A 57357-nucleotide genomic window follows, 5' to 3' on the forward strand; every position below is an offset into this window, starting at 1 on the left:
ACCGAACGAAATGAAGTCATTGCTGGCATAAGCAGACACCCAATTGCTGTTCGGGGATCATACACTATGAATCCTCCTCCCAAAAGTCAGCTTGGAGTAGGGATGCTGCCGTTCGGCCAAACCGCAGCATTCAGCACCCTGGGCTCATAGCTGTGTTTCCCCGCGCAAGATCGGACCCAGAGGATCGCGCTTTGGTCGGTGCTGACGCACGACAAAAGCCATGTGGGCACTGGAACCTCCCGCCGCATGCATCACGGACTTTTGGGCGACCGCACGAAAGGGGCCATTAACGATCTGGTAGCAAAGAAGGGCGGGCGCTGTGTTAACCGGGGCCGATCGGTCTGAAATACCGACGTGATAACGACGTAATACCGACGTGGTACCGACCGGCGATTCCCCAACAATCGTGGCCCTTTTTGTTCAGACCTCCTCTGCGCCGCCGATACCGTTGCGCGCGCCCTTTACAAATCGCGCCAAATCCCGCTATACGGCCCGTCAGACATGCGCGTGCAGCCCGCTCAGGCTAGAATCACCTTCCCGGTTTGTCCGGCATTGGGTTTGGCATCACGTGCCCCAACTGAACAGATATGAAGGTCGATCCGCATGGCAAACTCCCCTCAGGCGAAAAAACGCGCCCGTCAAAACGAAAAACGTTTTGCAATCAACAAGGCGCGTCGTTCGCGCATCCGTACACACCTGCGTCGTGTTGAAGAAGCGATCGCTTCCGGCGACAAGGACGCGGCGACAACCGCCCTGCGTGCGGCGCAGCCCGAGTTGATGCGCGGCGTGACCAAGGGTGTATTCCACAAGAACACCGCTGCACGAAAAATGTCCCGTCTTTCCGCTCGTGTGAAAGCACTTGGTTAACGGACAAAGGCCATAACGCCCGAATCGGGCTAATGGTTTGATTAGAAAGGCATCGCTCTGCGATGCCTTTTTTTGTGGGCGATGAGTCTCAAAAATCCGGCGGAGATTCTTTTGCATAAAAGGCTGAGTCAAGTTTGAAGATATGTTGAAGCGACGCGTTCAAACTTGCTAGGACTGTCTTGCGATTCACGTCGCATGGGGGGACAGGCCCTGGGGATAAACCCGGCAAGGACTATAGTCGGGAACGTCTTTGGGAGCGTGGGGCGGACAATCTGATTGATCCGCTGAACGATTTGCAAGTGGCACTGCCAGTTCATTTGCCCTGTCATAATTCTTAGCTACGGGCGGTGATGCCTGGTGTGGTGGACTGGCCAGCAAGAGCCAGTGCGCAACCGGGGAGAGTGTCTGTGTGATTGTCTGCTGTGTACCGACCGGATCCCCTTTGGGAGCTAAGATCGGACGATGGTCCAGTGGAATTGGTGTAAGCCACGCTGTGGGACAGGCGGGGCACAATAGAAAGGGACGGCTGAGTACATGACGCAGGATGATTGGGGTAATATCAAGCAGCGGCTGCTCAAAACAATGGGGCAAAACAACTTCACCACATGGATTGATCCACTGGTACCCGGATCCGTGACCGACGGTATCGCGACCCTGCAGGTCCCCACGAATTTCTTTGGCAACTATGTCAGCCAGAACTTTTCCGATCTCATTTTGCACGAGCTGCGCAACGAAGGCGTTGACGCGTCGCGCCTGAATTTTGCGCTGACCCCGAAAACCTCAAATAACGCTGTTAAATCAAGCTCGCCTGTGGCGGCAGCCCCGAAGGCCGAGAAACGAGGCAGCCCGGTCACGACGGCTCCACTTGATCCACGATTCAGCTTTGACAACTTTGTCGTCGGCAAACCCAATGCATTGGCACATGCCGCTGCAAAGCGCGTGGCCGAAGGCGGCCCTGTGACGTTCAATCCCTTGTTTCTTTATGGCGGTGTCGGCTTGGGCAAGACGCACCTGATGCATGCCATTGCGCAGGAACTGCGTATGCGCAAGCCGGACATGAATGTTCTCTATCTGTCGGCAGAACAGTTTATGTATCGGTTTGTTCAGGCGTTGCGCGATCGCAAGATGATGGATTTCAAGGAAATTTTTCGATCTGTCGACGTGCTGATGGTCGATGATGTGCAATTCATTGCGGGCAAGGACAGCACGCAGGAAGAGTTCTTTCATACTTTCAATGCACTGGTAGATCAGCACAAGCAGATCATCATCTCGGCTGATCGGGCGCCCACCGACATCAAAGATCTTGAAGACCGGGTGAAATCGCGTCTTCAGTGTGGTCTTGTGGTTGATCTGCACCCGACGGATTATGAGCTGCGTCTGGGCATCCTTCAAAGCAAGGTGGAAATGCAGCGCAAGACCTACCCGGGCTTGGAAGTCGATGAAGGCGTGCTGGAATTCCTCGCGCATCGCATCACCTCAAACGTCCGGGTGCTGGAAGGCGCGCTGACGCGTCTTTTTGCCTTTGCCTCGCTGGTAGGTCGCGAGATCAACATGGAACTGACGCAGGATTGTCTGGCGGACGTGCTGCGGGATTCAGAGCGCAAGATTTCCGTTGAAGAGATCCAGCGCAAGGTCTCTGATCATTACAATATCCGCCTTTCCGACATGATCGGCCCCAAACGGCTGCGCAGCTATGCCAGGCCTCGTCAGGTCGCGATGTATCTGTGCAAGCAGATGACCAGTCGCTCGCTTCCTGAGATCGGTCGCCGATTTGGCGGGCGCGACCACACGACTGTCATGCACGGGGTCAAGCGTATCGAAGAGCTCAAGGTGTCCGACGGCCAGATCGCTGAGGATCTGGAACTGCTGCGCCGGGCGCTTGAATCCTGACCGTGCATCAGCGTGAAGGTGGTGCGCCGGACTGATCAGGCGTACCACTTGTCATCGACATAGTGAGGGTCAGGTCTTTCGTGCAGCTCTTCGAACTTGCAGAGCCTTGGTGTCGGTCCGAGCGGTGTCGATACACCATTCTTGAACACCCATTCTCCGCGATCCGTGGTATCCGCCCGCACATAGCTGGACAGCGCAAAGGCGCGGTCTTGCTCCGACGTGTTGGGTAGCGACCCGTGCACCGTCAAGAGACCCCACAGCGCCAGATCACCCGGGTCTTGCTCAAGCCAGACGATATCATCCTGGTGAATGCCATGGGTCGCCAGCTCTTCCTGTGTGGTCAGACCTTTCATGATGGTATCACCTTCGTCTGAAAGCCCCAGATAACCCCGTTTGTGCGATCCCGGCACGACCTGCAGGCATCCGTTGTTGCGGGTCGACGGATCAATCGCCAGGCCCGCCGTTACGGACGAGGCCGCGATGTCGCGAAAGGCGTCCGGCTGGGCTCGAAAGCGGATGTCTTGATGAAACCGGTAGCCTGTCAGCCCGGCGCCGGGTGGCTTCCAGTGTATTTGCTGGGCGATTTGTTTCACCTCCCGACCCAGGATCGGTTCAAGCAAGATCCGAAACGGTTCCGAGCGACGGAATGCTTCAAAGAAGTTCGACATCCATGCCATCCAATATGCCTGGATCACGTAGCGCTTGCCAAAATCGGTTTCGGGCAGGATTTCATAGGCCAGATTCCCGTGGCGCCAGGTTGAGGGGTGCCTAAGCGCTTCGCGGTAGACGCGGTCTGCCTCTTTCTGGACGGCCAGCACCACATCGCCATCAATAAATTGCGGCACTAATGCATAGCCTTCTTCGCGGTACTGGTCGGCCGCCTGGCGCGCAATCTTGGGTGTGATAGACATCGCGATCTCCCTCAGACGCCATGATGCTGGCACAGGTGCGCACGTCGATCAATCTGCCTGCGCCGGATCGAAATGTGACACCTCTTGCATTCACACCGTCAAACCCACAAAAGTCTTGTGAAGATGCGGGAAAAGGGTAGGTTGCCTGTCCCGGCAGTGTGTAGGGAGAAGGCACATGAAATTCAGCATCGAACGCGCAGTATTGCTCAAGGCCATGGCGCAAGCCCAGTCGGTTGTCGAGCGACGCAATACCATTCCGATCCTGGCTAACGTGCTGATTGAAGCAGAAGGCAGCGACGTGTCCTTCCGCGCGACAGATTTGGATATCGAAGTTGTCGACAAAGCCCCCGCGCAGGTGGAACGCGCAGGTGCCACGACCGTATCGGCCACACTGCTGCACGAAATCGTGCGCAAACTGCCGGACGGCGCGCTGATTAACCTTACCGCGGACAGTGCCGCAGGTCGCCTGGCTGTTGAGGCGGGTCGTTCGAATTTTTCACTTGCCACGCTGCCGCGTGAAGACTTCCCGGTGATGGCCTCGTCTGAATATGCGTCCAACTTCAGCGCGGATGCGCCCGTGTTGCGGCGGCTTTTCGACAAGTCGAAGTTTGCGATTTCCACTGAAGAAACAAGGTATTACCTTAACGGCGTCTACATGCATACTGCAGAGGCGGACGGCGGCAAAGTCCTGCGCTGCGTGGCAACAGATGGTCACCGTCTGGCGCGCATTGATGCCGATCTGCCAGACGGAGCGGCGGATATGCCGGGTGTCATCGTGCCGCGCAAGACCGTGGGCGAGTTGCGCAAGCTCTTGGAGGATGACGATATGAAAATCGCCGTCTCTGTGTCTGAGACAAAGGTACGCTTTGCCACGCCCGAAATCACCCTGACCTCCAAAGTCATCGACGGGACGTTCCCCGACTACACGCGCGTCATCCCACAAGGCAACACCCGCAAGATGGAAGTGGATGCTGCTGACTTTGCTCAGGCAGTGGACCGGGTCGCGACCGTTTCGTCAGAGCGATCGCGCGCCGTAAAGTTGCAGCTGGATGAAGACCGTGTTGTGCTAAGTGTAAATGCGCCGGATTCAGGCGCCGCCGAAGAAGAACTGGCGGTTGCCTACGGCGATGAGCGGCTGGAAATCGGGTTCAACGCAAAATACCTTTTGGAAATCGCGTCGCAGGTCGATCGTGAGAATGCGGTGTTCCTGTTCAACTCTTCTGGCGACCCGACTCTGATGCGCGAGGGCAACGACATGTCTGCAGTCTATGTCGTCATGCCAATGCGTGTCTGAGGGGAACGGAATTTTTGAAAAATTCCGACCGTTTTCTTTGAAAGAAAACGTGTGCCGTGGCTAGCCTTCATCTTTCCCAACTGACGCTGTCGCATTTCCGATCCCACAAACGGGCTGTAATGGATGTAGACGCCCGCCCCGTTGTCATCCATGGCCCGAATGGGGCTGGCAAGACCAACATCCTGGAAGCCGTGTCTCTGATATCTCCGGGACGAGGACTGCGCCGTTCGAGCGCCGAAAACATGACTCGTCGCCCTGAAGCGTTGGGCTGGAAGGTCACAGGCATTCTGCATTCATTGGCACAGGTGCATGAAATCGAGATCTGGTCTGAGGGCGGCGCCGCGCGGCAGGTCCGCATTGACGGCAAAGCCGCGCCCCAGACCGCCCTGGGCCGTATCGCGCGGGTCTTGTGGCTGATCCCTGCGATGGACCGGCTGTGGATCGAGGGTGCAGAGGGCCGCAGGCGCTTTCTGGATCGCATGACACTGAGTTTTCTACCTGAACACGCCGACCATGCGCTGAGCTACGACAAGGCGATGCGCGAACGGAACAGGTTGTTGAAAGACATGGTGCGAGAGCCCTCTTGGTACCTCGCACTAGAGGCCCGCATGGCGGAGGCAGGTGCTGCAATCCACGCAGGCCGCCTTAAGGCGCTGGCAGCCATCGCAGAGGCGCAAGGAAATGCTCAGACGGCTTTCCCTGCCGCGACGCTCGAGTTGCAGTGCGAGATGCCCCCGGACGTGGCCACCTTTCAGGCGGCGCTTGCTGACAACCGGATGCGGGACCTTCAGGCAGGACGGACGCTGATAGGACCACATCGTGCGGATCTCTACGGTGTTTTTGCGGCCAAGGGTGTGCCCGCGCGCGATTGCTCGACCGGAGAGCAAAAGGCGCTTCTGGTTTCTCTGATCCTCGCCAATGCCCGGGCGTTGGCAGAGGACTTTGGCGCACCCCCTTTGTTGCTGCTGGATGAGGTCGCTGCTCACCTAGATGCGGACCGTCAGGCGGCCCTTTATGACGAGATTTGCGCCCTTGGTGCACAGGCCTGGATGACCGGAACGGGGGCAGACATGTTTACCGCATTTGGGGACCGTGCACAGGTATTGGAGGTCACCGAGACGGCCGGTGAGAGTGCCGTCGCGTTCGCCCGCTGACAGACACAAAATATGGTGCAAAAAGCGTGACATAGGGACGAAAAATGCCTATATTTCGGTCAAACGATAAAGGTTTTCCCTACATGTCCGAGCAAGAGCAGACGCCGAACGAATACGGTGCGGATTCCATTAAGGTTCTCAAGGGCTTGGAGGCTGTTCGCAAGCGTCCAGGAATGTATATCGGGGACACTGACGACGGCTCTGGTCTGCATCATATGGTGTACGAAGTCGTGGACAATGGGATCGACGAAGCACTTGCCGGTCACGCGGACGCTGTGACGGTGACAATCCATGAAGATTCGTCCGTCTCCGTAAGCGACAACGGGCGCGGCATACCGGTCGGTATTCACGAAGAAGAAGGCGTTTCAGCGGCCGAAGTTATCATGACTCAGCTGCATGCGGGCGGGAAGTTCGACAGCAACTCCTACAAGGTGTCGGGCGGTTTGCACGGTGTCGGCGTTTCTGTGGTAAACGCCCTCTCGGACTGGCTGGAACTGCGCATCTGGCGCGAGGGCAAGGAACATGTGGCACGTTTCGAGGGCGGTTTCACCGCCAAGCATCTCGAAGTTGTTGGCGACACAGACCGCACCGGCACCGAAGTGCGGTTCATGGCCTCGACACAGACATTTTCGAACCTCGAATATTCTTTCGAAACGCTGGAAAAGCGCTTGCGCGAATTGGCATTTCTGAATTCTGGAGTTCGGATTATTCTGCGAGATGAACGGCCCGTTGAAACGCTGCAAACAGAGCTTTTTTACGAAGGCGGCGTGAAGGAATTCGTCAAATATCTTGATCGTCACAAGTCTTCGGTCATGCCCGAACCGATCTTTGTCCAAGGTGAAAAGGACGAAATCGGGGTCGAAGTCGCGATGTGGTGGAACGACAGCTATCACGAAAACGTCCTGCCGTTTACCAACAACATCCCACAGCGTGATGGCGGCACCCATCTGGCGGGTTTTCGAGGCGCGCTGACACGAACCATCAACAACTACGCACAGTCCTCAGGCATCGCCAAGAAAGAGAAGGTCAGCTTTACCGGGGATGACGCCCGCGAGGGGCTGACCTGTGTGCTTAGCGTCAAGGTACCTGATCCCAAATTCAGCTCGCAGACCAAGGACAAACTGGTCTCTTCCGAAGTGCGTCCGGCTGTTGAAGGGCTGGTAGGGGAGAAGCTGGCTGAGTGGTTTGAAGAAAACCCCAATGAGGCGCGCATCGTTGTCTCCAAGATTATCGAAGCGGCCCATGCGCGCGAGGCCGCCCGCAAAGCGCGCGATCTGACACGGCGCAAGACGGCCATGGACGTGAACTTTCTCGCAGGCAAGCTCAAGGACTGCTCTGAAAAGGATCCGTCCAAGACTGAGGTCTTTCTGGTCGAGGGTGACTCAGCGGGCGGCTCCGCCCAGACGGGACGGGACCGGCAGACACAGGCGATCCTGCCGCTTAAGGGCAAGATCCTGAACGTGGAGAGGGCGCGCTTTGATCGGATGCTGTCCAGTCAGGAAATCGGCAACCTGGTGATGGCACTGGGTACCGGCATCGGGCGCGACGAATTCGACATCTCGAAATTGCGCTACCACAAGATCGTCATCATGACGGATGCGGACGTGGACGGCGCGCATATCAGAACGCTGCTTCTAACGTTCTTCTACCGTCAAATGCCCGAACTGATCGAGAATGGGCATCTCTACATCGCGCAGCCGCCACTTTACAAAGTGTCCCGCGGCAAATCCGAAGTGTACCTCAAGGATCAGGCTGCGATGGAAGACTACCTGATCCAGCAGGGCGTCGACGGCGCCATGTTGCGACAGGGCAATGGCGAGGAGATCACCGGAGCCGACCTTGCACGCGTGGTCGATATGGCGCGCCAATTGCGTCGTGTGCTTGAGGCTTTCCCAACGCATTATCCCCGCCATATTCTGGAACAGGCGGCGATTGCAGGGGCATTTGTGCCCGGTGCAGTCGATAAGGACCTGCAGGGCGTGGCGGACCACGTCGCGGAGCGTCTGAATCTGATCGCGCTGGAGTACGAACGCGGCTGGCAAGGGCGCATCACACAGGACCACGGCATCCGACTGGCCCGTATTCTGCGTGGCGTCGAGGAAGTGCGCACGCTGGACGGCAAGATGCTCCGTTCGGGCGAGGCAAAGCGCTCCGGCTCGTTCACGACCCACCTTCAGGACGTCTATCGGTTGCCGGCCACTTTGGTCCGCAAGGACCGAAGTCAGCTTATTCACGGGCCAATAGACCTGCTGGATGCGATCCTAGCTGAAGGCGAAAAGGGCCTGTCACTGCAGCGTTACAAGGGATTGGGAGAGATGAACCCCGATCAGCTCTGGGAAACGACCCTCGATCCGGATGCGCGCACGCTGTTGCGGGTCAAAGTGGATGACATGGCAGAGGCCGACGATCTGTTCACCAAGTTGATGGGCGACGTGGTGGAACCACGGCGCGAGTTCATTCAGCAAAACGCCCTGAGCGTGGAAAATCTCGACTTCTAGGCGGCAGCCGCAGGCCGCCACGCGCAACCAACTGTTCGCCTAGCGCAACCCGTTGCGCGCGACATAGGCCGCAAGGTCCAGGATCAGTTGACCGCGGGCTGCGGCGATGGCTGTCGGGCCAGCCTCGGGATCAAAAGGCACCGAGAGATCAAAAAGACCGGATCGTTCGCGGCCACCGTTTTCAACGGCGACAAAGTATTGGCCAGATGCACGGAATTGTCCGGCAGTTGTTGCCACCAATTCAGCAAACCGCAATTCAAGCCGCGCGTCGGGGAAGGACTGAAACGGCCAGGGCTCAGAAGCGATGCGGCGCTTGGTCATACGTGCCAGGTTCTGGCTGATCTCCAGCGCGACAGCCCGTTCGGGGTCGTCAGCCCAAAGCACATCTGTTGAACTGGTCAGCCGCCCATCTGCGCTTTGAAGGTGGATCTCATCCGAGGCCGCGTAAGTCGGCAAAGAAACGTCACGCACTTCGACAGAAGCAAAGCCGATACGGACCTCTTCGACGACCGATGGCGTGCTCACGGCGAACCTCTCTGCCGAGCCGCCGCAGGCTGCCAGCAAGAGAACAAATCCCAGGATCAAAGTGCGAAGTGCAGCCATCATCATTTACCGTCCAAGCAAAAGCGAATTCGGGTTACGTTCTATGGTCCGCGCGAGGGATGCAAGGGCGTCTGCCGCTTTCTGGATGTCACGCAGCGTGGCTTGGGTGGCGCGACTGATCTCGTCCCCCTTGTTATATCCCTCGATCGTACGGCTGGCCTGCGCAAACAACCGGTTCAGGCGGTCCACGACACCTGGCAAATCCTTTGTAACCGTCGAGATGTCGTCAGCCGCATTACGGGCAGAGGCTAGGGTCCGGTTGATATTCTCGACCGTCCCGCCCTCACGCAGTGTCTGCAAAGTATAGTTCACCTCGTCCAGCGCACGCTTCAGCGAGGTCGGCAAGGCCTTGGCGTCCTCAGTCCCGATCAATTCATCTGCCGACTTGGTCAGCGCAGTCAGCTCAGCGATCAAAGCTTCGACTTCGAGCGACTCTGCTTTGGCGGCTATGGCCTGAATGCGTTCGACCAGTTGCGGCACACCTTCGACTGCTGTGTTGATATTTGCAGTCGCTGATGCAGCATCATCCAGAACGGCGCGCAAACGCTCTGTGATTTGCGGCAATTCTTCGGTGCTTGTCGCGATATTGCCTGCCGCAACTCTGGCAGATTCAAGCGTTTCGTTGATGACGTTCACCGCCCCGGCTGCGCGCAATTCATTCAGCGTGCTATTCACCTCGTCCACGGCGGTGCGCAGAGACGCAGGCAGCGCCTGCGCATCTTCGGAGCTCAGAAGCGTTTCGGCAGAAACAACAAGATCGGTCACCTCCGCCACCAGATCTTCGATTTTCAGGGCTTCGGCCTTTTGGGACACGGCCGTCAGACTTTCGACAAGCTCAGGCACGCCTTCCATCGAGGTTGTCACCGATCCCGCCGTTTCGGTGACTGTGTCAATCGCCGCCAAAAGACGATCTGCCAATTGCTGTTCTTCGAGCTGCGTGACCAACCCTTCGGCCCGGGTAAGCAGGGAGTTCAGCGCCACAGGCACATTCTGTATCTCTTCGGATTTCACCAGATCGCTGATGTCAGCCAAAAGAACCCGCACATCCTGCGGCGTTTCACGCAGGTCTTCATCGTTAATCAGACCTTCGGCGGAATTCAGGAAGGAAATCGCACTGTTCAGCAATTCCTCAATCGGCAGATTGTTGATGCGATTGAAGACGCCCTCAACCGTCGCGGCTGCATCGGACACATCGCTGTCGGTGGTCGGCATCTGCGGCAATCTGGCCCCGTCTGCGACAAGGCGCGCGGTTGGCGCGTCCTCCACCATCACCAGCTCTACCTTGAGGCCACCGGTTAACAGACTGCCGGATGTCAGACGGGCCCGCAGACCGTTTGCGACCCGATCCTGCAGGAACCGCAAGGCATTTTCTGCGGTTACCTCCCCCGGCAGGCCAAGGCGTGCAGGCTGTATCGACAGGATCACGTTGAGACGCACGCGGCTGTCGCCGAACTGGTTGAAATCCACCAAACCGGCCAGCGTGTCGACCTGACCGATGTTCAGGCCGCTCAGCTCTACCGGGGCACCGACAACAAGGCCGGAAATATTGTCATCAAAGATCACGCTGACCTTGAGCGGCTCAACCTCGGATGCGTTAAACACCGAATTACGCGCGGTCTCTTCATCCGGGAAAATGCGGAAAACCGTGCCGTCCTGTACCGGGTCGCCACCTGAAACGAACGTGTCAAAGGTGATACCGCCACCGACGAGTGTGGCAAGCGAGGAGAAATTGATCTCTGCCCCGGCAGGCCCGATATTCACGCTAAAGCCAGACGCATCCCAGAACCGAGTGGATTCGTTGACCAACACGCGGTGCTCTTCAAAAATCAGCGCCTCGACAACAGCGTATCCGCCGCGCGGATCAATCTTGGCCCGTCCGACGCGTCCAACTTCAATTCCCCTGTATAGGATCGGCGCATTATCGGTCAGCTGACCGTTTGCCGTGGTGCGAAACGCAATCTCAAGACCACCTTGTCCGGATACGATAAGCGGTGGTTCTTGTGTGCCTTGAAAACGGGTTTCCGTGGCGCCGATCTGATCGTCCCAGGATCCTTGGATATATACACCGCTCAACACTGTGCTGAGGCCCGAAATGCCCTGCGCGGTTACCTCTGGCTGTACGATCCAGAACACCGAACCGCTGTCGATATAGGGGGCTACGTCCTTGTCTACCCGAATGGACGCCGTCACCCGCTCCAGCCCCGCGGTAAAACCGACCCGTTCAACGGCCCCCACCGTAATATCGCGGTACTTCAGCTCCGTTTCACCGGCAACGATACCCGTGCCTTCCTTGAATTCCACGACGATCACAGGGCCAAGGTCAGCGTAGGATCGCCACGCAACACCCAGCGCGATCACCAGCGCAAGCAAGGGGACCAGCCAGACAATCGAAGCTCCGCTGAGAAACAGCTTGCGCGTCGGGGACACTGAGACTTCGGGCGGTGTATCACTCATCTTGTGGTTTGCCCCCATCCCTGGCCTGCACATCCCAGATCATCCGGGAATCAAAGGCTTGCGCCGACAGCATCGTAAAGATGACCGACAGGGCGAAAAAGATGCTCGCAAGGCCAGGATTGATCGATGCCAGTGCCTTGAGTTGCACCAGCGCGGACAAAATCGCAACCACAAAGATATCGATCATGGACCAGCGCCCGATATACTCGACCACTTCGTAGAGCACGCGCCGGAACCGAGTGGAAATGACACGTTGCTGTTTGACGCTGATCGCCAGAAAGGCAATCGCCCAGAACTTGCCCAGCGGGATCACGACAGAGGCAAACAGAATGATCGCCGCGATCCCAAGATTTCCGTATTTTGCCAGCTCAATCGCGCCACCAATGATGGTGCTCTTGTCTTCCTGGAACAGGGTCTTTGTGATCAGCATGGGATAAATATTCGCCGGGACATAGCAAATAAGCCCCATCAGCCAGAAAGCCCAAACCCGCTGCAGACTTAGCCGGTCGCGCGATACCAGCGTGTGCCCACAGCGCCCACAGGTTTGCGTGCCCAGCGGCCAAGCCTTGGTGCACCTCGTGCAAGCGACGATGCCCAATTCGCGGGCACTTATGATTTTTTCGGGTGTTCCAGAGAATGCCATACAGACCATCTACACATAAAACTGTCCTGCGCGATCACCAGAACCACAAGAATGCCAAACATCCAGAACGCAGGCCCGAATGCTACATTGGCCAGATCCGTGATCTTGACCAGCGCGACTGCACAACCGATCGCAAATATCTCTGCCATCGACCAGGGGCGCATTGCCTCGGAGATCCGGAAGGCGGAAATGGCGTGCCGGGCCGGTTGCCTGTCAAGAACAATGGGCACAAGGACGTACAGCGTCAGCAAGACGCGAAAGAGCGGAATAAAGATGATCAGCGCGGCCGTCGCCAGCGACAACGCTAAAAGCGGGCCGCCGGTAAAGGCCAGCGCAGCATCCAGGATCGACACGGCATTCTTGTTGCCTGCCGCATCAATCGTCAGAAATGGGAATACCGCCGCGCCGATGATCAAAAAGACGACAGCCAGAGCCACGGCAATAATGTGCAAGCCCGCATTCTTGCGCGGCATTATCAGAACCTTGTGGCACCGCTGACAGACCGCGCGCTCGCCGCGATCCGGCCTTTTGAGCCGGTAGACCGCATCACATTGGGGGCAGACGATGAAATCATCAAGGTTTGTCTCTGCCAATGTGTCCGTGGTGTCTTTCATGGGTGTAGAGTACCCGATCCCACCGGGCGGCGACATCCCATAATGGGGGTTTGAAATTTCTTCGCAGATGGGTGGCAGATTGCCGCAAGCCCGCGTTTTACGGAACACGCGGTCGCTCCGCGACGTTGGGTCGGCAATCGTTACCTTAACGGAGTAAGAAAATGACAGACATCACCAATTCAAGAATACTGATTCTATCCACGCATGGCTTCGAGCAGTCGGAGCTTGAGCATCCCCGCGATGCATTGAAGTCCAAGGGTGCAACCGTTCATATTGCGACCCCTGACGGTGAAGACATCACCGGCTGGGACGGAGACAACTGGGGAGACAAGGCGACAGCAGACATGAAGTTGGCTGACGTGGACGTTGCCGACTATGACGCGTTGGTTCTTCCCGGCGGTCAGATAAACCCTGACATTCTGCGCACCAACGAAGACGCCGTCGCGCTGATCAAAAGCTTTGCCACAAAGGGCAAGCCCATCGCAGCGATTTGCCATGCACCATGGCTGCTGATCGAGGCGGGCATTATCGAACGCCGTAAGGCAACTTCTTATGGTTCGATCCAGACGGATATGAAAAATGCCGGGGCCCATTGGGAAGACAGCGCTGTAGTTGTCGACAACGGCATCATCACCAGCCGGTCACCCGAAGATCTTGATGCTTTTGTTGCAAAGATCGTCGAGGAGGTCGAAGAAGGGGCCCATCACCGCGAAGCGGCGTAAAAAGACCCTGATCGACCAAAGGCCTTCTCCGCCCCCGGGGAGGGCCTTTTTATATTTGCCCGGCCCCGGTTTCAGAGGCCAGCCCTAGTGAGTTTAACACGGCTGCGGTGTCTGCGCCGACGGCGCGGGGTGCCATGGGGGACAGATCCGTAAACCTGCTGAAGCGGGGTGCGACACTCGACTGCAGGACCCCATCAGGGGCGATCAGCGCCGCGCGGGCTGCCATATGCGGATGCTCTGCCGCTTCGGTGAATGTCAGCACAGGCGCGACACAGGCGTCTGACCCCTCGAAGATCGCGGCCCATTCATCGCGGGTTTTTTCCATAAACATATCTGCGAATTGTGCCGTTCGGGCGGGCCATGTCGCAACATCATTCTGACTGGCACGCAGGTCTTCTGACAGACCCATTTTTTCCAACAGTATCGCGTAAAACTGCGGCTCCAGGGCGCCTACAGAGATGAATTTCCCATCGCTGCACGTGTAGCACCGATAGAATGGCGCGGCGCCATCCAGCCAATTGGACGCGCGCTGCTCGGACCAGCGCCCGTTTGCCAGCATACCGTGGATCAGCCCCATCATCGCAGGCACGCCATCTACCATGGCGCCGTCCACGACCTGCCCTTTGCCGGACACGCCGCGTTCGATCACAGCGGCGAGAATGCCAAAGATCAGGAACATCGTCCCCCCGCCATAGTCCGCCACCAGATTGAGCGGCGGAATAGGGGGCTGACCTTTTTCACCCATGGCATGTAAGGCCCCGGTCAGGGCAAGATAATTGATATCGTGGCCAGCAGTGTGCGCCCAGGGCCCTTCCTGACCCCATCCGGTCATCCGCGCATAGATCAGGGTGTCGGCGCAATCCTGCGGACCCAACCTCAAACGCTCCATCACGCCGGGTCGAAACCCTTCAATCAGAACGTCACCGCTTTCAATCAGTTTTTGTGCTGCCTGGTGACCTGCCTCTGACTTCAGATCAAGCACAACGGATTTCTTGCCGCGACGGTTGATGTCAGTGGGGTCGGCGGGGGCGGCTTTGCGATCTACGGCGATAACCTCCGCGCCTAAGTCAGCCAGTAATTGGCCCGCCAATGGCGCGGGTCCAAGCCCTGAAAACTCGATAACACGCAACGATGAAAGCGGGCCGGTCATGCCGCACCCGGAACAAGAACCGACCGCGCGCCTTCCTCGAAATTCTTCAGCGAGAGCGGCCAGACCGTACCCGGCCAGCGCAGCTCCATCTCGCCCTTACGCGGGCGGTAGACAGCGGTATAAAGCGTACCAAATCCGGCGTTGAAAGCCGTGGAATAAAGGGGCGGCTTGAGAAACGCGTTGATGAATTTCTCTTCCGGGTCGCGGTGCAGGCGCAGACGCTGCAGCAAGAACCGCTCACGCTCGACTGTTGCGGTGAAACGCGCGTGACTGACCCATTCCACATTTTCCTGATGGTTCGTGGCCACTGCCGCATGGGTGATGACCGCAGGCCTGTCTGGGCCCATCATTGCTGTGAGGTAATTGCGGCGGCGATCGATCACCGTGACATTGTAGCTCATGTGCGTCGGCACACGCTGCAAGACTTCGCCCGCTTCTTGTGCCGTTTCACAGGTTTGCAGCACATAGCGCAGGATCAGTGGCACGCCGAACCCCTGCCCGACGATACGCCGCCCGCCGAAGGTCAATGAAATCGCCAGACCGGCATCATTCACACCGTCGACCAGCCCCCAAAGACCATCAGAGGTTCCCATCACGGTGCGTCCCTGCCAGCCTGTGTGCAGCACAAGGCTGTCGAAAGCCGACGGGTTGTAGTCATAGTTGCGCACCATGACAGGTTCCTTGCCCGCCCAGATCGCTTGTGAGCAGGCGGAAAGGTAAGGTGGCGGGTTGAAAAAGCTGAGGAATCGGGCGGCGTTATCGCCACCACCGGCCAGTTCACACAGCTGATCGTAAAGCGGCAAGAGCTCTGGCATGTGATCCTTCAGTGCGCGGCGGCATTGCGTATATGTAGGGCGCGCGCTATCGCCCTCCTTGAGCCACCATGCGTGATAGTCGGGCCAGTATTCGGCGAAAAGCCCAGCCCATTTGGGGCCGGGCTGATCTTCGTGCAAAGCGCGCCAATACATGAGAGCCTTTCGGGCTAGAGGATCTTGAACGCCGGGTCCGCAAGTTCGGGTCCAGCCTGCGCTGTGGGCAATGGTTTCCCATCAACGGAACTCTTGATTCCGTGAATCCACTTTTTCGCACGCTCGTTCAACTGGAAACCCTTGGTCATAGAACGACCGCGCGTGACCAGGATGCCGATGTCTGCCCCTTCATAGCGATAGTCTCCAGGCTGAAGGATACGCAGAAAGAACGCTTCGTTTTCTGATTCGACGGCGCGGCGGTGATAATCGAAACGATCAAACACAACGCTGCCGTCCTCTTTCATCTTGTATATCCCGGTCTCGGGACAGGCCGAACAGATGTCGACGCTGTCTTCGGTATGCTTGATCACCATCTGGGACCAGCCGTCGATGTTGTCCGGATCTGCCCAGCGCGCGTTCAGTTCGTCCACATCAAGGTTGAACTTTTTCTTTGAGAACTCCAGCAGGTGGAACAGGAACAGCGGCGCATCTGCATGCGCAAAGGCGGCGTGGTTTGTCATGGACGACGCCCCGGTGATGCGCGGGTTCAGTTCCCCCAGCCAAAGATCGCCGGTCTTCTTGTCGATCAGGAAATCCAATTCAAAGTATCCGCGATACCCTTCCTTGCGCAGCTGTTCACCGAACTTGAACGTCAACTCGCGCGCTTTTTCGCGCACCTTGGGCGGAAAGGCAGTGGCCAGCATTTCGTTTCCACACCAGCCGCCGCGATAGGGCGTCAGTTCCTTGAAGCCGACGAGTTCGGTCATCAGGGGACCAACGATGGTGCCTTCCTTGGTCGCACAGGCTTCAATCGCTGACCCGCGGCAATCGATCCGCTTCATCACTTTGATTTCGCCTTCGCCTACGATCTCACTCTCGTGACGGCGGAAGTCAGCCTCGTTTTTGATAAAGAACGTTGTGTGGCCGGAATCGCCAAAGGCCGATTGCAGCACCAGATCGTTACCCAGATTGTTCTTCTTGCAGATCTCCTTGAGGTGCTCGTAGTCCTTCACCTCGCTCAGCGCATTGGGCACAGAGGGCACGCCCGCCTTGTTGCCGATGCGTACGGTTTCGATCTTGTTGTCCATCGAAGTGCGCAACTTGGCCTTTGGGAACCAGACAGAGGCACCCAATTCCTTGGACAGACGTTCGGTTTCCTCATCGAACATCAGAAACACGAACTTGGGCTTGCCACCGCGCCGCTTGATGAAGTCGATGACTTCCTTGTGCTGCAACAGATAGTTGTTGATGTCCTCGATGGACTGGAATTCCGCATGCGGCTGCTCGGAGGGGCAGAACACGTTGGGGTGCTTACCGCCGTAACAGTCGATGTAGCAGATGTATTTGAAATTCTTCACCCATTCGTCCAGCCCCAGCAGGTTAAAGTTGGTGGCAGAGATGAAATAGATCGGGTCTTCGTTGCGGTGAAAGAACCGGCGGATTTCAGAGATATTCTTCAGAACAGTAGCCATAGGTGAGGTCCTTTTCGTTTAGTTCGGGGAATGAGACAGGTCTTTGACGCGGACGTTTTCCAACGCCTCCGCAGTAAAGACACGCAAGCCCAGATCGGGCCGGTAACCATGAATTTCGCTGACATCCAGCGCACGCATGAAAGACAGGATTTCCTGACTGACCACCTGTCCGGGCACCAGAATGGGAAAGCCGGGTGGATAGGGGATGATAAAGCTGGCAGAGACAACCGTCTCACCTGCATCCATCGCTTCCTTCAGGGACCCATCAAGTTCCAGATAGTCGCAATTGGTGTCGTCGTAGGCCAGAAAGAACGCCGAACGGATGTCGCCCTCTGGCGTTTCCTCGTCTGCGCGAAATGCCTCGTGAAAGCGGCTGAAGTCGGGCAGCGGCGGATAGTTCTCTACTAGATTGGAGACCCGCCGATCGAACGCACGCCTTTCCATATTGGAAGCGTCATCCATCAGATCGTCCAGTGAATGGGCAATCTCCACCAACACCTCGATCAGATAAGCGACTGAGGACCGCGTGGTACCAATGTTTGTCATGAACAGCACAGTATTGCGGGATGTTTTGTTGATCTGGATGCCGTATTTGTCCATCAGGATCTGCGTCTTGAACGTATCGCCGTCCCAACCGGTCCCGCCGACGGCCAGCGTCACGCGGGTGGGATCAAGGGCAAATTCATCCTGTTCCCAGCTTTCCCACATATCGGTCCAGCCGCGTTCTACGTCATAGTAGCTTTGGACGCCGCTGGGGCGGTATTCTTCGGGGATCATGTCGCCGGGCCTCAGCACCCGGAAATATTTACTGAGCAAAGGATGATCGCTGATTGCGCGACGCATTGACATGGCCGCCTCGATCTGGCGCTGGACAAATTCGAACCCTTCAAGCTCGACCTGTCTGCGCCCGACATCCAGCGACGCAATGATCTGGTAATTGGGTGAGGTAGAGGTGTGCGTCATATACGCCTCATGGAACGACTGTTCGACTTCGCCTTTGAAGTCCTGATCGTTGACATGAATCATCGACCCCTGACGCAAAGAGGTTAGCGTCTTGTGGGTCGATTGTGTCGTATAGACCCGCACGCGCGTTTGTGGCGGCGGGATCAGTCGGGTGTTCAGAAGTGTTTCAGTGTCCGCACCTTCAAGTTCCGCCTGCTGCGCCTCATATTTCTGCGCATGTGCTTCAGTGCGGAGCTTTTCGCGCAGGTTATTGGCCACATTCATGCCCGTGCGCTGGCGATAGGTCGGGTTAAATCGGGCAAAGGCAAACCACGCTTCGTCCCAGAGAAAAACAAGGTCGGGTTTGATTGCCAGACATTCTTCCATCACCCGCTCAACGTTGTAGACAAGCCCATCAAAGGTGCAGTTGGTCAGCAAAAGCATGCGAACGCGATCCAACTTGCCCGCCTCTTTCAATGCGAGCAGCTGATGCTTTATTTCGCGCAACGGCACCGCGCCGTACATCGAATATTCGTTGAGTGGATAGCTATCGAGATAGGACACCTGCGCGCCCGCCAAAACCATGCCGTAGTGGTGCGATTTGTGGCAATCGCGGTCGACCAGGACGATGTCACCGGGGCGAACCAGCGCCTGTACGACGATCTTGTTACAGGTCGACGTACCGTTGGTGGCAAAGAAGGTCTGTTTGGAGCCAAACGCGCGTGCGGCCAGTTCCTGCGCTTCCTTGATCGGTCCGTGCGGTTCCAGCAGGCTGTCGAGCCCCCCGGACGTGGCCGAGGTTTCAGCGAGAAAGATATTGGGGCCATAAAACGCCCCCATGTCCTGAATCCAGTGACTGCGCGAGATTGATTTCCCACGACTGATGGGCATCGCGTGAAAAACGCCCGTGGGTTGCTTGGAATATTCGACCAGCGCCGTAAAGAACGGCGACTTGTTGCGTGCCTGAACCCCGCGCAGGATGTTCAGATGCAGCTCCATAAAGTCTTCTTGATTATAAAAGACCCGTCGGCAAATCCCCAGATCAAGCCCGGCAATATCCTCGACGGACCGTTCGGTCACAAGGTAAGCGTCCAGTTCCGGGCGGACATTGGCGATCATCCGACACAGCTCTGGCCCGTAGTTTTCCGGCTGCAACGCATCGATGGCTTCGTGCCCGCCGGCGCGCGCAAGAAAGCGGGTCAGGATTTCCTCTTTCACCGTCGATTTCAGGCTGAGCCCCGGGCGTACGACAATGGCCTGGATGTTGTGGTTGAAAAGCACCGCCACCAGCGCGTCTTCGATGCTGGGCACTACGACGGCCTCGTAAACGAACGGGTCTTCGTGGCGGCGCATGCGTGTGACGTTGTTGCGCAGCCAGCGCTCCTGCTGATCTGATACGTCATCAACAATCAGCACTTCAAAATAGGGCTTGGCCATGGCGCGCGCTTCAGGCGGCAACATCGCTTCGTCTGCGTGTTCTTCTTCGTCCACGCTGTCGCGTTCAAGGGGGATGGATCTGCGGCGGTAAGCGCCGGTTGTCAGGGCCCGGGTCACGCGGTTTACGGCAAAGGCAAGGTCAGCGACGTTTCCGTGTTCAAACTGGCGGCGCATATGGTCAAACGCGGCCATACCGGGAAACGCCCAGTAAGGTTCAATCAAGGCAAGAGATTCAAAAAGGTCCTGAGCTTGCTTATTCAACTTTGCGATGGATTGCTGGGGCGGGCTACGTTTGAGCGCAGAGGTCACTTCGCGCAGCGCGCTCCACCGGTCTGACCGCAGTTGGATCGCCGAAGAGTAGTCATTCATCGCATGCATCAGTCGTTCTCCGCTTGGGCGGATAGGCTGACACACGAGCGGACCTTTGGCCCGCCTTATGCGCAGCCTAACCGCTGGATAGTGTTTCAGAGCCCGTCAGGACTCCGGGTGTCACCGGAGCATTGGGCATGGATGCCGCAGGCGCGGCGGTAGATTTTGCGACGGGCGGTTCATTCGCGGTTCCAGCCGATGGGTTCGGCATCGGTTCGGGCGCGAAACCGCCAGGTGTGTGTGAAAATGCGGGCATAGATTCCTGGCCCTTGTACGCCGGAGCCTGCGGGATGCGCTCTGCTGGCACATCAACATGAAGGCCGGCGCGGCTTCCCTGTTGTGGTATTTCCAATGGACCTAACGTCTGAAGATAGGCATCCGTTCCACTGGATCGGTCATAAACCGAAAAGTCCGTGGATCTGTCGCGGAAGGATTTGAGCACCTGCCCAAGGCCCTTCATGCCCGCCTCGCGCTGGCGGCGCACCATATTGAGGTCAATCTCGATCGGGAACATGTCTTCCTGACCTGCTGACTGGTGCAGCACCATAGAGGTGGGATCAACCACGCAGGATTTGCCGACGCCGCCCGCACCAAGACCGTTGACGTCAAAGATATAGCACTGGAACTGTGCCGCCGTGGCACGTGCGATGGCCAACTCAGCATCGCGGTCGGTGGTACCGGTCAGCACCGGGTGCAACAGAACCTCTACGCCCTGCGATGTCAGTTGGCGTGTGGTTTCCGGGAACCAGATGTCATAGCAGATCGAAAGACCGAAACGGCCCACATCAGGCACGTCAAAGACACAGAATTCTGTCCCCGCAGCAATGCCACTTTCATAAGGCCGAAACGGAAACATCTTGGCATAACGGCGCACGATCTCACCTTCGGGGTTGATCACCACCGAGGTGTTATAGACCCGCCCGTCCTCGGGGTTCTTGAGGAACATCGAACCGGGAATAAGCCAGACGCGATGCTTGCGTGCCGCCTCCTGAAACTTTTCGATGGTCTCGTTCTCGGGCGGCAAGGCGAACCTGTCGAGCGGTCCGAAGGGTGCCAGTTCAGAGAACAGAACCATCTGCGTCCAGGGGAACCGCGCCATCAGGATATTGAGGCGCTGGATCATCCCTTCCACGTTGGATTCAAGGGCATTGACGTACATCTGTACGCCGGCAATAGCAAAAGGTGTCATGGCTGATCGCTCCATCCTGTCAGACTGTCCAGGGCGATGATGTATCTCGCCCCCAGCCTGCTTTCGGATGTCCATACGCCCTTCTTGAGCGATGTGGAACAGGTGACTTTGCATCCCCTCCATGCGGCCATCGGACCGCTGTATTTATGCGCAGACGCGATGGCGATCAGGCCGCAGCTTGCTTGTTCGGTGCCTTGTCGGCGCGACCGCGCTGGAGAAACACGATCAGGCCTAAAAGCAACAACGCGGGGATGAACATCAGGTACTTCGACAGCTGCGAAACAGGCTTGAGAACACGGAGCACTTCCTGATCCCAATCAAGGCCCGCATTCTGCGCGGCGCTGTCAAAGGACACGTCATCGATGATCATCTTCCCGCCGTCTTCTCGGAAGAGCAGTCCTGCATTTTCCAGCTTTTCCTCGCCACTCGCACCGTCGCCAATGGGCAGGATCGCCACGAATTCGATCGGATCACCCAGATCGTTCACACCCGCAATCCGCAGCCGAAGGTCCTCGCCCGCTGGTGTGGCCCCGGCAGCCTCAGTAATTTCTGTTGGTGCAACCTCTTCGAAGGGGGGCGATACCATGTCCATCCAGTACCCCGGACGGAAAAGCGTAAACGCGATGAGCAACAGCGCGATGCTTTCGTAAAAGCGGCTCTTGGCAAGGAAATAGCCTTGGGTCGCCGCCGCAAAGAGCAACATCGCGACTGTCGCCACAATGAAGACGAATATACCCTGTCCCCAAGTGACATCGATCAGCAGCAGTTCGGTGTTGTAGATGAACAGGAAAGGCAGCGCAGCGGTGCGCAACGAATAGAAGAAGGCTACCGCACCGGTCTTGATCGGATCCCCGCCAGACACGGCGGCAGCAGCAAAGCTTGCCAGCCCCACAGGCGGTGTCACGTCAGCCATGATCCCAAAGTAGAACACAAAGAGGTGCACAGCGATCAGCGGCACAATCAACCCGTTCTGCTGGCCAAGGGTCACAATCACAGGCGCAAGCAGTGCCGATACAACGATGTAGTTCGCCGTGGTTGGCAGGCCCATGCCAAGGATCAGGGACAGCACAGCGGTCAGTGCAAGAATGGCCAGCATATAACCGCCCGACATGACCTCGACGAGATCCGCTAGGGCCGCGCCGACGCCTGTCTGGCTGACGGCGCCCACGATGATACCCGCGGTCGCCGTGGCAATACCGATCCCGATCATGTTGCGCGCGCCTGTCACAAGACCGTCGATCAGGTCAAGAAACCCATTCTTGATGTCCTCACCCATTTTGCTCTCGCCACGGAAGATAGCCGTCAACGGGCGCTGCGTGACCAGAATGAAGATCATGTAGGCCGTTGCCCAGAACGCTGAAAGGCCGGGCGACAGACGGTCTACCATCAGGGCCCAAACCAGAACCACGATGGGCAGGATGAAGTGCAGGCCGGAGCGGATCGTGGGGCCCGGCACCGGCAGCTTTGTCACCGGGGCGTTGGGATCGTCCAGCTTGAGCGGGGCCTCGCGAGAGGCCACATAAAGCAGGCCAACATAGACCGCTGTCAGGAAGACAAAGACGATATAGCCAGCTGTCTCAGGGAACGCCGGGCGGATCCAGCCCATCAGGTAGTAGACTGCGAAGCTGAGCGCGCAGATGGCGGCGACCGTGAAGGCCATGCTGATCAGCCAGGCAACCCACGGCTTGGGTTCGACCGGGCGCGGCAGGCCTTCCAGACCGGCTTTCATCGCCTCAAGGTGGACGATGTAGACCAGCGCGATGTAGGAGATTGCGGCAGGCAGGAAGGCGTGTTTGACGACTTCCGGGTAAGGGATGCCCACGTACTCGACCATCAGGAAGGCAGCAGCCCCCATCACGGGCGGCATGATCTGGCCGTTCACGGAACTGGCCACTTCGACCGCGCCCGCTTTTTCGGAACTGAAGCCGACCTTTTTCATCAGGGGGATCGTGAAAGTACCCGTGGTCACCACGTTCGCGATGGAGGACCCTGAGATCAAGCCTGTCATGGCCGAGGACACGACCGCGGCTTTCGCCGGTCCGCCTTTCATATGACCCATCAGCGAGAACGCGACCTGGATAAAGTAGTTGCCCGCACCCGCTTTATCCAACAACGACCCGAACAGGACGAAGAGGAACACGAAGGAGGTCGATACGCCCAGCGCGATACCAAAAACACCTTCGGTCGTGATCCACTGGTGGTTTACGATCTCAGAAAGGCTGTTGCCCTTGTGCGCGATGATGCTGGGCATGTTCGGGCCCAGCACGGTATAAATCAGAAAGGTTGAGGCGACGATCATCAGGGCGGGGCCCAGGGCACGACGGGTGGCTTCGAGCAGGATCGTGATACCGATGACGGCGACGACGTAGTCCTGCAGGATCGGCGCGCCGACACGGTCGGCGATGTCGCGGTAAAAGAGGAACAGGTAGAGGGCAGCAAGAGAGCCAAGGATGGCCAGCGCCCATTCCCAAATGGGAATACGGTCCTTGGGCGACCCAAGAACAACCGTCGCGGCGACAAAGATCGCGGGCAACGGAATCCACCACGTGGCAACACCATCTTTGGCAGCCACCATGAAGAGACCGGCAAGTGCCAGAGGGACGATCACGCCAAGCGCAATCTGGAATGTGGTACGGGCAGCAGGGAAGGCGAGAACGCCTAGAAAAACCGCAAAACCCAAATGAATTGAACGCGCTAGGGTGTCGTTGAAGAGACCAAAGGGCGATGCGATATAGAGCTGGAACAGCGACCAGGCGAGAGCAACGAGCATGAGCAACATGCCAACAGGACCGGCGACGCTGCGGCCACCCGTGTCAGACGAAGCGACCAGTTCGTCCAGTTCATCCTGGCTTAAACCACCGCGCGCGCCGGTGGCTTCGGTCTCAACCCGGGCGGCTTGTTGCTGATACTTTTCGTTGTCATTTTGCGCCATCGTGTGTCCCCCTGTCGCCCAGCGTTTTTGCCGGTGCGGTTTTAGTCAGTGTCTGGCGGTGGTAGATGGCGGCAGGTGTTCTGCCGCCATCTGTTTCACGTCGGTGTTATGTCGGTATCGCGTCGGTATTTCCGACCGATAGTCCGAGATTACATCCAGCCACGTTCTTTGTAGTACTTCTCAGCACCGGGGTGCAGAGGCGCGCTCAGACCGCCAGAGATCATCTCTTCTTCGGTCAAGTTCTCAAACGCGGGGTGCAGACGCTTGAAGCGATCGAAATTGTCAAAGACCGCCTTGACCACCTGATAGACCACATCTTCGTCCACATCGGCAGATGTCACGAACGTCGCCTTCACACCGAAGGTGTTCACGTCGTTGTCCGTGCCCTTGTACATGCCGCCCGGAATAGTTGCGGCGGCGTAATAGGGGTTGTCGTTGATCAGGCCGTCGATGGCGTCACCGGTGACCGGCACGAGCGACGCGTCGATGGTGGAAACAGCTTCCTGAATGGAGCCGTTAGGGTGACCAACAGTATAGATGATCGCATCGACTTTGTTGTCGCCCAACGCGGCAGCTTGCTCAGCTGGCTTGAGTTCCGAGGCGAGTGCGAAGTCATCCAGCGTCCAGCCCTTGGCGTCCATCACGACTTCCATGGTGGCGCGCTGGCCGGAACCAGGGTTGCCGATGTTGACGCGCTTGCCCTTGAGGTCATCGAAGGAGGTGATGCCACTGTCGGCACGCGCGATGACGTTGAACGGCTCACCATGCACGGAAAAGACTGCGCGCAGGTTGTCGAACTTATCACCCTCGAACTTGGAGGTGCCGTTATAGGCGTGGAACTGCCAGTCGGACTGGGCCACGCCCATGTCCATATCGCCAGCCTTGATCGCGTTGATGTTGGCGATGGAACCACCGGTCGAAGGCGCTGTGCACTTCATTCCGTGATCGGCAGAGCCGCGGTTCACCAGACGGCAGATTGACTGGCCGACGACAAAGTACACGCCGGTCTGACCGCCAGTGCCAATCGTGATGAACTTTTCCTGAGCCATTGCGGTCGTCCCGGCCACCATGGCTCCTGCGACTGCAAGCATCTTGAACATTTTCATTAAGTTTCTCCCTTTTTTGTTTTGGGCACCGCCAGCCCGGAGAGCTGAAGGATATACCATCTTGAGGCTAGTCCATGGATCGCGATGATCAAGTTTCTCCCCAAATGACCACACAAGGCGGTCGTGCATCCCCCGGCGTGGCATAAAGCATATGACACAAGGAGATTCTCCATCGGAGGTTAGGCCTGTTCGATATTATGATCAAGCAGTCTATGCCCATCAAATTGTAACTATATAACTGTCTATTATCTATCGAGAAATTTGGTGGTCGCGCGGAAATCTGGGCAGTATCAACAATAATTCGTTTAATAAATTAAACAATTTTGGTCGTCTTGAGAAATCTGGCGCTTGCGTGCCCCGGCAATCCGGTCAAACGTGATTGTAACTCATCAAAAGCTGGAACACATCACATGCCCGAATTCAAAGAACTGACGCGGTACACGACGTTATTGGTCGTTGATGCCCTGGCCCTGCTGTCTTTCATCCTCATGGTCGCATGGTCATGGTGGTTTGCGCTGCCGTTGGTTTTCTTTGTGATCCTCGCCGTGATCGGGATCTACGACGTCACCCAGAAACGGCATTCGATACTGCGCAACTATCCCATTCTGGGGCATATGCGCTTCATTTTTGAAGGGATTCGCCCGGAGATCCGGCAGTATCTGATCGAATCGGATCAGGACGAAGAGCCCTTTAGCCGCGATGACCGCAGTCTGGTGTATCAGCGGGCCAAGGGACAGGAAGATGCGCGGCCCTTCGGGACCCGCGAACGGGTTTATGATGCGGGATATTCGTGGGTGACCCATTCGGTGCAGCCCAAAGAAATACATGACCACAATTTCCGCACATTGATTGGGGGCAAGGACTGCAAGCAGCCCTATTCGGCATCGCTCTACAATATTTCGGCGATGAGCTTTGGGTCGCTTTCGGCCAATGCGATCGAGGCCTTGAACACCGGTGCGCAGTTGGGCGGTTTCGCCCATGACACCGGCGAAGGATCGGTCAGTCGCTATCACAAGGCGGGCGGCGGCGATCTGATCTGGCAGATTGCGTCGGGGTATTTTGGCTGTCGCGCCGCGGACGGGTCTTTTGACGCCGAAAAGTACAAGGAAACCGTCGCGCTTGATCAGATCAAGATGGTGGAACTGAAGCTAAGCCAAGGGGCAAAGCCGGGGCATGGCGGGATGCTGCCTGCATCCAAGATCAGTCCCGAAATCGCAGAGGCGCGCGGTATCCCGGAGGGCGTGGATTGTATCTCACCCGCAGCCCATTCAGCGTTTTCCACGCCGCTTGAAATGATGGAGTTTATCGGCCAGTTGCGGGATATGTCGGGCGGCAAGCCGGTTGGCTTCAAGCTGTGCATCGGGCACCAACGTGAGTTCATGTGCATGGTCAAGGCGATGCTGGAAACCGGCATCACGCCGGATTTCATTGTCGTTGATGGTACAGAAGGCGGCACAGGTGCCGCCCCGGTCGAGTTTTCGAACCACGTTGGCATGCCGATGGTCGAGGGGCTGACGTTTGTGCACAACACGCTGCGCGGTGCCGGTATCCGGGACCAGATCAAGGTAGGGGCGGCGGGCAAGATCGTGCATGCCTTTGACATCGCGCGGGCGCTCGCGCTGGGGGCGGATTGGTGCAATTCGGCGCGGGGTTTCATGTTTGCCATAGGATGCATTCAGGCACAGGCCTGTCATACCAATCATTGCCCTGTGGGCGTCGCCACGCAGGACAAGACCCGCATGCGTGCGCTAAGTGTCAGCCACAAGAGCAAGCGGGTCGCGCGGTTCCATGAGAACACAATGGAAGCCCTGGCGGAAATGACCGGGGCAGCAGCGCTGGATCATCCCAGTGATTTCCTGCCGCGGCACCTGATGATGCGTCAGAGTGACCGCAGCATGACCGAAGGGTCAAACGTCTATGCATATCTGCCCGAAGGGTACCTGCTGGACGACAATGCAAAGGATTATCGCGGCAACAAGACCCGCTGGGCCCGTGCCCGCGCGGACAGCTTTGCACCGATAGACTGACACGTCCTATTCGGCTGGTGGAAGGGGGCCGTCCGGGCGATTCAGGTGGGCTGCAAAGTCGCGCGCCTTGCTGACGCGGGCGGGCTCAAACTGTTGCAGCGATCCCGCGGGCATCAGCGCATCCACGGCAGACACGATCCCTGAGACCGCGCGGTCATGTGTGACGACGGCAATGCGCGCAAACTTGTCAATTTGCGCGAGCAGCCGATCAAGGTGCGCAGGTTTGTTCACGAGGTCGCGATCCGTGTCCGTGATGTCAATGACAGCACTGATCGACCCTTCGTCCGGCAGGTACGGATCCAGCGCGGATTCCAGTTTTTCGATATCGTTTTGTTCGATGGGTCCGCGCACTTTCATTTCGACGGCGCGTGGCGCAAATTTGTTGATTTCAATCATCTTCACCCTCCCTGCAGATACAGGGAAACCCGTGGACAGTACGATTGGTTCCAACATTTGCACGCCTGAGATAAAATAGGCCGCCGGTCAGAAACCGGCGGCCTTGCACTGCGGGGGGATGTGAGGCGCCCTAACCTTCGGCAACAGCCGCCTGAACGGCTGCTTCGAAGATGGCCATGCCTTCATCGATGATCGCATCAGATGCGGTCAGCGGCACCATCACGCGCAATGCGTTGCCATGCATGCCACAGCTCAGCAGCAGCAGACCGCGCTTCATCGCGTGGGCGATGACGCGCTTGGTAAAGTCCGCGTCAGGGGTGGCGGTATCGAAGTCGGAGACGAATTCAACCGCGACCATCGCGCCAAGGCCGCGAATGTCCCAGAAACGGTAGGGGGCTGAGCGCGCGCCGATCTCGGCAAAGCGGGACTTGAGCGTCTCACCCATCGCGGTGGAGCGGGCGAGCAGGCCCTCGTCTTCAATCGCCTCGATGGCTGCAAGCGCTGCGGCGCAGGCGACGGGGTTGCCGCCGTAGGTGCCGCCCAAACCGCCGGGGTCCATCGCGTCCATCACGTCAGCGCGACCGATTACACCGGCCAGCGGATAGCCACCCGCCATGGATTTCGCCACGGTGATCAGGTCAGGCACAACGCCGGAATGCTCAATTGCGAACCAGGTGCCGGTACGGCCAAAGCCTGCCTGCACTTCATCAGCAATCAGCAGGATGCCATGTTCGTCACAGATATCGCGCAGTTGCTGCATCATGTCGAAGGGCACAGGCACATAGCCGCCTTCACCCAGCACGGGTTCGATGATGATCGCGGCAACGCGGGACGGTTCTGCATCGGTCAGGAACAGATTCTTCAACCCGGTGATCGCGTCGTCCACGGTGATCCCGTCACGCACGGACGGGAATGGGGCGCGGAAGACGTCCGCCGGGAAGGGGCCGACGCCTTTCTTGTAAGGAGACACCTTGCCGGTCATGCCGAGGGTCAGCAGGGTGCGGCCGTGATAGCCAGCCGTGAATGCGATCACACCGGGGCGGCCTGTGGCGGCACGGGCGATCTTGACGGCGTTCTCAACCGCTTCGGCACCGGTGGTGACCAGCAGGGTCTTCTTGGGTGCGTCGCCGGGGGCCAGGGCGTTTAGCTTTTCAGCCAATTCGACATAGGGCTCGTACGGGACGACCTGGAAAGACGTGTGCGTATAGTGGTCTTCCTGCGCTTTGGCGGCCGCGATCACCTTGGGGTGACGATGGCCTGTGTTCAGGACGCCGATACCACCGACGAAGTCGATGTAGCGGTTGCCTTCAACATCCCAAAGTTCGGCGTTTTCGGCGTATTTGGCGTAGACGGGTGCTGCGGATGCGACACCGCGGGCGACGGCGGCGTCGCGGCGGGCGATCAGTTGAGCATTGGTGACATCTGCGGCGGCAACGGCCTGAGACACGATGGTTTTCACTTGATCGGCCTTGGGTGCGGCTGCTTTGACGGCTTTCTTCTTCGGGGCGGCCTTGCGGCGCGGCTTCTTTGCTGTATCGGTCATGTTCGATTCCTCTGGCTCGAAAACATCTCACGAAACGCAGATCATGCGTTTAAAATCTGCTATCCTACTGTTTAAAATAATTGTCAATTGAGAATTTGAGGCCGGACGGGAACCGGCTGGAATTGGCTACTATTTTCTTTGTGACAACGCCCCCTGTCGGCGCTAAGCATGCCGTCAGCAAAGGAGGAACCGCCTTGGATATTGGTCACAAGTTGAGGTCGATCCGCAAGCAACGCGGTTTGTCGCAGCGTGAGCTTGCCGCGCGTGCGGGTCTGACGAACGGCACCATATCGCTGATCGAAAAGAACCGCACAAGCCCGTCCGTGGCCTCGCTCAAAAGCTTGCTGGATGCGATCCCCATCAGCATGGCAGAGTTCTTTTCGACACTGGAAGAACCGGAAGTGCCCAAGGTTTTCTATCGGGCGGATGAGTTCACGGAAATCACACCGGGCAGTGCGGGTCAGGTATCACTGCGCCAGTTAGGCAATGCAACTGACCACAGTCTGCAGGTTCTGCATGAAACCTATCCCCCTGGTGCGGACACCGGGCCGGAGTTGCTATCGCACGTGGGCGAAGAAGCGGGGATTGTCGTCAAGGGTAGTGTCGAAGTGACGGTAGATGGAGTTGTGGAAGAGCTGCATCCCGGAGACGGATATCTTTTCGACAGCCGCCTACCCCATCGGTTTCGAAATATCGGGAAAGTTGAATGCGAAGTGGTGAGTGCATGCACCCCGCCGACCTTTTAGGCCGACGGGGTGCAAAACTGTTTTCATTTTAGTCTTTTCGGTGCGTTTCCCGATTGTTCGGTGACCGATCATGTTTGTCCCAGGACTGGGATTGATAGCTGATCCGACGATCGCCGGACAGCATCAGGATAATCACGGCACCCAACAAGAGAACAGCCAGACTGCCGATCAGCAATTCTACTGTCATGTTGGGACCTCCTTTGGTCGCATATGTGTTTGCGTGTTGCTGAATAAACGAATGCGCTGGTCGGAAAGTTCCAGAAAACCGGGCATGGCACGCTTGGAGAGCGCTTGAGCGCCTCTCAAAATGGGTCAATAATCGAGAATGGGTTTGCCATCTTTGGGCACCGGGAAGACCACGCTGAGGCGATATTCATCGTCGGATTGAGTTATTTCGATCTGCCCATTCAACTGACGCGCGAAGGCTGTGATCAGTTTTGAACCCAGACCGGTTCCCACATCGTGCTCTTCTTCTGTTGCCGTGTTGCTGACCGTAAGCTGTGCCTCTTCCTCGCCAGTGTGTCGCAGCGTGATGCTGATTTGGCCGGGCTTCCCGCCTGTGGTGCGAACATATTTGAGCGCGTTGGTCATTGCTTCGGAAACCATCAGCGAGAGCGGCGCGGCATCATCAGGATCAAGCATGACGTCATCATAGGTCTGGATGACCTCTGTTTTGGTCGCGGTGTCCATCCCAAGCCCCAGAACCTGATCGACCAGTCCCCGGAGCAGGTTTTTCGCATTTACCCGCACAAGGCTATCATTCTGATAGAGATTTTCGTGCACCGTCGCCAAACCGAGGATCCGCTGTTGGAGCCGCTGCAGAACATCACGTTCTTCAGGGCCGCTGGCCTGACGGATCTGCATGTTCATGATCGAAGATATCAGCTGCAGATTATTTTTAACCCGGTGATGCACCTCTTTGAGTAGGATATTCTTTTCGCGAAGGCTGTCTTCGAGCGTGGCCTCATCCTTCATGATGGATTCAGCCATTTCAAAAAACGTACGCTCCATCGCGACCAGTTCCGTAGGCACGCTTGGATCAAACGTATCCGGTGGCAGGGTACGGTCCATCGCGAACCGTCTCATCTGGCGACCCAACTTGCGGATGTGTTTCAGCGCCAGCCTGTTCAGCGCCCAGAACGCCACCACAAGGCTGGCGATCCACATGAAGATCGGCATCAGGGATGTCAGCCGGGTGGACGTACTGGACCCCAAAATCACCGCGTCTGTCGGCCAGATGCTGACCGCGTAAATCGTGTTTTCAACGATGGGCACAATGGCATAAAGACGGTTGAGCCCGGCTTCGGTGACGTCGTCAAAGACGAGACCGCGCTTTTTGCTGCGCAGCATGGGGTCGAACGCCATCGGAAGTTCGGTGGCGGCATCTTCCAATGGTCCTTCGGCGGTCAGGACCTCACCAAAACGGTTCACAGTCAAAATGGCCAGCGGGGTGATGTCATGCTGAATGTCGGCATCCGAGATAAGGCTATTTTCAGGGACGGACACTGCCATCATACCGATGGTTTCGCCGTTCTCTGAAACGGGCCGGTACAGAACGATGACAGGTTCCTCACTGATTTTCGGATCACCTGAATGGATGGCGTGATGCCGGTTGTTTTTCAGGGCCCTCTGAAACTCGGGCGATTGAGAAAAATCCACCGTTCCGCCGACAGAAGAACATGCCATTATCCCGTCGAGCGCGGTAAAGGCCACAAGGCTGTAAAGGCCCGATGCTCGTTTGTATTCGGCCAGAAATTTAGAACACTCTGCGCTGTTTGCGCGCCGCAACCGTACAACCGAGGAAAGCGCCTTGGCAGCGCTGAAGGCGTCCTGATAGGTTTCCTGCTTTTTGGCGGTCGCGCGTTCGGTGATAGCGATGAGCGACAGTTCAGCATTGACGCGCGATTGTTCCGAAATCGCGCGGGTCTGGACAATGGCAATGATGCCAATGGGCAGCAGGGCGAGCGTCAGGAACAATAGCACCCTTGCTGCCAGTCCGCGCAGGACATCGCCGGTGAAAAAGCCAGAGGTCATGACGTCAGAAAGATGAAGTCTTCGACGCTGAAATCACGGACATCGTTGCATCGTCAGTCATTTCAAGCGATTCGTTTTCGCCGTGGCCCATCAGTTCGGCCAGGCGCGCGCGGGCGCGATTGGTCCGGCTTTTGATTGTGCCTACGGCTACGCCGCACATCTGCGCCGCTTCCTCGTAGGAAAAGCCCGATGCGCCAACAAGTAAAAGCGCCTCGCGTTGTTCGTCTTTCAGCTGCGCCAGCGCCTTGCGAAAGTCGGTCATTTGCATATGGCCGTCGTGGGCGGGTTTTTCCGCGATCTTTTCTGTCAGCACACCGTCCACATCCGACACCTCGCGTTTAGACTTTCGCCGGGCAGAGTAGTACGTGTTGCGCAGGATTGTGAACAGCCAGGCACGCATATTTGTGCCGGCCTGAAATTTGTCGATGTTTGTCCAGGCCTTGACCAGGGTATCCTGCACCATGTCGTCAGCGACAGAGCCGTTTCGTGTCAGACTGATTGCAAAAGCGCGCATGGCTGGCAGATGTTCGACGAGCTCGTCGCGTGGATCCGCGTGGCTCATGATCGTTTGTCCTGCTCTTCGTCCTGCTTCTTCAATTGGTCGAGCAGATCCTTGAAGCGGTCTGGCACCCCTTCTTCCAGCGCCTCGTCAAAAACGCGCTTTAGATTCTCGTCGATCACAGATTCACGATTGTTCTTGCCGCCAGATTGCATAGAATTTTGCCCCTTGCGTTTATTCAGGTCCGGAATATTTCTTTGTCACACCACGGAACCAAACACCCATCGACCGTGTTTGGTTCCCGAAGATCAAAAATAAAATGAGGGAAGCTCTGAATGAGCAATACATCAAACACTCAGAACATCAGCGATGAACTGGCGGCGAACATTCCATATCTTCGTCGCTTTTCGCGCGCGATGACGGGGAGCCAGCAAAGTGGTGACACGTTTGCCGCGGCGTCGCTGGAAGCAATTCTGGCAGATCGGTCTGTGCTGGACGGTGTCGACACACGAACCGGGCTTTTCAAAGTATTGTTCGGGATCTGGGCAAGCGCGGGCGCGCCGGTCGAGGATGGGGAAAAGGGGCCGAGGGCCGAGGCGCAAAAGAGACTGGCGCAGCTGACCAACAACAGCCGCGAGGCATTGCTGCTGCACACGGTTGAGAATTTTTCCTTTGATGAAATCGGTCAGATCATCGGCATCGACGGCAAAGAAGCCGAGGAGCTGGTGAATGTTGCCCGTCAGGAAATGGCGGACAGCACTTCTGGCGCGGTCATGATCATTGAGGACGAGGCAATCATCGCGATGGACCTTGAAACCATCGTCGCCGAGATGGGCCACCGGGTGACGGGCATCGCCCGGACCCGCGATGAAGCTGTTGCGCTGGGCAAGGCCGATCCGCCGGATCTCATCCTTGCTGACATCCAGCTTGCTGATAATTCTTCTGGCATTGATGCGGTGAATGATCTGTTGTCCGCGCTTGGTGAACGGCCGGTTGTTTTCATCACGGCGTTCCCCGAACGGTTGTTGACGGGCGACCGACCTGAACCAGCGTTCCTGATTTCCAAGCCCTATGCCGTGGATCAGGTCGTGACCGCTGTTTCCCAGGCGATGTTCTTTTCGTCGACCGAAACACTAAACGCCTGACGGGCGTTTCAGCACCGGATGTATCCGGGCCCGCATTCGGGCCCGGCCAGACGGATTGAATGGACATGCGCACCTTGCGAGCAACGCAAGGTAGCAGTGTTTGTGCTGTCAAAACGGAACTTTTCAGTCGTTTGCGGGTTTGTCTGCCAACATACATGAAATAAGTGAAGTGAAGGAGCGATCGAATGGCATCCGCGACAAGTTCGAAAGCAAACGGGACGCAAAGCAAAAATGACGTAAGCATTGATGATCTGTCGGCGCAGATAGATGTGCTTAAGTCTGATATCGCGACGCTGACATCCACGATAGGTGATCTTGGCAAGGCGAAGGCTGAAGAGGCGGCCACCAAGGCGCAGAACGTCGCCGCCGATATCAAAGAAAGCAGCTATGAGGCTGGCCTCAAGGCGCAGGATACGGCGATTGAATACATTCAAAAGCAACCGACCACCGCCCTTGGTATGGCGGCAGGTCTGGGATTTCTCGTGGGTATGATGACCGCGAGACGCTGACGTGATCCAAGCTTTTCTCGTCAGAGCCAAAGTATCGGCGGCGCATACGGCGCAGACAGCGGTTCTTGGGCTTGTCGGGCTGATGGCGCTGCTTGTGGGCTTAGCGTTTTTCACGCTTGCAGCGTGGTTGGGACTTTCGGCGGTGACGACACCCCTGAATGCCGCGTTGATCATTGGTGCGGTGTACTTTGGCCTCGCGTTTGTGATCTTCGCCGTTATCGCCCTTCGGGCGCGGACGAAAAGGCTCGCCCATACCGCGCTGCAAACGCCGCATCCCGCTGCGCCAGCAACGGCTGAGGGGATGGCAGGGATTATCGCTGCGTTTCTTGCCGGTCTGACTGCGGGGCGGAAATCAATTCGCTGAGCGACTGCAGCATCATCTGACTGCTGAAAGGTCGCTGAACAAACACTGCAGAGCGATACTTGCTAACTGCTGGAGGCTTGGAGTTTGCGATGATGACAACTTTTCCCGTCCCAAGTTGTGACAACAATGCGTCCAGTCGATCATGTTTTTCGACATCATCTATAGACAGCACAAAGATCGCGTCATCTCCATGGCGTTTGGCCACGTCAAGCGCCTTCTCCAAAGTAGGGAGTGTGTGGACCGTCGTATCGTGTGCAGATTGCAATGTTTCGAAGAGGTCTGTGCGCACAAAAGGGTCTTGTTCGTATACATGATAGGCCAACAAATACTCCTAGGCTGATGCCTAACTTAACGACCTAACGGTTTTCGCAATACTAACTATGACATATGCAGGTTGAATAATTCATGACCACACAATGTAGATATTGCCCCCTGCAACGGCGCAGTGCCTTCATCTCGATGTCGGCAGAAGAGCTGGAGTACATGCAGCGATTCAAGGCCGGTGAGCTATCGGTTGAGCCGGGTACGGTGATCCTGATGGAGGGGTCTAGTGCCCCGCAATTGTTTACGGTTCTGTCCGGGATGGGGATCCGGGAAAAGAGCCTCAGTAACGGCGAAAGACAGGTTGTAAACTTCATTTTTCCCGGCGATTTCCTGGGCTTGCAGGCCGGGATCATGGGCAAGATGGGACATACGGTTGAGGCACGGACGCACATGCGGCTTTGCGTTTTCAACCGCTCGGAATTCTACAGCTTTTTCAAGAACCACCCGTCGCGGGCCTACGATCTCACGTGGCTTGCCGCGGTTGAGGAACACTTTCTGGGTGAAACCCTTGCGACGGTCGGGCAGCGGACGGCGCTGCAGGCTGTGGCTTGGGCCCTGATCAAATTTTTCCAGCGCGGTATGTCTTTGGGACTGGTAGAACAGAATCAGATGGACCTGCCATTTACCCAGCGCGATCTGGCCGATGCGCTTGGTCTGTCGCTGGTGCATACAAACAAGACTCTTGGCAAGCTCAAGAACCGCCAGCTGGCGTCATGGTCTGACCGCAAGCTGCAGATAAATGACCCCGAAGCCTTGGCAGAGATCGGATTGACTGAAATGGAAAGCCCGATAAAGCGACCCTTTATCTAACTGCTTTCCTTGGTATCTATCACGAGGTTATCGGCGGCATTCGCGCCCCGCCTGCCCATTGGCTTGGGCTTGCCGATGGTCGAATCCTCGACCGTGCGCAATTCGATCTGCGCATTCAGGGAGCCGCCGAATAGGATCAGGAAGCTGCTGATCCAAAGCCAGATCAGCATCGCAATTACCGCGCCGATGGAACCGTAGACCTGATTGTAGTTTCCGAAATTCGCCACATAGTACGAGAAGCCGTAGGACAGGATCGCCCAGGAAAAGACGGCGACGATGGCCCCAAAAGACAGCCACGGCATGCGGGCCGGTCGCCTGTTCGGTCCGAATCGGTACAACACGCCCACACCGGCAAATAGGACGATGATCGCGGTGCTAAAGCGTATGAGATCGATCAGCAGCGTCCCGACCGCGCCCAAGGGGAAGAAGGCCAGGACCACAGGCACAACCACAACGGCAAGCAAGGCCACGATGCCGACGCCCATCAACCCCAGTGTCAGCATCAGGGCCCGCAAATAGTGTCGCGCGGCGCCACGATTGCGTTGATTATAGACGTTATTGAGCCCGCTCATCATCGCGCCCACCCCGGCGCGCGCTGACCAGATCGCGACCATCAGCGACAGCAGGCCCGCCCATCCCAACGTGTCCGCGCGGGCCGTCACTAAGGCGACAACCTGATCGTTGAGGATCTCATAGACGTCCCGTGGGAGCAGCGGGCGCATTTCGGCAAGCTGCGCAACCACCACGACCGGGTCGGAGATCAGGCCAAGCAGCGCAATCAGCGCGGCAAGGGCGGGAAACAGCGACAGCATGCCAAAGAATGCGACGCCTGCTGAAATCAGGCTGATGTCGTTATCCGCAATCTGGCTGAGGCTGGCCTTTAGCGCCCGCCAGTACATGTGCCATCCTGTCGGGGTTTTGTAGCCTTTGGGTACCAGTCCGGGCGGCATCGCCCGTTCAGGTGTCTTGCTTTTCGATGTCATCTCGAACTTGACCCCATGCAACCAGCGTAAAGATCAAAGTACCACCAATGATGTTGCCTGTCAGCACGGGCAGGAAAAAGCCAAAGATCGCGTCATAGGCCCCAAGATCACCCTGCAGGATCAGAACTGCCATTTCCACTGACCCCGCCACGATGTGCGTGAAATCGCCAGCCGCGATCAGCCACGTGAAAACGAGGATCAGAAAGAAGGCCGAGGCGTCCGCCTGCGGCAGCATCCAAACAATCAGCGCCACAATGACCCCGGCAGGTATGGCGCGCCAAAAGCTTTCCCCCATCGGCATGCCCGTTGCATGTTCGGACAGGGCAACGATGGCTGGGATCAGTTCAGCGGGAATGGCGGGCGTATAGGCAATAAGCGCGGCTGCGCCAAAGGCACCGACGACATTGGCCCCCAGCACAATCCCCCAAAGCCGCATCATGGCACCGAACGCCGCAAGCGTGCGATTTTGCATGACAGGCAGAACCGTGGTGATCGTGTTTTCGGTAAAAAGCTGCATCCGCCCCATAATCACGGCGAGAAACCCCAAAGAGTAGCCAAGGTTCTCGATCAGATACCGCGACGGTGTGTCCGGCAGATAGGTCCTAAAAATGGCCTCGCCCAATACCGAAAGGCTGATCAGCATGCCCGCGGCGATGCCCGACCAGATCAGCGATCTTTTTGTGCGCTCCAGCTCTTCCTCGCCCTCACGCCGGATCACTTCGTAGATCAGCTTGGGCGACAACCCGAGGGCTTCCTTTACAGATTCCTCTTCTCTCTCGGCTTCGGTCTCTGTTCCCCGCGCAGGGATGTAAGGGCTCATCGGGCAATCCTGATACTGTTCATAACAGGGATTTAGTGCATTAAGGCCTCTCTGACAGGTTAAACACGTGCAAAAAGCGATGCCAGGGTCACGCCCCTTGCGTTCATCGCGTGTATCTCCGGTCAAAGCGCGGCCAGGGGCCGGTGGATGTGCGCGCCCCTTCATTTCACCCTTTCTGAAATACCTAAATACGACAGCAGCGGTGCAGACATGCCTTGTCTTTGGCGCGCAACCTGAGAAACATGAGCCCCATGACCAAACTTTCCTCCGCTATCACGGCCAAACGTGATGATCTTGTTGCGCTGACACAGGATCTTGTCCGCATCCCGACGCTGAACCCCCCGGGGCAGGATTATCGTCTGATCTGCGAATATCTTGAAACACGGCTGGGGAAAGCTGGATTTCAGACCGAGCTGATCCGCGCTTTCGGCACGCCGGGTGACAGCGAAAAATACCCCCGCTGGAATGTTATCGCCCGGCGCGAAGGCACCCGCTCAGGCGAATGTGTGCATTTCAACAGCCACACGGATGTAGTCGAAATTGGCGCGGGCTGGACGTTCGATCCGTTTGGGGCCGAAATTTCGGACGGCAAGATCTACGGGCGCGGCACCTGCGATATGAAAGGCGGGCTGGCCGCGTCGATCATCGCCGCTGAGGCCTTCATCGAAACCCACCCGACATTTGCGGGCGCGATCGAGATTTCCGGCACCGCAGACGAAGAATCAGGCGGGTATGGCGGCGTCGCCTACCTTGCAGAGCAGGGCTATTTCAACCCTGCACGGGTGCAGCATGTGATCATCCCTGAACCGCTGAACAAGGATCGCATCTGCCTTGGTCACCGCGGCGGGTGGTGGGCCGAAATTGAAACGAAGGGCGAGATTGCCCATGGATCGATGCCATTTCTGGGCGATTGCGCCGTGCGCCATATGGGTGCGGTTCTGGGAGAGTTTGAAGACAAGCTGTTCCCCGCCATGGCTGCCCGGACGACAGATATGCCAGTGGTGCCGGAAGGCGCCCGTCAGTCGACGATGAACATCAACTCCATTCATGGTGGTCAGAAAGAACAGGACGATGATTTCACCGGCCTGCCCGCCCATTGCGTGCCTGACAGTTGTCGAATTGTGATCGACAGGCGTTTTCTGGCCGAAGAACCGCTGGAACAGGTCCGCAGCGAAGTGACGGATTTATTGGAAGGTCTGCGCGCCAGCCGCACGGATTTCGATTATGAACTCACCGAGCTCAACAGCGTCCTGCCGTCCATGACCGACCGGGACGCTCCGGTCGTGCGCACCGTGGCGCGTGCAATCGAGGATGTGCTGGGCAAAAGTCCCGAATACGTGGCCTCCCCCGGGACGTACGATCAGAAACACATTGACCGGATCGGCAAGTTGAAAAACTGCATTGCCTATGGGCCGGGCATTCTGGAGCTGGCGCACAAGCCGGACGAATACATCGGGATCGATGATATGGTGGAAAGTGCACAGGTGATGGGGGCGGCACTGGAGAGCCTTCTGTTACCGTAGGGTTGGGCATTTTGCCTACCATTGACCGGTTCAAAGCGGGCCGGAATGCCCAGCCTACGCGGTGGCCAGCGCCAGTCCATCCACAATCGCCGTCAGGGCAGCGCCACGATGGACCTCTGCCGTTGGCATGCGCCGGGTCAGCGCATCTTCGACTACCTGCATCAGGCTGGACCCGCCTACGAAGATCAGCTTTGACACCTGATCGGGCGTGACGCCGGCATCCCGCAGCGCCACCGTTGCTGCAGCGCCGATTTCATCGGCAAGGCCCGCCAGTTTTCGCGTCATCCAATCCGCAGGCAATGGCAGCCGTGCGCCGGGTTTAAGCATGTCGACCCGGATGCCGGGTTCCGTCACATCGGGGTCATTTGCCATGATCTTGCCAGCCTCTACTGCGAAGGCGAGGTCATGGCCTAACTCTTGCTCCAGCACTTTGACCAATCGTCCCAGCCGGCGTTCTTCGACGGCATGTTTGTGCAGCTCCTTTGCCGCGCGCAGCGTCTCGCGGGTGTAGAGAAACGGGATTTTCTGCCATGTCGCCAGATCGTTGAAGATCGCGTTGGGCGCGGCGTGGGTTTCTTTCCCAAAGGCGTGTCGGATATCGCTGCCCATGCCAAGCTGCGGCATAACGCGCTTGATGCTTAGCAGGCGGTCAAAGTCGGTGCCACCGATGCGGACACCGTGGCTGGACAGAATGTCGATCCCGGTTGCGCCGCTTTGGCGAAAGAGCGTGAAATCTGACGTGCCACCGCCGATGTCCACGACCAGACCCAAATCGCCCGGGGACAGGGCGTCGCGGTTGGCGCGCGCAGCGGCTTCGGGTTCGTTCATGAAGGTCACATGGTCAAACCCGGCGCGGGCGTACGCCTCTTTCAGATCGGCAAGAGCCTGATGATTGCGACGCTCATTGTCGGAATGAAACCGCACAGGGCGGCCGGATAGGGCATGGGTAAACGTCTGACCGGTTGCGGCTTCGGCGCGGATCTTCACCTCGCGCAGGAACCGCGCGATGATGTCGACGAAATCAAGCCTTTCTCCCAGCAACATCCGCCGCTCGCGCATCAGGGCCGTGCCCAGAAGGCTTTTGAGGCCACGCATGTACCGCCCCTCCTGACGGTCGCGCATTGCGGCGGCCGCTGCGGCACCCATCAGCATCTTTTGCTGTTCAAAATCAAAGAAGACGGCGGTGGGCAGGGTGAGCTCATCCGCTTCCAGTGGAATGATATGCGGCCTGCCATCCACGCAAATGCCCGCGGCGGAATTCGAAGTGCCAAAGTCGATCCCTAACGTGCCCGTCATTTTCCTGCCTCCCAACGAAAGGGGCGCGTCGTAGCGCCATCGCAGGCCAATGACAAGCGAGGCTGGCCCTTGGCCGCGCTTTTGGCTAGCCTTTCACCATAATTGATAAGGGAGACAACCATGATCCACCTTCGCAACCTCGTTTTGGGCGTCAGTACCGCTGCCTTGATGGCAGGGGGTGCACTGGCCAAGGACGACCTGACCGTCGCCATCCAACTGGAACCGCCGCATATGGACCCGACCTCGGCTGCGGCCGGGGCGATTGATTCTGTGCTGTACTCGAACGTATTCGAAGGGCTGACGCGGTTCATGGCCGATGGGTCTGTCGTGCCGGGCCTGGCGGAAAGTTGGGAAATCTCGGACGACGGGCTGACCTATACATTCAAGCTGCGGACGGGCGTGACCTTTCATGACGGCACCACGATGGACGCCGATGATGTCAAATTCTCGCTTGATCGGATTAACGCGGAAGACTCTGCGAATGCGCAGAAGGCGCTTTATGCTGCAATTTCCGAAGTCAATGTGATCGACCCCGGCACTGTCGAGATCAAGCTGAGCGAACAGAACGGCAACATGTTGTTCAATCTTGCCTGGGGCGACGCCGTGATCGTTGCGCCCGAGAGCATTGAAAACATCAAGCAGACGCCCATCGGCACCGGCGCGTTCAAGTTTGACAGCTGGACCCAGGGCGACAAGGTTGAGCTGTCGCGGTATGATGGCTACTGGGGCGACGCGCCAGCGCTGGCCAAGGCCACATTTAAGTTCATCTCTGATCCGACAGCGGCATTTGCAGCCGTGATGGCAGAGGACGTGGATGTGTTCGCGGGCTTCCCCGCACCGGAAAATCTGCCGCAATTCGAGGCTGATCCGCGCTTTCAGGTACTGGTCGGATCCACCGAGGGGGAGACGATCCTGTCCACCAACAACAAGCAGCCGCCTTTTGACAATGTGAAGGTGCGGCAGGCCGTGGCCCATGCGATTGACCGTCAGGCGATCATCGACGGGGCGATGTTTGGACTGGGCACGCCGATCGGCACGCATTTCGCGCCGCATAATCCGGCCTATGTCGATCTGACAGGGCAGTCGAACCATGACCCCGAAAAGGCCAAGGCCTTGCTGGCTGAAGCCGGGTTTGCAGATGGCTTTGAGACCACGCTGCACTTGCCGCCCCCGTCCTACGCGCGGCGAGGTGGTGAGATCATTGCCGCACAACTGGCCGAGGTGGGCATCAAGGCCGAGATTACGAATGTGGAATGGGCGCAGTGGCTTGAAACCGTGTTCAAGGGCAAGAATTTTGGCCTGACGATCGTCAGCCATACAGAGCCGATGGACATCGGCATCTATGCCCGGCCTGAGTATTATTTTCAGTACGATAATGCTGATTTTCAGGCGCTGATGGATAAGCTGAACGCGGAAACCGACCCCGATATGCGCACGACGATGATGCAGGATGCGCAAAGGATCATCGCGGATGATTATGTGAACGGCTATCTTTTCCAGCTGGCGACACCGACGGTGGCCAAAGCTGGGCTGCAGGGTCTGTGGAAAGACGCGCCCACACAGGCAACTGACCTGACAGGTGTCAGCTGGTCCGAGTGACCCTGGCCTGAGAATGGCACGAAGGCCCGGCAAGCGCCGGGCCTTTTTTCTTGCATGGTGTGGATCTGAAATTCCATGCGCCATCGCAAGACACGTTCCACCATGGCGGAACTGCCAAAATAGACGATTTTCGAAGACAGATAGTGGTCGAGAACGGCGTGCTGCCTGGAGGTTTTCGCCTTTACAACAGAGGTCGATGTCCGAGGGTTTGCACCACATTTTTTACCTCGTCCGATATCACCCCTTCGCGCGGGGTGTCCTGCAGCGTTGTGAACCAGTGGTCTGGTGGGTTGCGGCCACGCTTGTTGCCATCAAATGAAAGCCCGCGCAGGACATTTTCTCCCGCGACGGGCAGTTGATCAGGGATCTGTTGCCCGTTCAGAATGCCCCAGATGCCGGTCCACAAGCGCCCCACTGACCAGGGATTGTACCCACCGCCACCGAGAACCAACAGACGAGGGGCCATGCCCAAGAGGGCGCGCAGCATATCCCAATGGGCGTTGTTGCTGAGAGCGAGGTGAGAAAGCGGGTCTTCTTCGACGGCGTCCGCACCGCAAAGGAACACGATCGCGTCGGGTCGAAAGGAAGCGACGCGGGGCAGGATCAGGGTGTCGCGTATATACGCCATTTCCGTGTCATTGCATCCGCGCGGCACCGGCAGGTTCAGCGCGTTGCCGCCCGCGTCATTGCCGAGCGTGCCGGTGCGTGGCCAAAGCCTTGCCTCGTGAACCGAAATCAAAAGGCATTCAGGGTCACCGCCGAATCCGGCCTCTACACCGTCTGCGTGATGGGCGTCGATATCAATGTAGGCGATGCGCTGCACGCCGTGGTGGCGCAGGCTGCGCATGGCAAGGACCGGATCATTGAGATAGCAAAACCCGTTGGCGCGGTCCGGCATGCCGTGATGGGTGCCGCCTGCAGGGTTATAGATCACGCCGCCTTTGGCCAACATTTCCCCCGCCAGTATGGATCCGCCTGCGGCGGTGGCTGGACGGCGGAAGATTTCGGGGAAAACCGGGTTGGTCACGCTGCCCAGATCATGGCGTGCAAGGTCATGCGCCGTGGCAGTCTGGCTATGCTCAACCCTTTGTAATGCTGCGATATATTCGTCAGTATGAAAGGCCCGCAATGCTTTGGGCTTGGCGCGCGGGGACGTGATGAACTGTGTATCGGGCAGCCAGCCTAGGGCGCGGGTGAGGTCCATCACGGTGGACACGCGCGGCACGCGCAGCGGATGCCAGCGGCCATAGCTGGAACCGCGGTAGATTTCGTGACCAATGAACATCGGTTGCTGCATCGGCGCGACCATAGGGAAAGATCAGCACATGAAAAAGGGCACCCGAAGGTGCCCTTGTTCGTTCAAACCATCGCTGGTTTAGCGCGTGCCGGACTGGCCAGCTGCTGCTTCCAGCACCATCGCGTCCCAATTGCGCGAGCAGGTGCGGTTCATGATTTTGATTTCTTCCGCGAAGCGGCTCATGTCATCGTCAGCGTCTGCAATGGATGTTGCCGTTGCGGACCCTTCGGAAGCTGCGGAATTGCTTTCCTCAGCTTTTTCACCAATGGAATCGTCCGTCGCGGTGGCGGTACCATCGGTGGGCGTTACATCGTCGTTCAGCTCCATGATGGCCATGACGGCGACCTTGTCGCGGTCTGCGCCGCTAAGCTCATTGTACTGCTCACATGTCATCGAGTTCAGATCGAGATGTGCAGCGGCGAAAGCGGGGGCCGAAAGAGTAGTCATCAGGCCAGCGATAGCGAGAGTTTTGAAAGTGTGTGTCATTTTGTGGTCTCCTATAAGTATGTTGAAAGACCAACAGGCTGGCCGCCGAACTGTTCCTGATCTTATTTGCGTGATTAGAGTGAAATTTTTGGAACCTTTTATAATCAAACAGTAATTTCTCTTTTCTTTCAGTGAAAAGATCATCGATTTATTTCGGGCGCCTGTCTGTCAGAGGGCGGTTCCGGTCGAACCGCGGGGATCAAACGGCTCTGGACGGGGTTTGACGGCCAGCCTAACGTCACCTGGATGCTTCGGTACACTTTGAAACGGCTCCTTTCACTGATGATCAGCCTGACGGTCGCGTCGCTGGTCATCTTTTTCGTCGTTGAAGTGGCGCCGGGTGATCCGGCCTCCTTCATGCTGGGGGTCAATGCACAACCTGACACGCTGGCGGCGTTACGCAGCGAGCTTGGGCTCGATGTTCCGAAAATTCAGCGGTATTTTGTCTGGGTCGGCGGATTGCTAAGCGGGGATTTCGGAACATCCTATACCTACCGAACACCCGTGTCCGAGATGATTGCCGCGCGCATGTGGGTGTCTTTGCCACTTGCGCTTTATGCCTTGGCATTGAGCACGCTTATCGCGTTTCCGGCGGGGATCTATGCCGCGTCGCGCCGGGGTGAGGCGGGCGATATCGGGGTGATGGGGGCCACGCAACTGGGTGTGGCGGTGCCAAACTTCTGGTTTGCAATGATGCTGGTGCTGATCTTTGCGATCAATTTGCGCTGGTTTGCCGCCGGAGGGTTTGTTGGCTGGGATGAGGGGTTCTGGGCCGGGATGCATGCGCTGACACTGCCTGCAATTGCGCTGGCTTTGCCACAGGCAGCCATTCTGGCGCGCGTCATGCGGTCTTCTTTGCTGGATGTGCTGGGCGAGGATTTCATGCGAACGGCCCGCGCCAAGGGGTTGAGCGCGCGACAGGCGCTGTGGCGGCACGGGTTGCGCAATGCACTTATTCCGGTGCTGACAATTATCGGATTGCAATTCTCCTTTCTGCTGGCGGGCTCGATCATCATCGAGCAAGTGTTTTATCTGCCAGGTCTGGGGCGGCTGGTGTTCCAGTCGATCTCTGCGCGCGATCTGATTGTGGTGGAATCGGTCGTGATGCTGCTGGTTTTCTCGGTAATCATCGTGAACTTTGTTGTCGATCTGGCCTATGCTGCCGTGGACCCCCGCCTGAGGTCCCGCACATGAGGCGCAACCTGATCATTGGCGGACTGCTTACGGCAGTCTTTGTGCTGGCCGCGCTGATCAGTTTTGTCTGGACCCCATTTGATCACGCAGCGCTCGACATTCCTAACAAGCTGAAGACGCCGAACGGGACGAACCTTCTGGGCACGGACCACTTTGGTCGCGATATCCTGAGCATGATCATGGTGGGCGCGCGGACCTCCATTGCTGTGGCGCTGGTGGCGGTCGGCATCGGCATGGGCCTTGGCATTCCGCTGGGGCTTTGGGCTGCCGCGCGATCAGGATCATGGATTGACGAGTTGATCATGCGCGGCAACGATCTGGTGTTTGCATTTCCCAGCCTTGTCATTGCGATTCTGATCACCGCGATTTTCGGGGCAGGTGCGGTGAATGCCATCATTGCCATCGGCATCTTCAACATCCCCGTCTTTGCGCGGATCACGCGCGGGGGCGCGCTTTCGCTGTGGCAGCGCGAGTTCATTCTGGCAGCGCGCGTGGCAGGAAAATCGGCGGCACGCATTTCGGTGGAGCATATCCTGCCCAATGTCACAAACCTGCTGATCGTTCAGGGCACGATCCAGTTCTCGCTTGGTATTCTGGCCGAAGCGGGGCTGAGCTATGTCGGACTGGGCGCGCAGCCGCCGACACCATCGTGGGGTCGGATGCTGGCCGATGCGCAGACGCTGGTCAGCATTTCCCCTCACATGGCGCTGATGCCAGGGTTGGCGATCATCCTGACAGTGTTGGGCCTGAACCTGATGGGGGACGGGTTGCGCGATTACCTTGATCCCCGGCTGAGGGTGGCGCGCCTATGAGCTTGCTGGAGATCCAGAACCTGTCGATGTCGATCCACAGTTACGACATCCTTCATGATGTCACGCTGTCGGTCGACGAGGGTGAAATCGTCGCAATCACCGGGGAAAGCGGTTCTGGCAAGTCCATGACGGCGCTGGCGGCAATGCAATTGCTACCAAAAGGCGCGGATACAACCGGGCGCATCCTGCTGGGCGGCCATGATCTTACACAAATGTCCGAACGCGCGCTTTGCGCAATGCGGGGCAACGATATCGGGATGGTTTTTCAGGAACCCATGACCGCGCTCAATCCGGTGCACACGATTGGGCGGCAGGTGGCCGAGACCGTCTGCGTTCATGACAGCAGCGTTTCACGGGCCAAGGCAGAAGCCTTGGCTGCCGAAACCCTGGCGCGCGTCGGGCTGCCGCCGGAGCGCTTTCCGCTGTCTCGTTTTCCCCATGAGCTAAGCGGTGGACAACGCCAGCGCGTCGTCATCGCGATGGCCATCGCCCTGCGACCCCGTCTGCTGATCGCGGACGAGCCGACAACGGCACTGGATGTCACCACGCAGGCACAGATCCTCGACCTGCTAAAGCGGCTGGCCCGGGAAGACGGCATGGGCCTTTTGATGATCACGCATGATTTGGCTGTCGTCGCCGATATGGCCGACCGCATCGTCGTGATGCGGCGTGGTGACGTGGTAGAGGAAGGCCAAACCGACCAGTTGCTGCGCAACATGCAGCACCCCTATACCAAGATGCTGTTTGCCGCCTCGAGCCATCAGGTAACATTACCGGTCGCACCAAAACCCGAACCGCTGATGGAAGTGCAGGGGGTGTGCCGGGACTACAAGCTGCCGCGCACCACCGTTTTTGGCGCACCGGGCACGTTTCGCGCCGTGAACAATGTCTCGTTCACCATCCAACGGGGGGAGCGGCTGGGTCTTGTCGGTGAATCCGGCTGCGGGAAATCCACGCTGACCCGGGCATTGTTGGGGTTGGAGCAGATCCAGGAGGGCACGATCGCACTGGATGGTGAGCCGGTTTTCACAGGAACAAAACCCAACCTCAATGTGCGGCGCAAGATGCAGGTGGTGTTTCAGGATCCCTTTGGCAGCTTCAATCCGCGCCACCGGGTGGACCGATTGATCACTGAACCCTTTCACCTGCTGGACGATCCACCCGAGGGCACCGACCGCCAGGCTGCCATCGCCGAGGCGTTGACGGCGGTTGGCCTGGCGCCCGAAGATGCGCAGAAGTACATCCATGAATTCTCAGGCGGTCAGCGCCAGCGCATCGCCATTGCCCGCGCGCTGATCATCAAGCCCGAACTTATTCTCTTTGACGAGGCGGTCAGCGCGCTGGATGTATCGGTTCGCGCGCAGATCCTTGATCTGCTGGCAGAGCTTTGCGCGGCGTATAACCTGACCTATCTCTTCATTTCACATGATTTGTCCGTGGTGCGCACCGTGACCGACCGCGTGCTTGTCATGCAGTCCGGAGAGATCGTCGAACAAGGCGATACCGAGCAGGTTTTTGAGCGCCCCGCGCACCCCTATACCCGCAAACTGATCGCCGCGGCCCCTGTTCTGCCCGATCTGCATCAAGAGGCCGGGTAGATGCGCATTGAGGTGAACGGCGTGCGGCTTTTTGTGGACGTCGAAGGCGCTGGTCTGGTGCCGGATGGCCCGGCCATGCGCAAGAAGCCCACCCTGATCCTGCTGCATGGCGGTCCGGGTGCAGATCACTCGATTTACAAACCCGCGTTCTCTCAGCTGAGCGATATTGCCCAGATTGTCTATCTTGATCACCGGGGCAACGGGCGCAGTGATGACAGCGACCCGGCCCGCTGGAACCTTGATCAATGGGCGGACGACCTGCATGGCCTGATTGAGACGCTGGGTATTGACCGACCGATCCTTTATGGCGCGTCTTTTGGCGGGTTCGTGGCGCAGGCCTATGCCACCCGTTATCCCGACACACTGGGCGCGCTCATCCTGTGTGCCACAACGGCCAAGGCAGAATTCGAGACGATCTATCAGGCCTTCGCACGGCTGGGCGGTGATGAGGCCGGTGACGTGGCACGGACTTATTGGAATGCGCCTACGCCGGAACGGCGAAAAAGGTACTTTGAGGTTTGCCTGCCGCTTTACAGTCAATCAGGTGCTGACCCCGACATGATGGCCCGCATGATTGTGAAGAACCCGGTAGCGATGCATTTCAACGGGCCGGACAATGAGATGGGCCGCTTTGATTTCCGCGACGGTCTGGCTCGCGTCAGCTGCCCTGTGCTGATCCTGTCCGGCAGCCATGACCCGATGATGCCCGTACCCTTCAGCGAGACCTTGCTCGCATCTCTTGGCAACACGCCCGCAACACATCACACTCTGCACGGGGCAGGACATATGATCCCTGCCGATGCGCCAGCAGAGTTCTTTGCACATCTGCGCCGCTTTATTACGGAGACCATGCCATGCGACTGACCGGAAAAACTGCCATCGTGACCGGGGGCGCATCAGGCTTTGGCGCAGGCATCGTGCGTCGTTTCCTGCAGGAAGGCGCAAAGGTGATGATTGCCGACATCAACGGGCAGGCGGCCCGCGAATTTGCCGCCGAGATGGGGGATCATGCGGTTGCGCAGACCGTCGATGTCGGTGACGCCGCATCGGTGCGCGACATGGCGCAGGCCGCGATGGAGACCTGGGGGCACGTGGACATTCTGATCAACAACGCAGGCGTGACCCATCTGCCAGCCCCGCTTGATACCGTGTCGGAAGAGGATTTTGACCGCCTTGTGCGGGTCAACATGAAGTCGGTGTACCTGACCGCGCAAGCGCTGGTCCCCCACATGAAGGAACGCGGCGCGGGTGCCATTCTCAATGTCGCCTCGACTGCCGGCGTGTCGCCGCGTCCTCGGCTGAGCTGGTACAACGCCTCCAAAGGCTGGATGATCACCGCGACCAAGGCGATGGCGGTGGAACTGGCGCCCGACGGCGTGCGCGTCAACGCACTGAACCCGGTTGCGGGCGAGACGCCGCTGCTGAAATCCTTCATGGGCGAAGACACCCCGGAAATGCGGGCCAAATTTCTGTCAACCATTCCGCTTGGGCGATTTTCGCAGCCCGAAGACATGGGGAACGCCGCCTTGTTCCTGTGTTCGGACGAGGCCAGCATGATTACCGGTGTCGCCATGGAAGTCGACGGCGGGCGCTGCATATGACACCCGTCAACCTGGCCGAAAAACTCGCGCAGATCCGCACGCATTGGGACCCGCATGTCATTGCCAATTACAACGATAACGATGTGATGGTCGTGAAGTTTCAGGGCGCCTTTCCGTTTCATCTGCACGAAGACACCGATGATTTCTTTCTGGTGCTGAAAGGCGAGATGCTGATGGAGCTTGAGAACGCCCGCCATGCGGTCAAGGCGGGTGAAATCTTTGTGGTGCCCCGGGGCGTCACGCATCGCCCGCGCGCTGAAATCGAATGCGAAGTCCTGCTGATCGAACCCAAGGGCGAACCCAACACAGGCGACCCGGCGACCGCTGCCGCGAAACCGCGCCTGTGATCTTTCACCCTTTTTCAAATACCTAAAGAGCGACATTTGCCATGCAGCCCGGCCCCCGAAATCTGATCACCGACATCCCCGGCCTGCGCGTGGGCAACGCGCAGGACGCGACGCTAAAATCCGGTACAACTGTGCTGACGGCAGACGCGCCCTTTACCGCGTCAGTACACGTGATGGGTGGCGCGCCGGGCACGCGGGAAACCGATCTGCTGGCGCCTGACAAGACCGTTGCTGCCGTCGATGCGCTGGTGCTGTCGGGGGGGTCAGCCTATGGGCTGGATGCCTGTTCGGGTGTGGTGGACGGATTGCGGGCAGCCGGGCGTGGGTTTCAGGTAGGCTCTGCGGTGATACCGTTGGTGCCTGGTGCAATCCTGTTCGATCTGCTCAACGAAGGAGAGAAAGACTGGGATGAGAACCCTTACCGGGCGCTGGGGCGTTCTGCTTTTGAGAGGGCGGATACTGCATTTGAGATCGGCACGGCGGGTGCGGGTACCGGTGCGCTGACGGCGATGATGAAAGGCGGACTTGGCTCTGCATCGCTCACGCTGCCTGATGGCAGTACCGTGGGTGCGTTGGTTGCGGTCAATGCCATCGGGTCGGTCACCACCCCGGGCGACCGGCACTTTTATGCGGCCCCGTTTGAGATCGGAGACGAATTTGGCGGACAGGGGCCCGACACCGCCAGCGGTCTGGGCCTGTCCTTGGAAAGCCGCAAGATGAAGGCGATGAGCCTGCGCGAAAACACCACGATCGCCATTGTCGCGACCGATGCGGCCCTGAGCAAAGCAGAATGTCAACGCGTTGCCGTCGCGGCCCATGATGGCATCGCACGGGCGACCGTCCCGGCGCATACACCCAATGACGGTGATCTTGTTTTCGCGCTCAGCACCGAGGGGCGCGCGGCCGGGAATGTCATCCTGATCGGCCATGCTGCATCGCTTTGCCTTGCACGCGCGATTGCCCGGGCTGTCTACGAAGCCACACCAATGGAGGGCGATCTGTTACCGTGCTGGAGCGACCTCAATGCCTGAACTGAAACGCGACGATATTACCTTGCACTTTGAGGTGGACGGCAGCGGGCCCCCGCTGGTGCTGAACGCCGGGATGCTGAGCGACAGCGCCACCTGGGCGCCGCTGGTGCCACTGCTGTCTGATCACTTTACCCTCATCCGGCCTGATAACCGAAGCACGGGGCGCACCGTCCCTCATGACGCGCCGAATTCGGCTGCTCATATGGCTGCAGATGTACTGGCGCTGATGGATCATCTGGGGCACGATGCGTTTCACATCGCGGGCCATTCCATGGGGGGGCTGATGGCGATGGAGATCGCAGGGCTTGCGCCGGACCGCGTGACCACCGCAACGGTGATGGCCTCGGGTCGTGTGCGCATGCCGCGCACTGCAGCGGTGTTCGACGGGTTACTTGCAATCCGGCAGGCGCCGCAAGGTGAGGAGCTTTGGCTTCGCGCACTTTATCCATGGATCTTTGGACAGGCGTTCTTTGCCGACCCCGCCAATGTGAACACAGCGCTTGAGGCGGCACTTGCCTATCCCCATGCGCAGACAGCCGAAGGTATGGCACATCAGATCGAGATGTTTCGCGCCTTCAGGCCAAAGACGGATGTGTCACAGCTGGGGTGCCCGATATTGGTGTTGTATGCAGGTCAGGACGTTCTGGTGCCACCCGAGGTTGCCAGGCCCACCTTTCACCCCATCCCGGACCTGACCGAAGTTACCGTGCCAGATGCAGGCCATTCCATTGTCTGGGATGCGCCGCAGACAGTGGCCGAGCATCTGTTGGCATTTCTCGCTCAGCATTCGGGGTGAACGCCCCGGACAGGAAGGTCGATCAAACTGCGTCCGGTTGATTGGCAGGTGCGGCGTCAGCCAGTGCAGGCACGTTCATACATGCGGCGTGGATGCGGGTGATTGTGGGATAGTTGGTCATATCCACCTCGAACCGGGCGTTGTTCAGAACCTGCGCATAGAGGCACAGATCGGCGATCGTCACAGTATCACCGTGGCAGAAAGTGCCGGTTTCGTCCTCGCGGGCCAGACGCGTTTCAAGCGCCTGCATGCCGGCATTGGCCCAGGTACGGAACCACGCCGCTTTGCCGGCGGCATCAACGCCATAGGTCGTTTCAAGATGCTGGAGGATCCGCAGGTTGTTCACAGGATGAATGTCAGCGGCGACGATTTGCGCCAGTGACCGCACCCGCGCCCGGCCCCAGGGATCAGCCGGTAGGATCGGTGGGGCGGGATGGACCTCGTTCAGCCATTCGAGAATCGCCATGGACTGCGGTAACGGTCCTTCGGGTGTGACCAACGTCGGGACCAAGCCGGAGGGATTGAGCGCGAGATGAGCGGCACTGGCATGTTCCCCCTTCAAGAGCGCCAGCGGGATGTAGTCATACGAAAGGCCCTTGAGGTTCAGCGCCGCCCTGACCCGCACAGAGGTCGAGGAGCGAAAGTAGTTGTGCAGTTCAAAATCACTCATGCCTTTTCACCGATGGTGACTTCCAGCGTGCCGATGCCGTCGACCCCCCCGGTAATCACATCACCGGGCACGACAGGCCCGACGCCCGCAGGCGTCCCGGTCATGATAATATCTCCGGGGGCAAGCGTCATGGCTTGGGACAATGTGGCGATATGTTCGGCCACGGACCAGATCAGATCAGCAATATCCGCGTCCTGTTTGATCTCGCCATTCACCGCAAGCCAGATGCGCCCTTGGGTCACTGACGGCACATTCGCAATTTGCTTGATCGGGGCGATGGGGGCAGAGAAATCGAAAGCCTTGGCCCAATCCCAGGGACGCCCTGTTTCCTTGGCATCCCACTGCAGATCGCGGCGGGTCATGTCGACGCCGACAGAGGCCCCCCAGACATGATCCATCACGTCCGCTTCAGCGATGTTGGCACCCCCCTTGCCGATGGCGATGATCAGCTCGATCTCATAGTGGAGATCATCGGTGAGCGGCGGATAAGGGATCGTGCAGGGTGTGTCGACAGCCGCGTCGGCAGGTTTGGTGAAGAAAAACGGGGGATCGCGATCAGGGTCTTTGCCCATTTCTCGCGCGTGGGCGGCGTAATTGCGGCCCACGCAAAAGATACGGCGGACGGGAAACCGGTCCGCGCTGCCCTCTACGGCAAGGCTGGCCTGCTGCGGCGCGTCAAAGACATACATGGGCTGATCCTTTTTCAATGTTCCGGGCATCATAGGGGCGCGGGATACCTGTTCAAGGTGCAGCGCAGGTGTCGCGTTTGATCAGTTCGATTTCACAGAGTTCGCGAAAGGTTCGGGGGTCTGCGTGAATGATGGATTGGGCCAGGCGCGCGCCAGCCATCAAGCCGATGCGGCGGGCGGGCAAACGGACGGTGGTCAACCCCGGCTCCATCTCGCGTGAACCTTTGAAGTCGCCGATGCCGATCACGGAGATAGCGCGCGGCACCCCCAGCCCCAGTCGCAGCGCGGCATAGACCGCCCCCTGTGCCAGGACGTCATTGCCACAGATCAGGGCGGTCGGCCTGTCAGGTGAGGCGAGCATCTGACCCACCGCGTCTTTCGCATCAGAAATGCTGTAGGGCGCCTCGACTGACCAGCGGTCCGGCACAGTAATGCCCGCCGAGCGCAGGACATCGAGCGCACCTGTTTTGCGGCCGCGCGCACGGTCATTTCCGGTCGTGGGTGGAAACACGAGGCCGATTTTGCTGTGGCCCAGATGGGTGACATGCGCCGCCGCCAACTGTCCAGCGGCGGCATTGTCCGCGCCGACGCAGGACAAGGGCGAGGCAACGTCGTGGTTCCAGATCGTCATTGCCGGAATGCTTTGGCTTTCGATCAGCTGATAAGTCTCTTCAGAGTGGTCCTGACCAATCAGGGCGATGCCATCCACGCGGTGTTCCAGAAATTTGCGCATCACGGCATATTCGCGTTCCAGATCGTAGCCGTGGCTGGCGACCAGAATGGTAAAACCCTGTTCATCGACCGCATCGGAAAAGGCCTGTATCACTTCTGCAAAGATCGCGTGGTCAATTGTGGGCACGATCAGCCCGATCGTGCCGGAGCGGATACCGTGCATGGTCTGCGCAGCGCGGTTGCGGATGTAGCCCAGTCTGCGGACTGCCGCGTCGATCTTTTTGCGAGTCGCCGGTTTGACCAGTTCAGGATGATTGTAGCTGCGCGAGACGGTCGAGATAGAGACGCGCGCCGCTTTTGCAACCGCGACAATATCTGCTTTTTTCTTATCCTTCTCAATCATTTGGACCCTCAAGTCAGCCAAAAAATGAAAACATTTGCAAAACTGTTTTCATTGCCTACGCTTATTTGTCAACGCTGATGAGGTGCTATGGAGTTTCTGTTCTACTTTGGTGACGTGTTCACGCCGATCAATTTCGGGCTGCTGCTGATCGGGACGATCGGCGGTCTGATACTGGGCGCGACACCGGGGTTGTCCCCGACCATGGCGGTAGCGCTGTTGATCCCGTTCACGTTCCAGTTGGAAGCAGCGCAAGGGCTGATCTTGCTGGGCGCGGCCTATACATCGACCGTGGCCGGTGGTGCGGTTTCCGCGATCCTGCTCAAGATACCGGGCGCGCCTGCAAACATTGCCACGACCCTTGATGGCCATACGATGGCGCAGAAGGGCGAGGGCGCGAAAGCGTTGCAGATCTCGTTTCTGGCCTCGGCGGTCGGGGGCGTTTTCGGTGTTTTGTTGCTGATCTTCCTGACCCCGGTGCTGGCGCAATGGGCATTGGCCTTTGGCCCGTCGCATCTGTTCTGGCTTGCGATCCTCGGGGTCACAGTGATCGGTTCGCTTGACAGCAAGTCGGTGGTGAAAGGTCTGCTTTCAGGGTGCATTGGCCTGTGGCTGGCGACCATTGGGTTTGATGACATCATGGGCGCTCAGCGCTTTATCTTTCATCCGGCTTTGGGCGGGGGCATCAACATCATTGCGGCCTTGATCGGCCTTTTCGCGATTCCGCAGGTGATTACCATGTTCGCCAAGGGGCGGGCGCGCAACGACGCCGAGGTGCTGGAGGTGCAAAAGCACCCGATAAGTGGCGCGATTGCAGAACTGGGGCGCAACAAGCGCGCCATGGGCATTGGCACCCTTACGGGGTCGATCATTGGGCTGATCCCCGGCGTTGGCGGGCAGATTGCCGGACTGGTCGCCTATGATCAGTCCAAGAAATTCAGCCCCGATCGCGACAAGTTCGGCACTGGTCATCCAGAGGGCGTTATTGCGGCGGAAAGTGCGAATAACGCCATGGTCGGCCCGTCATTGGTGCCGCTGCTAACACTTTCGATCCCCGGATCACCCACGGCGGCGGTGCTGCTGGGTGGCTTGCTGATCCACGGGATCTTTCCGGGCACGGATCTTTTTGACAACCACCCGGATGTGGCATGGACCTTCATCAATTCGATGCTGATCGGGCAAGTGCTGATGTGCATCTTTGGACTTTATGTAGCGGGCATGGCGGCGCGCGTGGCACAGGTGCCGCAAAGCATCATGGCGGCTGTTGTGCTGGGGCTGGCCGTCTTTGGCAGCTATTCGGTGCAAAGTTCAATGGGGGATGTCTATGTCATGGCCTCGCTTGGGGTGATGATGTATTTTCTTGAGCGATTCGGGTTCTCGGCGGCCCCGCTGGTGCTGGGCCTGATCCTTGGCCCGATTGCCGAGGCGAACTTTATCCAGGGCTCCATGATCGCCAATGCAACGGACGGCATGGCCCCCTATTTCCTAGGCGGCGGGTTGAACATTTTTCTGATCGTTGTCGTCGTCGCCTCTGTTGCCTATTCCGGCTACATGGAATTGCGCACGCGCCGCTACATCTCGAAAGAGGAGATCATGGCATGAGCGATATCTCGGTTCCGCGATTGCAACATATCATTGCCTCGGGTGCTGTAGCGGCGGTTGGCGCATGGGTCACCTATGTCAGCTATACCCAGCAGCCCGCCGAAGCGTTCCTGTTTCCGCGCCTGATCTCCACCGTTTTTGTGGTGCTGGCGCTTTGGACCTTTGCCAAGGCGTGTCTGGGCTGGACCAAGGTGGGCAGCGGGCTTTCTGGCCGTCAATTCGCCAATATGCTACCGGGTCTTGCCGTGGCGCTGATCTATATCTTCTGGGCGACCAAGGGGTTGGGGTTTTACACCGCCACTGCCATCGCTTTTTTCATTCTGCTGAGCCTTTACGATCCGGCCTCTCATCGAGAGCTGCGGTCGTGGGTGAAGCGCGTCATCATCACGGCCATTTTTCTGGCCGTTATGTACGGTCTCTTCGCACTGCTTCTGAAAGTGTACACACCGCGAGAGATATTCTTCTGAACCGCAAGAGCGGCAGATATCTGAAACCCTAGGGAGGAACGACAAGATGAGAAATGTTATCGCAGGGGCCGCAATGGCCCTATTGAGCCTGACCGGTGCCGCCATGGCGGACGGACATGCGAACTATCCCGAGCGCCCGATCATGATGATGGTCAGCTATGGTGCCGGGGGTGCAACCGATTTTCAGGCGCGCATCGTCACGATGACGGCCGGAAACGAGGACGCGTTGGGTATGCCTATCGCCATTCTCAACAAACCCGGTGCCGGTGGACGCGTCGGCTGGAACTGGTTTGCCACCCAGGCCGAAGCGGATGGATACACGCTGGCGGCCTATAACATCCCGCACTTCATCGCGCAGTCGATCAAAGGTGGCGTCGAATATTCCGCCGACAGCTTTGAGCCGATCGCAAACTGGGGCGCGGACCCTGCCGTGTTCGTCGTCGCGGCTGACAGCGAGATGAATTCGATGGACGATGTGGTCACTTTTGCCAAGGACAATCCCGGCAAGCTGACGTTCTCTGGCGCGGGGCTTTTTGTGGGTCACCACATCGCGGCTTTGCAGCTGGAAAAAGCTGCGGGGGTGAAGATGGCGTATATCCCCACCAAAGGCGGCGGTGCGGCGGCGATGAAAGCCGTGATCGCGGGTGAGGTGATGGGCGGGGTCAACAACCTGTCCGACGCCTTCCGCGCGCAGGAAGCGGGCAACGTTAAGATCCTTGGTGTCTTCGATCTGGAGCGGAATGAGTTCCTGCCGGATGTGCCGACGTTGAAAGAACAGGGATATGACGTGGACAACGCATCGGTGAACTTTCGCGGCGTGATGGTGCCCAAGGGCACGCCACAGGCCATCATCGATCAGCTGGCCGAAACGGTGCCCACGATGTTCGAGAACAAGCGTGTGGCTGGCAAGATGAAGGCGGGCGGGTCGCCCATGCACATCATGAACCGTCAGGAAGTTCTGGAGATGTGGGCAGCGCGGGAAGAAACGCTCAAAGAGCTGCTTGCCGGTCTGTAAATGTAACCGTAGGGCGGGGTTCACCCCGCCTTACACTCCGATCAAAGGAAGCCGCCATGAACGCCCAAGACGCCTTAGCCGAGGTGGAGGCCATCGTCGCCACAGCGCGTGACGCACAACAGGCGTACGAGGCCGGCGGCAGTCAGGAACGCTATGACCGGGCCGCTCAGGCAGCCGCCTGGGCCATCATGGAACCGGCGCGCAACCGTCATCTGGCAGAGTTGTCGGTCGAGACAACAGGCCTTGGCAACGTCGCCGACAAGATCACCAAGAACCATCGCAAGACGCTGGGTCTGATGCGTGATATTGCGCAGGCCAAGACCTATGGCGTGATCAGCGATGACCCGGCCACCGGCATCACTGAGATCGCGCGGCCCATGGGGGTGATTGGCGCAGTTGTACCATCGACCAACCCAGCGGCGACGCCAGCGAACAATATCATCAACGCCCTCAAGTGTGGCAATGCGATTGTGCTTTCGCCCTCACCCAAGGGTGTGCCTGCCTGCGAAACCCTGCTGGGCTATATCTATGCCGAGTTCGACAAAATCGGAGAGGACAAGAACCTCGTCCAGATGGTTCCCGGTACGGGATCCAAAGAGAAAACCCAGCGGCTGCTGGAAATCTCAGACGTGATCGTGGTGACAGGCAGCCAGAATAACGTCAAGCGCGCCTATACTTCCGGTACCCCGGCGCTGGCCGTTGGGGCAGGCAATGTGACCGTGATCGTCGATGAAACCGCCGACCTGCGTGCCGCTGCGCAAAAGATTACCGCATCAAAGACCTTTGATAATGCCACCTCGTGCTCGTCCGAAAACGCGCTTGTTGTGGTGGATGCGATCTATGATGA

At 58.1% G+C, this 57357-nt stretch carries 53 protein-coding genes (2 of these 53 running past the window's edge); 26 read left to right on the plus strand and 27 right to left on the minus strand.

Annotated elements, in window-relative coordinates:
• A protein-coding gene (locus H9Q16_RS14225; protein ID WP_343067887.1) for an acyl-CoA thioesterase crosses the window boundary here: on the minus strand, nt 1-29 show its 5' end (the start). The gene continues 397 nt to the left of window position 1, outside the view; the window shows 29 of its 426 coding nt (coding positions 1-29); the start codon lies at nt 27-29; its stop codon lies beyond the left edge, outside the window.
• Nucleotides 30-603: 574 nt separating this feature from the next.
• On the opposite strand from H9Q16_RS14225, the gene rpsT reads away from it, so the two are divergent.
• Together rpsT and dnaA are read left to right on the plus strand one after the other, a co-directional pair.
• On the plus strand, nt 604-867 hold the full coding sequence (rpsT, locus tag H9Q16_RS14230; RefSeq protein WP_191076083.1) for a 30S ribosomal protein S20: 264 nt from the start codon (nt 604-606) through the stop codon (nt 865-867).
• Between the two features lie 534 nt (nt 868-1401).
• Nucleotides 1402-2757, plus strand: coding sequence for a chromosomal replication initiator protein DnaA (gene dnaA / locus H9Q16_RS14235; protein WP_191076084.1), 1356 nt, complete (start codon nt 1402-1404; stop codon nt 2755-2757).
• A gap of 35 nt (nt 2758-2792) precedes the next feature.
• Here the strand turns inward: dnaA and H9Q16_RS14240 are convergent, their stop codons facing one another.
• Nucleotides 2793-3668 (minus strand): phytanoyl-CoA dioxygenase family protein, encoded by an 876-nt coding sequence (locus H9Q16_RS14240; protein ID WP_191076085.1) that lies wholly within the window; start codon nt 3666-3668, stop codon nt 2793-2795.
• A gap of 175 nt (nt 3669-3843) precedes the next feature.
• On the opposite strand from H9Q16_RS14240, the gene dnaN reads away from it, so the two are divergent.
• The 3 genes from dnaN to gyrB all read left to right on the plus strand — a co-directional run bounded on the left by dnaN (nt 3844) and on the right by gyrB (nt 8614).
• Nucleotides 3844-4962 (plus strand): DNA polymerase III subunit beta, encoded by a 1119-nt coding sequence (gene dnaN, locus H9Q16_RS14245; protein ID WP_191076086.1) that lies wholly within the window; start codon nt 3844-3846, stop codon nt 4960-4962.
• Nucleotides 4963-5018: 56 nt separating this feature from the next.
• Entirely contained in the window at nt 5019-6116 is a 1098-nt protein-coding gene (gene recF / locus H9Q16_RS14250; protein ID WP_191076087.1) for a DNA replication/repair protein RecF, read from the plus strand.
• 83 nt (nt 6117-6199) lie between these two features.
• A complete protein-coding gene (gene gyrB, locus H9Q16_RS14255) occupies nt 6200-8614 on the plus strand; it encodes a DNA topoisomerase (ATP-hydrolyzing) subunit B (protein WP_191076088.1) in 2415 nt (804 codons plus the stop codon).
• Between the two features lie 39 nt (nt 8615-8653).
• Here gyrB and H9Q16_RS14260 read toward each other — a convergent pair whose 3' ends face one another.
• From H9Q16_RS14260 to H9Q16_RS14275, 4 genes are read right to left on the minus strand one after another with little or no spacing between them, the layout of a single operon-like run.
• Entirely contained in the window at nt 8654-9217 is a 564-nt protein-coding gene (locus tag H9Q16_RS14260; protein ID WP_191076089.1) for a PqiC family protein, read from the minus strand.
• 6 nt (nt 9218-9223) lie between these two features.
• Nucleotides 9224-11671 carry an MlaD family protein gene (locus H9Q16_RS14265; RefSeq protein ID WP_191076090.1) on the minus strand — a complete coding sequence of 816 codons (2448 nt, stop codon included), beginning with the start codon at nt 11669-11671 and terminating at the stop codon, nt 9224-9226.
• On the minus strand, nt 11664-12323 hold the full coding sequence (locus H9Q16_RS14270) for a paraquat-inducible protein A (protein WP_386259808.1): 660 nt from the start codon (nt 12321-12323) through the stop codon (nt 11664-11666). Before H9Q16_RS14270 ends, H9Q16_RS14265 begins: the two co-directional genes overlap by 8 nt.
• The gene (locus H9Q16_RS14275; protein ID WP_191076092.1) at nt 12281-12928 is read right to left on the minus strand and encodes a paraquat-inducible protein A; all 648 of its coding nucleotides are present in this window, start codon (nt 12926-12928) and stop codon (nt 12281-12283) included. Before H9Q16_RS14275 ends, H9Q16_RS14270 begins: the two co-directional genes overlap by 43 nt.
• 161 nt (nt 12929-13089) lie before the next feature.
• On the opposite strand from H9Q16_RS14275, the gene H9Q16_RS14280 reads away from it, so the two are divergent.
• On the plus strand, nt 13090-13650 hold the full coding sequence (locus H9Q16_RS14280; RefSeq protein ID WP_191076093.1) for a type 1 glutamine amidotransferase domain-containing protein: 561 nt from the start codon (nt 13090-13092) through the stop codon (nt 13648-13650).
• 49 nt (nt 13651-13699) lie between these two features.
• On the opposite strand, the gene H9Q16_RS14285 is transcribed toward H9Q16_RS14280, so the two are convergent.
• The 7 genes from H9Q16_RS14285 to H9Q16_RS14315 form a co-directional block, all read right to left on the minus strand.
• On the minus strand, nt 13700-14800 hold the full coding sequence (locus tag H9Q16_RS14285) for a CaiB/BaiF CoA transferase family protein (RefSeq protein WP_191076094.1): 1101 nt from the start codon (nt 14798-14800) through the stop codon (nt 13700-13702).
• Nucleotides 14797-15768: a C45 family autoproteolytic acyltransferase/hydrolase gene (locus H9Q16_RS14290; RefSeq protein WP_191076095.1), complete on the minus strand. Its 972-nt coding sequence runs from the start codon at nt 15766-15768 to the stop codon at nt 14797-14799. The genes H9Q16_RS14285 and H9Q16_RS14290 overlap by 4 nt, the downstream gene beginning before the upstream one ends.
• A gap of 14 nt (nt 15769-15782) precedes the next feature.
• The gene (locus H9Q16_RS14295) at nt 15783-17240 is read right to left on the minus strand and encodes a biotin carboxylase (RefSeq protein ID WP_191076096.1); all 1458 of its coding nucleotides are present in this window, start codon (nt 17238-17240) and stop codon (nt 15783-15785) included.
• Between the two features lie 18 nt (nt 17241-17258).
• Nucleotides 17259-19997 (minus strand): aminotransferase class I/II-fold pyridoxal phosphate-dependent enzyme, encoded by a 2739-nt coding sequence (locus tag H9Q16_RS14300; protein ID WP_191076097.1) that lies wholly within the window; start codon nt 19995-19997, stop codon nt 17259-17261.
• A 67-nt stretch (nt 19998-20064) separates the two neighbouring features.
• Nucleotides 20065-21177, minus strand: coding sequence for a carbon-nitrogen hydrolase family protein (locus tag H9Q16_RS14305; protein WP_191076098.1), 1113 nt, complete (start codon nt 21175-21177; stop codon nt 20065-20067).
• Between the two features lie 166 nt (nt 21178-21343).
• Nucleotides 21344-24109, minus strand: a complete 2766-nt coding sequence (locus tag H9Q16_RS14310; RefSeq protein WP_191076099.1) for a TRAP transporter permease — start codon at nt 24107-24109, stop codon at nt 21344-21346.
• Nucleotides 24110-24258: 149 nt separating this feature from the next.
• Nucleotides 24259-25215, minus strand: a complete 957-nt coding sequence (locus tag H9Q16_RS14315) for a TAXI family TRAP transporter solute-binding subunit (protein ID WP_191076100.1) — start codon at nt 25213-25215, stop codon at nt 24259-24261.
• Between the two features lie 410 nt (nt 25216-25625).
• Between H9Q16_RS14315 and H9Q16_RS14320 the strand changes: the two genes are divergently transcribed.
• Nucleotides 25626-27242 (plus strand): FMN-binding glutamate synthase family protein, encoded by a 1617-nt coding sequence (locus H9Q16_RS14320; RefSeq protein WP_191076101.1) that lies wholly within the window; start codon nt 25626-25628, stop codon nt 27240-27242.
• Nucleotides 27243-27248: 6 nt separating this feature from the next.
• Here the strand turns inward: H9Q16_RS14320 and H9Q16_RS14325 are convergent, their stop codons facing one another.
• Nucleotides 27249-27638 carry a SpoIIAA family protein gene (locus tag H9Q16_RS14325; RefSeq protein WP_191076102.1) on the minus strand — a complete coding sequence of 130 codons (390 nt, stop codon included), beginning with the start codon at nt 27636-27638 and terminating at the stop codon, nt 27249-27251.
• Between the two features lie 130 nt (nt 27639-27768).
• The gene (gene gabT / locus H9Q16_RS14330; RefSeq protein ID WP_191076103.1) at nt 27769-29181 is read right to left on the minus strand and encodes a 4-aminobutyrate--2-oxoglutarate transaminase; all 1413 of its coding nucleotides are present in this window, start codon (nt 29179-29181) and stop codon (nt 27769-27771) included.
• A gap of 194 nt (nt 29182-29375) precedes the next feature.
• Here gabT and H9Q16_RS14335 point away from each other — a divergent pair, with 194 nt between their 5' ends.
• Nucleotides 29376-29927 (plus strand): cupin domain-containing protein, encoded by a 552-nt coding sequence (locus H9Q16_RS14335; protein ID WP_191076104.1) that lies wholly within the window; start codon nt 29376-29378, stop codon nt 29925-29927.
• Nucleotides 29928-29955: 28 nt separating this feature from the next.
• Here the strand turns inward: H9Q16_RS14335 and H9Q16_RS14340 are convergent, their stop codons facing one another.
• The 4 genes from H9Q16_RS14340 to H9Q16_RS14355 all read right to left on the minus strand — a co-directional run bounded on the left by H9Q16_RS14340 (nt 29956) and on the right by H9Q16_RS14355 (nt 32642).
• On the minus strand, nt 29956-30114 hold the full coding sequence (locus tag H9Q16_RS14340; protein ID WP_191076105.1) for a hypothetical protein: 159 nt from the start codon (nt 30112-30114) through the stop codon (nt 29956-29958).
• A gap of 125 nt (nt 30115-30239) precedes the next feature.
• Complete coding sequence (locus H9Q16_RS14345; RefSeq protein WP_191076106.1) at nt 30240-31961, minus strand: sensor histidine kinase; 1722 nt, start codon at nt 31959-31961, stop codon at nt 30240-30242.
• A gap of 4 nt (nt 31962-31965) precedes the next feature.
• A complete protein-coding gene (locus tag H9Q16_RS14350; protein WP_191076107.1) occupies nt 31966-32523 on the minus strand; it encodes an RNA polymerase sigma factor in 558 nt (185 codons plus the stop codon).
• The gene (locus H9Q16_RS14355) at nt 32520-32642 is read right to left on the minus strand and encodes a NepR family anti-sigma factor (RefSeq protein ID WP_343067859.1); all 123 of its coding nucleotides are present in this window, start codon (nt 32640-32642) and stop codon (nt 32520-32522) included. Before H9Q16_RS14355 ends, H9Q16_RS14350 begins: the two co-directional genes overlap by 4 nt.
• Before the next feature lie 153 nt (nt 32643-32795).
• Between H9Q16_RS14355 and H9Q16_RS14360 the strand changes: the two genes are divergently transcribed.
• The 4 genes from H9Q16_RS14360 to H9Q16_RS14375 all read left to right on the plus strand — a co-directional run bounded on the left by H9Q16_RS14360 (nt 32796) and on the right by H9Q16_RS14375 (nt 35612).
• The gene (locus H9Q16_RS14360) at nt 32796-33605 is read left to right on the plus strand and encodes a response regulator (protein ID WP_191076109.1); all 810 of its coding nucleotides are present in this window, start codon (nt 32796-32798) and stop codon (nt 33603-33605) included.
• Between the two features lie 185 nt (nt 33606-33790).
• Nucleotides 33791-34114, plus strand: coding sequence for an ElaB/YgaM/YqjD family protein (locus H9Q16_RS14365; RefSeq protein WP_191076110.1), 324 nt, complete (start codon nt 33791-33793; stop codon nt 34112-34114).
• A gap of 1 nt (nt 34115) precedes the next feature.
• Nucleotides 34116-34478 carry a hypothetical protein gene (locus H9Q16_RS14370; RefSeq protein WP_191076111.1) on the plus strand — a complete coding sequence of 121 codons (363 nt, stop codon included), beginning with the start codon at nt 34116-34118 and terminating at the stop codon, nt 34476-34478.
• Between the two features lie 405 nt (nt 34479-34883).
• Nucleotides 34884-35612 (plus strand): Crp/Fnr family transcriptional regulator, encoded by a 729-nt coding sequence (locus tag H9Q16_RS14375; RefSeq protein WP_191076112.1) that lies wholly within the window; start codon nt 34884-34886, stop codon nt 35610-35612.
• Here the strand turns inward: H9Q16_RS14375 and H9Q16_RS14380 are convergent.
• Entirely contained in the window at nt 35609-36595 is a 987-nt protein-coding gene (locus H9Q16_RS14380; protein ID WP_386259805.1) for a YihY/virulence factor BrkB family protein, read from the minus strand. The genes H9Q16_RS14375 and H9Q16_RS14380 overlap by 4 nt on opposite strands.
• The gene (locus H9Q16_RS14385; protein WP_191076113.1) at nt 36570-37415 is read right to left on the minus strand and encodes a formate/nitrite transporter family protein; all 846 of its coding nucleotides are present in this window, start codon (nt 37413-37415) and stop codon (nt 36570-36572) included. The genes H9Q16_RS14380 and H9Q16_RS14385 overlap by 26 nt, the downstream gene beginning before the upstream one ends.
• A 242-nt stretch (nt 37416-37657) precedes the next feature.
• On the opposite strand from H9Q16_RS14385, the gene H9Q16_RS14390 reads away from it, so the two are divergent.
• Nucleotides 37658-38938 carry an acetylornithine deacetylase/succinyl-diaminopimelate desuccinylase family protein gene (locus H9Q16_RS14390; RefSeq protein WP_425507703.1) on the plus strand — a complete coding sequence of 427 codons (1281 nt, stop codon included), beginning with the start codon at nt 37658-37660 and terminating at the stop codon, nt 38936-38938.
• Between the two features lie 54 nt (nt 38939-38992).
• Here H9Q16_RS14390 and H9Q16_RS14395 read toward each other — a convergent pair whose 3' ends face one another.
• Nucleotides 38993-40234 (minus strand): Hsp70 family protein, encoded by a 1242-nt coding sequence (locus H9Q16_RS14395; protein ID WP_191076115.1) that lies wholly within the window; start codon nt 40232-40234, stop codon nt 38993-38995.
• A gap of 120 nt (nt 40235-40354) precedes the next feature.
• Here H9Q16_RS14395 and H9Q16_RS14400 point away from each other — a divergent pair, with 120 nt between their 5' ends.
• Entirely contained in the window at nt 40355-41833 is a 1479-nt protein-coding gene (locus H9Q16_RS14400) for an ABC transporter substrate-binding protein (RefSeq protein ID WP_191076116.1), read from the plus strand.
• A 181-nt stretch (nt 41834-42014) separates the two neighbouring features.
• Here H9Q16_RS14400 and H9Q16_RS14405 read toward each other — a convergent pair whose 3' ends face one another.
• Nucleotides 42015-43130: an acetoin utilization protein AcuC gene (locus H9Q16_RS14405; RefSeq protein WP_191076117.1), complete on the minus strand. Its 1116-nt coding sequence runs from the start codon at nt 43128-43130 to the stop codon at nt 42015-42017.
• A 78-nt stretch (nt 43131-43208) separates the two neighbouring features.
• Entirely contained in the window at nt 43209-43616 is a 408-nt protein-coding gene (locus H9Q16_RS14410; protein ID WP_191076118.1) for an HdeA/HdeB family chaperone, read from the minus strand.
• 246 nt (nt 43617-43862) lie between these two features.
• On the opposite strand from H9Q16_RS14410, the gene H9Q16_RS14415 reads away from it, so the two are divergent.
• Genes H9Q16_RS14415 through H9Q16_RS14450 form a run of 8 tightly spaced genes read left to right on the plus strand, consistent with a single transcriptional unit; the run spans nt 43863 to nt 50995 of the window.
• On the plus strand, nt 43863-44810 hold the full coding sequence (locus tag H9Q16_RS14415) for an ABC transporter permease (RefSeq protein WP_191076119.1): 948 nt from the start codon (nt 43863-43865) through the stop codon (nt 44808-44810).
• Nucleotides 44807-45622 (plus strand): ABC transporter permease, encoded by an 816-nt coding sequence (locus tag H9Q16_RS14420; protein WP_191076120.1) that lies wholly within the window; start codon nt 44807-44809, stop codon nt 45620-45622. The genes H9Q16_RS14415 and H9Q16_RS14420 overlap by 4 nt, the downstream gene beginning before the upstream one ends.
• A complete protein-coding gene (locus H9Q16_RS14425) occupies nt 45619-47220 on the plus strand; it encodes an ABC transporter ATP-binding protein (RefSeq protein WP_191076121.1) in 1602 nt (533 codons plus the stop codon). Before H9Q16_RS14420 ends, H9Q16_RS14425 begins: the two co-directional genes overlap by 4 nt.
• Nucleotides 47221-48084 carry an alpha/beta fold hydrolase gene (locus tag H9Q16_RS14430; RefSeq protein WP_191076122.1) on the plus strand — a complete coding sequence of 288 codons (864 nt, stop codon included), beginning with the start codon at nt 47221-47223 and terminating at the stop codon, nt 48082-48084.
• Nucleotides 48075-48821, plus strand: coding sequence for an SDR family oxidoreductase (locus H9Q16_RS14435; RefSeq protein WP_191076123.1), 747 nt, complete (start codon nt 48075-48077; stop codon nt 48819-48821). The genes H9Q16_RS14430 and H9Q16_RS14435 overlap by 10 nt, the downstream gene beginning before the upstream one ends.
• Nucleotides 48818-49168, plus strand: a complete 351-nt coding sequence (locus tag H9Q16_RS14440; protein ID WP_191076124.1) for a cupin domain-containing protein — start codon at nt 48818-48820, stop codon at nt 49166-49168. Before H9Q16_RS14435 ends, H9Q16_RS14440 begins: the two co-directional genes overlap by 4 nt.
• Before the next feature lie 41 nt (nt 49169-49209).
• Nucleotides 49210-50199, plus strand: a complete 990-nt coding sequence (locus tag H9Q16_RS14445) for a P1 family peptidase (RefSeq protein WP_191076125.1) — start codon at nt 49210-49212, stop codon at nt 50197-50199.
• Complete coding sequence (locus H9Q16_RS14450) at nt 50192-50995, plus strand: alpha/beta fold hydrolase (RefSeq protein WP_191076126.1); 804 nt, start codon at nt 50192-50194, stop codon at nt 50993-50995. Before H9Q16_RS14445 ends, H9Q16_RS14450 begins: the two co-directional genes overlap by 8 nt.
• Before the next feature lie 22 nt (nt 50996-51017).
• Here H9Q16_RS14450 and maiA read toward each other — a convergent pair whose 3' ends face one another.
• The 3 genes from maiA to H9Q16_RS14465 are packed head-to-tail and all read right to left on the minus strand — an operon-like array spanning nt 51018 to nt 53429.
• Nucleotides 51018-51665, minus strand: coding sequence for a maleylacetoacetate isomerase (maiA, locus tag H9Q16_RS14455; protein ID WP_191076127.1), 648 nt, complete (start codon nt 51663-51665; stop codon nt 51018-51020).
• Entirely contained in the window at nt 51662-52354 is a 693-nt protein-coding gene (locus H9Q16_RS14460; RefSeq protein ID WP_191076128.1) for a fumarylacetoacetate hydrolase family protein, read from the minus strand. Before H9Q16_RS14460 ends, maiA begins: the two co-directional genes overlap by 4 nt.
• A gap of 52 nt (nt 52355-52406) precedes the next feature.
• The gene (locus H9Q16_RS14465) at nt 52407-53429 is read right to left on the minus strand and encodes a LacI family DNA-binding transcriptional regulator (protein WP_191076129.1); all 1023 of its coding nucleotides are present in this window, start codon (nt 53427-53429) and stop codon (nt 52407-52409) included.
• An 87-nt stretch (nt 53430-53516) separates the two neighbouring features.
• Here H9Q16_RS14465 and H9Q16_RS14470 point away from each other — a divergent pair, with 87 nt between their 5' ends.
• The 4 genes in view from H9Q16_RS14470 to sauS are tightly spaced (at most 56 nt apart) and all read left to right on the plus strand, a layout consistent with a single transcriptional unit that may run on beyond the window.
• Entirely contained in the window at nt 53517-55028 is a 1512-nt protein-coding gene (locus H9Q16_RS14470; RefSeq protein WP_191076130.1) for a tripartite tricarboxylate transporter permease, read from the plus strand.
• The gene (locus H9Q16_RS14475; protein ID WP_191076131.1) at nt 55025-55495 is read left to right on the plus strand and encodes a tripartite tricarboxylate transporter TctB family protein; all 471 of its coding nucleotides are present in this window, start codon (nt 55025-55027) and stop codon (nt 55493-55495) included. Before H9Q16_RS14470 ends, H9Q16_RS14475 begins: the two co-directional genes overlap by 4 nt.
• A 46-nt stretch (nt 55496-55541) precedes the next feature.
• A complete protein-coding gene (locus H9Q16_RS14480; RefSeq protein WP_191076132.1) occupies nt 55542-56510 on the plus strand; it encodes a tripartite tricarboxylate transporter substrate binding protein in 969 nt (322 codons plus the stop codon).
• 56 nt (nt 56511-56566) lie between these two features.
• A protein-coding gene (sauS, locus tag H9Q16_RS14485; protein WP_191076133.1) for an acylating sulfoacetaldehyde dehydrogenase crosses the window boundary here: on the plus strand, nt 56567-57357 show its 5' portion. Its footprint extends 613 nt past the window's final position; only the first 791 of its 1404 coding nucleotides appear in the window; the start codon lies at nt 56567-56569; its stop codon lies beyond the right edge, outside the window.

Source organism: Sulfitobacter aestuariivivens, assembly GCF_014763045.1.
In the GTDB taxonomy this organism is placed as follows: Bacteria; Pseudomonadota; Alphaproteobacteria; order Rhodobacterales; family Rhodobacteraceae; genus Sulfitobacter; species Sulfitobacter aestuariivivens.

Coding starts and splice junctions, on each gene's coding strand:
- H9Q16_RS14340 (WP_191076105.1), bottom strand. CDS start 30,114: ATGACAGTAGAATTGCTGATCGGCAGTCTGGCTGTTCTCTTGTTGGGT.
- H9Q16_RS14280 (WP_191076093.1), top strand. CDS start 13,090: ATGACAGACATCACCAATTCAAGAATACTGATTCTATCCACGCATGGC.
- H9Q16_RS14260 (WP_191076089.1), bottom strand. CDS start 9,217: ATGGCTGCACTTCGCACTTTGATCCTGGGATTTGTTCTCTTGCTGGCA.
- H9Q16_RS14380 (WP_386259805.1), bottom strand. CDS start 36,595: ATGACATCGAAAAGCAAGACACCTGAACGGGCGATGCCGCCCGGACTG.
- H9Q16_RS14435 (WP_191076123.1), top strand. CDS start 48,075: ATGCGACTGACCGGAAAAACTGCCATCGTGACCGGGGGCGCATCAGGC.
- H9Q16_RS14470 (WP_191076130.1), top strand. CDS start 53,517: ATGGAGTTTCTGTTCTACTTTGGTGACGTGTTCACGCCGATCAATTTC.
- rpsT (WP_191076083.1), top strand. CDS start 604: ATGGCAAACTCCCCTCAGGCGAAAAAACGCGCCCGTCAAAACGAAAAA.
- H9Q16_RS14400 (WP_191076116.1), top strand. CDS start 40,355: ATGATCCACCTTCGCAACCTCGTTTTGGGCGTCAGTACCGCTGCCTTG.
- maiA (WP_191076127.1), bottom strand. CDS start 51,665: ATGAGTGATTTTGAACTGCACAACTACTTTCGCTCCTCGACCTCTGTG.
- H9Q16_RS14295 (WP_191076096.1), bottom strand. CDS start 17,240: ATGGCTACTGTTCTGAAGAATATCTCTGAAATCCGCCGGTTCTTTCAC.
- gabT (WP_191076103.1), bottom strand. CDS start 29,181: ATGACCGATACAGCAAAGAAGCCGCGCCGCAAGGCCGCCCCGAAGAAG.
- H9Q16_RS14425 (WP_191076121.1), top strand. CDS start 45,619: ATGAGCTTGCTGGAGATCCAGAACCTGTCGATGTCGATCCACAGTTAC.
- H9Q16_RS14265 (WP_191076090.1), bottom strand. CDS start 11,671: ATGAGTGATACACCGCCCGAAGTCTCAGTGTCCCCGACGCGCAAGCTG.
- H9Q16_RS14305 (WP_191076098.1), bottom strand. CDS start 21,177: ATGACACCTTTTGCTATTGCCGGCGTACAGATGTACGTCAATGCCCTT.
- H9Q16_RS14450 (WP_191076126.1), top strand. CDS start 50,192: ATGCCTGAACTGAAACGCGACGATATTACCTTGCACTTTGAGGTGGAC.
- H9Q16_RS14360 (WP_191076109.1), top strand. CDS start 32,796: ATGAGCAATACATCAAACACTCAGAACATCAGCGATGAACTGGCGGCG.
- H9Q16_RS14430 (WP_191076122.1), top strand. CDS start 47,221: ATGCGCATTGAGGTGAACGGCGTGCGGCTTTTTGTGGACGTCGAAGGC.
- H9Q16_RS14325 (WP_191076102.1), bottom strand. CDS start 27,638: ATGATTGAAATCAACAAATTTGCGCCACGCGCCGTCGAAATGAAAGTG.
- dnaA (WP_191076084.1), top strand. CDS start 1,402: ATGACGCAGGATGATTGGGGTAATATCAAGCAGCGGCTGCTCAAAACA.
- H9Q16_RS14275 (WP_191076092.1), bottom strand. CDS start 12,928: ATGAAAGACACCACGGACACATTGGCAGAGACAAACCTTGATGATTTC.
- H9Q16_RS14390 (WP_425507703.1), top strand. CDS start 37,658: ATGAGCCCCATGACCAAACTTTCCTCCGCTATCACGGCCAAACGTGAT.
- H9Q16_RS14395 (WP_191076115.1), bottom strand. CDS start 40,234: ATGACGGGCACGTTAGGGATCGACTTTGGCACTTCGAATTCCGCCGCG.
- H9Q16_RS14315 (WP_191076100.1), bottom strand. CDS start 25,215: ATGAAAATGTTCAAGATGCTTGCAGTCGCAGGAGCCATGGTGGCCGGG.
- H9Q16_RS14440 (WP_191076124.1), top strand. CDS start 48,818: ATGACACCCGTCAACCTGGCCGAAAAACTCGCGCAGATCCGCACGCAT.
- H9Q16_RS14310 (WP_191076099.1), bottom strand. CDS start 24,109: ATGGCGCAAAATGACAACGAAAAGTATCAGCAACAAGCCGCCCGGGTT.
- H9Q16_RS14300 (WP_191076097.1), bottom strand. CDS start 19,997: ATGCATGCGATGAATGACTACTCTTCGGCGATCCAACTGCGGTCAGAC.
- H9Q16_RS14385 (WP_191076113.1), bottom strand. CDS start 37,415: ATGAGCCCTTACATCCCTGCGCGGGGAACAGAGACCGAAGCCGAGAGA.
- H9Q16_RS14290 (WP_191076095.1), bottom strand. CDS start 15,768: ATGTATTGGCGCGCTTTGCACGAAGATCAGCCCGGCCCCAAATGGGCT.
- H9Q16_RS14460 (WP_191076128.1), bottom strand. CDS start 52,354: ATGTATGTCTTTGACGCGCCGCAGCAGGCCAGCCTTGCCGTAGAGGGC.
- H9Q16_RS14480 (WP_191076132.1), top strand. CDS start 55,542: ATGAGAAATGTTATCGCAGGGGCCGCAATGGCCCTATTGAGCCTGACC.
- H9Q16_RS14410 (WP_191076118.1), bottom strand. CDS start 43,616: ATGACACACACTTTCAAAACTCTCGCTATCGCTGGCCTGATGACTACT.
- H9Q16_RS14285 (WP_191076094.1), bottom strand. CDS start 14,800: ATGACCGGCCCGCTTTCATCGTTGCGTGTTATCGAGTTTTCAGGGCTT.
- H9Q16_RS14350 (WP_191076107.1), bottom strand. CDS start 32,523: ATGAGCCACGCGGATCCACGCGACGAGCTCGTCGAACATCTGCCAGCC.
- H9Q16_RS14465 (WP_191076129.1), bottom strand. CDS start 53,429: ATGATTGAGAAGGATAAGAAAAAAGCAGATATTGTCGCGGTTGCAAAA.
- gyrB (WP_191076088.1), top strand. CDS start 6,200: ATGTCCGAGCAAGAGCAGACGCCGAACGAATACGGTGCGGATTCCATT.
- H9Q16_RS14445 (WP_191076125.1), top strand. CDS start 49,210: ATGCAGCCCGGCCCCCGAAATCTGATCACCGACATCCCCGGCCTGCGC.
- H9Q16_RS14415 (WP_191076119.1), top strand. CDS start 43,863: ATGCTTCGGTACACTTTGAAACGGCTCCTTTCACTGATGATCAGCCTG.
- H9Q16_RS14375 (WP_191076112.1), top strand. CDS start 34,884: ATGACCACACAATGTAGATATTGCCCCCTGCAACGGCGCAGTGCCTTC.
- H9Q16_RS14270 (WP_386259808.1), bottom strand. CDS start 12,323: ATGGTCTGTATGGCATTCTCTGGAACACCCGAAAAAATCATAAGTGCC.
- H9Q16_RS14320 (WP_191076101.1), top strand. CDS start 25,626: ATGCCCGAATTCAAAGAACTGACGCGGTACACGACGTTATTGGTCGTT.
- H9Q16_RS14365 (WP_191076110.1), top strand. CDS start 33,791: ATGGCATCCGCGACAAGTTCGAAAGCAAACGGGACGCAAAGCAAAAAT.
- H9Q16_RS14420 (WP_191076120.1), top strand. CDS start 44,807: ATGAGGCGCAACCTGATCATTGGCGGACTGCTTACGGCAGTCTTTGTG.
- H9Q16_RS14405 (WP_191076117.1), bottom strand. CDS start 43,130: ATGCAGCAACCGATGTTCATTGGTCACGAAATCTACCGCGGTTCCAGC.
- H9Q16_RS14345 (WP_191076106.1), bottom strand. CDS start 31,961: ATGACCTCTGGCTTTTTCACCGGCGATGTCCTGCGCGGACTGGCAGCA.
- H9Q16_RS14475 (WP_191076131.1), top strand. CDS start 55,025: ATGAGCGATATCTCGGTTCCGCGATTGCAACATATCATTGCCTCGGGT.
- H9Q16_RS14240 (WP_191076085.1), bottom strand. CDS start 3,668: ATGTCTATCACACCCAAGATTGCGCGCCAGGCGGCCGACCAGTACCGC.
- dnaN (WP_191076086.1), top strand. CDS start 3,844: ATGAAATTCAGCATCGAACGCGCAGTATTGCTCAAGGCCATGGCGCAA.